Source organism: Pseudomonas sp. FSL R10-0056 (genome assembly GCF_009600105.1).
Taxonomy (GTDB): Bacteria; Pseudomonadota; Gammaproteobacteria; order Pseudomonadales; family Pseudomonadaceae; genus Aquipseudomonas; species Aquipseudomonas bubulae.
In genome coordinates this window covers 57,672-101,100 of record NZ_WIWL01000248.1, presented here as the reverse complement: position 1 = coordinate 101,100, position 43,429 = coordinate 57,672, and the positions used below count along the sequence as shown (strand labels likewise).

Sequence of the window (43,429 nt, the reverse complement as noted above, 5' to 3'; positions counted from 1 at the left end):
ACAGTTTCAACAATCAGCTGTCACCGGTAGAGTTTGAAAAGCGTTACGCAGCGAGCCTGGAGAGTGTCTAGGAAACCCGGGGCGATTCAAAGATTCGTTTCCCAACAAGAGCGAGCAAGAGAGGAGCGACCTCATTCTCTTGACCAATACTCTGGATGAATCATTAAAAGCCGAGATATTGGCACTTTGGGACGACTACGAAAATGCTTTGTCACCAGAGGCGGTAGCCGTCAAGGCGCTAGATAAGTTGGAAACAATGCTTCAGCACAACCAGGGCAAGAACCCACCGGACTTCGATTACGAATTCAATCTTGCCTATGGCAAAAAATACACAGATGCCGCCCCTCTATTCGAGGCGCTTCGCAATATCATCGACGAAGAAACCAAAGCTAATATGCTTTTGAATCCGAAATGAACAAGTGCCACGTTGATGTGAATTGACTCCTTTGCATCAAAAAGTCCTACCTTTGCAGGAATCCGCAGGGCTCTCGTCTTCCAAAACTCTCCGCCCAGCCCGCGGCCCTGTCCGCTGTCAACCAGGCGCAGAACTGCGGAAAAAAAGACCTGCTTAGCCCGCAGACGAGGTGGGGGGACGACAGTGCGCGCCAGGGTATGAAGCATGCCACTACCCTGCCCGTCAAAATTGCTATCCGATGGCCTTCACCTGAGAGCCCTGTTGCCTTTATGAGTGGCGCCAAAGCTTGACCACCTTCTATCAACACTTTGACGAGAAGCGCTGTGCGCTCTCACTGGCAGCCTCACAAGGTGTGTTTACAGTTCTATTTGTTACGAGCCGTAAAAAACCGCCTCGATGGGCGGCTTGGTCATACGATAACGCACAGGTCAAACGATGATCGTGTGAGGGTATCCGTGCATGGCACTATCGTGAGTCACCAGGCTGATACCTTCTGCAAGCGCTTGGGCAACCATGATGCGGTCAAATGGATCGCGGTGATGGTTCGGCAGATTGCCTACAGTCAGCCCGTGATCAGAAGTGATCGGCAATTCGAGGTAGCCTGCATCTATCAGCACTTTGCGTAGTACAGCAGGAATAACGCCGGTGCGCTCGGCGCCTTTGATGGTCAGCTCCCAGATGCTGGCTGCGCTGAAATAAAGGGTGTTGGCCTCATCGTCGATAAGCTGGGCGGCAGCCTTGGGCAGTTTGTCATCGCCAATAGCTGCCCAGATCAGGATATGCGTGTCGAGCAATAACCTCATGCCTTTCCCTCAAACAGATCTGCTATTTCAGCATCCAGAGCGTCCGAAGCATCGGCGTTGAATGTCACACCCGCGAGCATCCCGCGGCGCTTGGGGGGTGTAATAGGAACCAGCTTGGCCACTGGCACGCCTGCCTTGGCGATGATGATGGTCTCCCCGCCCGCTGCCGCATCAACAAGCTGCGAGAAGTGTGTTTTCGCTGCATGGATGTTGTGGATCTGCATATGGCTACCTCCCAAGGGTTGGTTGATGAGGTTAGCCTAGTCCAGCCAATGGACTAAGTAAAGTATGCTGAATGCTACCGTGTTTACACCTGAGGGCTAAGACTTGCGCCTCCAAAACAGCAGAGGTCAACTTGGGGCTGGAAGCCGGTTTGCGGGACTTCTCTTGCAGTCCCGACTGACCGTGCGCCTCGTAACGGTTAAGCCACTTGTAGGCCGTTTGCGGGCTGATGCCAAACCGTCGACACAGTTCTCGTTTATTGCTACCGGGTTGCCGTGCTAAGGCAACGAACTCTTCTTTCAGGCTCATTGCATCTCTCGTGTCCCAGGGCATGATGGTTTTCCGGCGAAGTTGGCTCCCCGAAAAGTGTCCACCATGTCCCCGCACACCCGTCAACCTTATGTCCGGTCCGTACACACGGGGATGAAGGGACCTACCCCAAAGGACGGGGGGCCCAGCCAGAAAAAGCCCTACGTATTCTCATATTATTCCAATACCACCATTTTCCAGACGCCAGAAACCACAAACCCCCGACTTTCTCTAGGAAAATCAGGGGTTTGTGTTTACTTAATGTGGCGGTGAAGGAGAGATTCGAACTCTCGATACAATTTCTTGTATACACACTTTCCAGGCGTGCTCCTTAAGCCACTCGGACACTTCACCGTATCTCTTCAAACAAGTTCTGTCTGTCGAGGCGCGCTAATGTAGTCGAAAGCTTTCGATATGACAAATGTTTTTTTCAGAATTTTCATGTGCTTACGAAAATAGTCCTTTTGGCGGTATGCCACGGGGGGGCGTTTCTGCCAAATTCCGGCACCGCAGCTTTGCCCGTTCAGGCAAAAACCCTGCTCCGCTGCCCTCTATATAGAAGGTGCAGGCCAATTGCATGACTCACCGGTCAGTCATGGCCCTTTACCTGGGCCACGGGGCTGGGTAACGTCTGCCCCACTTCATAACAAGGATTTGCGCCATGAGTGACTTGATTGCCTATCACCTGGAAGACGGTATCGCCACGCTGACCTTGAGCAATGGCAAGGTCAATGCCATCTCCCCGGATGTGATCACTGCGTTTAATGCCGCCCTGGACCAGGCCGAGCAGGATCGCGCTGTAGTCATCATTACCGGGCAACCAGGCATTCTCTCTGGCGGCTATGACTTGAAGGTGATGACCGCCAGCCCCGAGCAAGCCATTGAGCTGGTCAGGCAGGGCTCGACCCTCGCTCGTCGCCTGTTGGCGCATCCGTTCCCGGTGGTGATTGCCTGTTCCGGCCACGCGGTGGCCAAGGGCGCATTTCTGCTGTTGTCGGTGGATTACCGTATCGGCGTGGAAGGCCCGTTCAGCATCGGCCTGAACGAAGTGCAGATAGGCATGACCATGCACCATGCCGGTATTGAGCTGGCCCGCGACCGGCTGCGCAAATCGGCATTCCACCGCTCGGTTATCAACGGTGAGATGTTCACCCCGCTCACCGCAGTTGACGCAGGCTTCCTCGACAAGGTGGTCAAGCCTGATGAGCTGCAAGCCGCAGCCCTGGAAGCCGCCCGCCAGTTGAAGAAGATCAATATGAGGGCCCACAGGAACACCAAGCTCAAGGTGCGCAAGGAGCTGCTGGAAACGCTGGACAAGGCAATTGAAGAAGACCAGCACCACCCGCTCTGACCCTCCCCCCCTGAAAAACCGGTCCCAACCGCAACCTGCGGTCGGGATTGTGCCTGCCTGACGTCCCCCTGCAATCATTCTCAAACTGCTCTGGCCCGCCTCTTACAAAGCTCGTTGAAACAAATGCTAAAACTTCAGCTATCTCCTACTTGTATCGGGGTAATTGCTGAAGACAGTGCACATCCGTACACTGCGCCGACTTTTGTTTTGGCGAGCCTGTAAATGCTACTTTCGATGCGTATGTTGTTGATGTGTCTGCATTTTATGCTTGCAGGCGTACTGGGTGTAATACTGGGCATGTGCCGTCCCTTCAATCCGGACAACAGCCGCCTGTGCGCGCGCCTGTATGCCTGGCCGTCCCGCTGGATCCTGGGCTACAGACTCAAGGCCGAGGTCGGACCGCTGATGGACAAGCCGCAAAGCTGTGTGGTGATTGCCAATCATCAGTCCAACTACGACCTGTTTATATTCGGCAACGTGGTACCGCGCCGCACTGTGTGCATCGGCAAAAAAAGCCTTAAGTGGGTGCCTCTGTTCGGCCAGCTGTTCTGGTTGGCGGGCAACGTGCTGATCGATCGGGGCAATGCCCAGAAAGCCCGCAAATCGATGCTGACGACTACCCGCACCCTGCAAGAGAAAGACACGTCCATCTGGGTATTCCCGGAAGGCACGCGCAATTTCGGCAAAACCCTGCTGCCTTTCAAGAAGGGCGCATTCCAGATGGCAATCACTGCCGGGGTGCCGATCGTACCGGTGTGCGTTAGCACTTATAGCCAGCACCTGCAGCTCAACCGCTGGCACAGTGCCGATATCCAGATCCGTTCACTGCCTGCCATCCCGACAGCCGGCCTGACCCTGAATGACATCCCGCAGTTGATGGAACAGTGCCACGAGCAGATGCGTGAATGCATTGAAGCCATGGACCGGGAACTGCTGAGCCAGAAAAACATTCACTTGCCACCCCTGTCCAAGGGCAACTCGACAGTATCCAACCCGAACCACTGAACCTTTGTCGTCTCAAAGTGGCCAATAGCACGCTAAGCTGCATCTTCGTGCCATAACCCTTTGAAGAAGAAGCGATTAGAACTATGGGGAGAGTTGTTGCTGCTGCGGTTTATAACGCAGGCAAGAAAGTCACCAATATCACGCTGGACGAAGGCATTGAGTGGGCGAAAAAGCCTGGTCACTTCGTCTGGATTGGTCTTGAGCAACCCGACGCGCAAGAGCTGGCCAACTTGCAACGCCAGTTCAACCTGCATGAACTGGCCATCGAAGACGCCCTTGAGCAACACAGCCGTCCCAAGCTCGAGACCTTTGGCGATGCGCTGTTTATCGTGATCTATTCTCCGGTTCGCCATGAAGGCAAACTGGAGTTTGTCGAAACCCATATCTTTGCCGGCAACGGCTATATCATCACCAGCCGCAATGGCCATTCAGCCTCTTACAAATCCGTACGCCAGCGTTGCGAAGCACGGCCGCTGCTGCTGGAGCATGGTGAAGACTTTGTGCTGTATGCCCTGCTCGACTTCGTTACCGAGAGTTATCAGCCTGTCAGCGAAGCCATCCATGCCGAAATCGAGCAGCTCGAACAAAGCATCATGGGCAATGCCCTGAATGAGGCGGACATCGTCCACCTGCATGGCCTGCGCCGCGATGTACTGCGTCTGCGCCGCTATGTGGCGCCCATGGTGGAGATCAGCGAAGAACTGCAGCGCCTGACCTTCCCCTTTATCGACAAGAACATGCGTCCGTATTTTCGTGATGTGCAGATTCACGTCACGCGGCAGATGGAAGACCTCACCAACCTGCGCGATGCCGCTACCCAGACCATTGAGATCGTTGTGCTACTGGAGTCTTCACGCCAGAGCAATGTACAGCGCAAGTTCGCCGCCTGGGCGGCCATCCTGGCGTTCCCCACTGCCGTGGCAGGGATTTACGGGATGAACTTCCAGAACATGCCGGAATTGACCTGGCACTACGGCTATTTCGGTGTGCTGGGGTTTATTGCGGTGGGCGTCACCGGCCTGTGGACCAGCTTCAAACGGTCTGGCTGGCTCTAACCCTCTCACCCTGTGGGAGCGGGCTTGCTCGCGATTCAGACAGCGCGATTGTTCAGCCAAACCGCATCGTTCCAATCGCGAGCAAGCCCGCTCCCACCTATATCGAGCCGGATATCAGGCGATCTGCGGCTTGTGCGACACAAAACGCATCATCCACTCGGCAACGGTGCGGCCATGATGATCCTGGCCCAGGCTGGCGATACCGCTGCTGTAGACCTGCTCGCCCAGATGTTCCTGGCGCAGGTCAAGCAAGGCCCGCGAATAGTCGTGGATAAACTCGGGGTGGCCCTGGAAGCACAGCACCTGATCATTGATGTGGTAGGCGGCAAACGGGCAGAAATCGCTGGAAGCAATGACCGTGGCGTTCTCCGGCAAGGCCGTAACCTGGTCTTGATGGCTGATCAACAGCGTCAAGTCCTCGACCACCGGGTTCATCCACGGTGCCTTGGCAGCCAGTTTGTACTGATGGGTGCCCACGCCCCAGCCTTGAGTGGCGCGCTCGCTCTTGCCACCCAGCAGCAGCGCCAGCAATTGATGACCAAAGCAAACGCCCAGCAACTTGTCACCGCGCTCGTAGCGGGTCAACAAGTAGGTTTTGAGGGTTTGAATCCACGGATCGGTGCCAAATGAGTCCGCCTTGCTGCCGGTAACCAGGTAAGCATCGAACGTCTGGTCATCAGACGGATATTCGCCATGCATGACATTGAAAACAGTGAACTGTGCCGCGATTGGCTGCGTGGAGAACAGGCGCACAAACATTTGCCCGTAGCCCTGATATTGGTCAACAAACTCTGGACGCAGAATGTCGGTTTCCAGAATGCAGATGCGTAGCGACATAAAAGTACCTGGCACGATAAAGGCGAAAGTAATGATGACAACAGATCCGAGCCTGCCCTGAAAGGGTATTTGATGGCAAGTACTGAACGTAGTAATCGCCCTGCAACCCCTGAAAACGGGGGCCTTTTGTAGGACAAAACAGGGCTGCAATGCACTCCCTGACGAACGGTAGGGGGCTAAGAATATGCACACCATACGGGCCCGTTGCGTCTAGATACGGGTCGGCAGGTCAGGGGTAAAAGACTTAATAGCGTTTTAGAAACTTACTGCACTTGGATGATGTTAAAGGGTTCTAAGCCATGTCTTATGGGGGCTCTAAGGTTAACCCTGTTGCCAGGGCCGCTTTCTTTTCGAGGCATTAATCTCTTGGCGCAGGCATTGTCGTTCAGGAAAAACAAAAAAAGGCAGATAGCCATGTTCAAACATACGAAAGTACGTCAAGCCGGTCTTATCCTCTTTGCTACCACCTTGCTGCTGATCTTGCCGAACCTGACAAAGGTTATCGGTTAGACATGCCAATATGCCGAAGACGTGCGTCCCTGCGCGTCTTCGCGGGCTAAAGTTGCTGGCTATAAAACAGAACGGCCGGCCCTGAGGCCAGCCGAGAAACGATCAAACACCTTTCAATTGAGCAGGCCACGCACCTCCTGCTTCACGCCCCAACCTTCGATAATTCCTCCCAGCGGCACGACTACTGCTTCAAAGTCCTGCTCGAAATCGCCGATGCCCCCATAGGTGGCATACATCACCTTACTCAACTCCAGATGCCATGCACCGTCATCTCGCACATTGATCTGCGCATTCAGGGACTCACCACAAAATTTTTGTGCAGCTCTGCGCGCCCGCTCCTCGTCCGGGAAGATCGCGTAAAACTCGATGGGATGGATACGTGAAAAATCAAAACCGCCTTCTTTCATGCGGCGCAGCACATAGCTGCTGAGGTCTTCTTGATGGGCTGTGCTCATGAAACGTCCTCCTCGCAATGGATAGACATTCAGCGCTCCCCTTCGGCAACAGTCGGGCCGTGACAAGGGAAGAAATAAGCATGTAGCAAACAAGATCAGAGCCAGTCGATTACTTCGCTGGTCTGGTTGCAGAGTAGCTCCAGGGTGCGGGATCTGCCAAGGGGGCAAGCCATGAATTTCAACAGGTTTTTTCGTTTGTCGGAAAAAACCGCGCCCGGTACCCGGACAGATGCGCTGTCCAGGACCCGGCTTGCGCTGCTGTGAGTTACGGCTTTTCAGCGCGCTCTTTCAGCCCTTTGAGGGTATTGAAAGGCGCATCGACCACAAACTTGTTGGCCAACCAGGAAGGCACGCTGCCGCCCGGCTCGGTGTGTACCTGATAGGTCACTTCGGTCAGGTTGTCACCTTTGGGCACCAGCTTCCAGAAGCCGTTGACCTGGGCAACCCGTACAAAGCCCTTTTCTTCCGGGATATAGGTCGGCAGGCCTTTGAGCGTGCGGGTCAGGCTGCCATCTGCGCCTTGGGTAGACGTTACCAGCAGCACCGAATCTCTCGGGGTAACCGGCCACGGTGTTTTGAACTGGGTGTAAGTCCAGCTCTGGTCGCCCTCATGCTTGAGCAGCTTTTGCGACTGGCACTCATGGATCCAGGCGCAAGCGCTGGCCACGTCTTCCTGCAACTTGCTGATTTTGGCCAGTGGCGCCTTGATGGTCGTCACGCCCTGGTACGCCTTGTACTGGGAGCCGGCCACCTCACTCAGCGACACCTTGATGCCGTCCTGATCCTTGGCAACCTTCCAGTCTTCAGCCTGAGCCACACCCGCCAGCAGAGCGCTCAGGCCACAGATCAATGCCACTTTATGCAACGAACCCATTGTCTTGTTCCTTATTGTTGAAGGTTTGTTCACTGGACACGAACACACTATGCAGCGGTCACCTGCTCCCACCAGCCAATCAGGTTGATGGCTTCTTCCCGATTGCTGCCGCACACCTCGATATCTGCCTTGAAATCACCACACACCGCAGGGCGTTGCGGCTGGCCGAATAAACCGCACAAGTAGTCGACAGAAAGATGCAGGCAGCGTTCCCCGGCAGGCTTGCCATTGGGCATACCGGGCAGCGGTGTACTGATGGAAGGGGCTATGCAGCATGCGCCACAGCCTTCACGGCAATTCATGACGTCAGCTCCTCGTTCGGGGCAAAGTGTGTTGATGACAAGGGATAGTACTCGCTGGAACAGGTGTTTGAAATTGACCGTTCAGCAGAATGTGCCGATAAATGACGGTGACTGATCAGTCAGTTTAGAAGGCTGTTTTACAGCGCTCGACACTTATTGTTTGAACTCGAAATCCAGTGCCGCACCTTCGATTTCATTGTGTCGATATTCATTGCGCAATTGCAGGTCCATTTCATTACTGAGCAAACGCCCATTGAGCTGAAAAGGGCTTTCTTCGACAGACTTTTCGCCAAACATGTTGGGCAGTAACGGTTTGTGCGCAGGCATGGCTACCGTGCCCAAGGGCCGCAGTTGCTTGACCATCTCGGGCGGCAGGCGCAGGTCGAGCTTGGCAGCAGGCAAGGGCTTTTTGGCGATTTCATGGGCCGACCGGGATTTTGTGGCGATTGGCTTACGCTTTTTGACCGGCGCTTTTTTCTCGCTGGCGGCAGGTTTTGCCGATGAATGGACAGATTGCGTCTGCGCAGAAGTGGATGCGGGGAGCACCGGATCTGCTGTTGCAACGACTGCATTGAGCGCACTCAAAACACCCATCAACACAAGACTCGCACAATATGTCGCTTTCATAACTCCCACAGCTTTAACGGTTCAGGTGCGTATGCTCGCGCTTTACGCACAGGGGAACAAGGTAATTATAGTCAAAATGCCATACCGGCTATTGCCGAGCCACCATATAGACCTGCAGTTTCCTGGCAGAGCTGGTTGGCAAGCATGCCAAGCGTCATCAGGGCCCGCTCGGCTTCCCGATTCCAGGGCGTGCCGCAGTTTAACCGGATGCAATGATTGAACTGCTCGGTGTTACTGAAAATCAGCCCCGGCGCAATACTGATGCCTTGTTGCAGCGCCCGCACATGCAGCTCCTGGGTATTGACCCGGCCCGGCAAACTGACCCACAGGATAAAACCACCGCTGGGGCGGGACATCTGCGTCCCTTCCGGGAAATGCTGTTGCACTGCCAGCTGAAAAGCACTGAGGTTTTTTCTGTATTCCTGGCGGATATAGCGTAAATGGCGGTCGTAACCGCCATTTTCAAGGTAAGCCGCCACCCCCATTTGGGTCACGCTGCAGGCCGAATGGGTGGTAAAGGTTTGCAGGCGCTGGATTTCCTGCTGAAACTTGCCCGCAATCATCCAGCCGATTCGCACACCGGGTGACAGGGTTTTGGAAAAGCTCGAACAGTAGATCACCCGATCCAGGCGATCAAAGGCCTTCAAGGCCTTGGTGCGCCCGACCTCGAACATAAGTTCGCCATAGATATCATCTTCCACAATCTGGATATCAAAGTCCGAGGCCAGGCGTAGCAGCTGCTTTTGCCGCTCTTCAGGCATAGTCCCACCCAGGGGGTTGCTCAGGCGCGTGGTCAGCACCAATGCCTTGATCGACCATTGGTTGGCGGCCAGTTGCAGGGCTTCAAGGCTCATGCCGGTGGCCGGATCACTGGGGATTTCAATGACTTTCAAATCCAGCAGGTCAGCCAGTTGCAACAAGCCGTAGTACGTTGGCGACTCCGCCGCGATCAGGTCTCCGGGGCGGGTCAGCACCCGTAATGACATTTGCAGGGCATCGACACAGCCGTGGGTGATGATCACTTCAGACGGATCGACCACCACGCCAGCATCGCGCATGCGTATTGCCACCTGGCGGCGCAGGGGTTCGAAGCCGGGGCTGAACATATAGCTGAACGCCCGCGGGCTGTGAAAGCGGGTGACCTTGGCCAGTTGCTGGTGCAAAGCGCGTACAGGCAGGTAATCGACACTGGGCACCGCCGCTCCCAGCGGGAACACACCTTCGCGGCGGGACTCGACCAGGACTTGCTGGATAATGCTGCTGCGGGTGACCAGCCCCGGACGCTCGACACGGGCGATGTCCGGAGTGGGTGCGGTAAGTGCCGGGGTCTGGTGCACATAATATCCGGACTGCGGCCGTGCCCGGATCAACCCCTGGTCTTCAAGATTGGCGTAGGCCTGCAACACCGTGGCATGACTGACGTTGAGCTGCGAGCTCATCTTGCGCACCGAAGGCACACGCTCGCCCGGCTGATAAACGCCACGCCGGATATCTTCAGCCAGCTGCTGAGCGATACGTTGGTAAAGCAAAAGGTTGGTCATGGCGCTGCACTCGATGTTCAGGCTTTGTTTTTATGGGGAACAATACCGGAACAGTTTAGAAGTGTACGGGCACAGTTGTCACTTATCTAAGCCGTACAGCGCGAGTGCGGGGGTAACTGTATGGGTGCGGACAATGCAGCTGTGGGAGCGAGATTTGCCCGCGATGGCAGCACCGCGGTACGCCTGGCACACCGAGCCGCTCCAATCGCGAGCAAGCCCGCTCCCACAGTCCAGGCAAATCCCGGTTTTAGCGAGCGGCGCCCAACTGGCCTTTTTCGTCCGAGAAGACGATTTCAACACGACGGTTCTGGGCCCGGCCGCGCTCACTGGCGTTCACATCCACCGGGTACTGGTCGCCATAACCTTCCACCTGGATACGTTTCTCGTCGATACCCAGGTCGATCAGCACATCCGCCACTGCCTGGGCACGGGCCATGGACAGCTTGAGGTTATCCTCCGTGCCGCCCGTGCTGTCGGTGTAACCCTCAATCCGCACAATGCGCTTGGGGTTGAGTTGCAGAAACTGCACCAGTTTGAGAACCGTGCGGTTGGCCGAATTTTTCAAATCGGCTTCGCCTGTATCAAACAACACGTCACCCAGGGTCATGACCAGGCCACGATCGGTCTGGGTCGTGGCCAGGCTGACGATTTGCTCTTCCAGCCATTGGCCCTGCTGCTGAACGCTTAACAGCTTGGCCTCCCGCAAGGCCAGTTGCAGTCGCTGACGCTCCAGCTCGAGCTTGGCCGCGCGCTCTTCATTCAGCACCTGCTGGGTGTGCTCACGGGCGATTTCGCTGTAACGCTGGCTCAAGTAGGCGTAATGCGCAACGTCATCACCGCTGCCCCAATAGCTGGACAACCGGTCAGCACGCGCCAGGGACTCACCGGAGCGGATCACGTCCTTGGGAGCGATGCGCAATACATTGGTATCTTCCTTGACGGCCTGGAAGTCCGTACCGGCCTGCTGCAAGGCCTGCTGGCTGTTGTGATGGCCGGTGCAACCGCTCAGGCCGATAGCCAGCGCCCCCATGTAAGCTGCGGACTTGAGGCTCATTGCGCCTCCGCCAGTTGTTTGCGCAAGCGCGCGATACGGGTATTGAGCACGTTCAATTGTTCCTGGCTTTTTTGCGTCAGCACACGAGCTTCAGCCAAGCGGGCGTCAAGCTCCGCCTGTTCGGCCTGCATGCGCGCGTCCTTGTAAGATTCATCTGCCATATCGGCCAGCGCTTGGGCCAACTTGTCTTCGGCTTGTTTAAGCTCGGCCAGGTCATCGGCTTTTGCACCCACCGCCTTGGCTTGCTCCAGGGCCTGCTCGGTCAAACGCAATTGTTCATTCGGCGCAGGATCGGCTGCACACCCCGCCAGAGCCACAACGGCCAGGGCAGCGAAAAGAGGTCGAATTGTCACTAGGGATTCCTACTGTTTTGGGGCGCTGAGCGGTTGTTGCAGCTGGGTTTTCCACCGCTCCAGATTGCGTTGCACTACCGCCTCGGTCAGGCCGGAGGCGGGCAATTCTGTCATCTTTTTGGCGAGCTGTCCGCGCAACCACGGCTCATTACAGGCTGAGTCATGGGAAACAGCCAAAAACAGCCCTGGCTGATCGACAGGTTGCGGATGTGCCAGCAAATCATCGGCGATGCCCAGGGTTTGCGCAGTGACCATACCGGCATAACGACCGGCCAGTACATACTCGGCCTGCCCCAGCAGCAGCTTCTGAAAAGCCTGGGTCAACCCGGGCTGGGGCTCCAGGGTCAGTTGATGACGGGCAAACTCATTGAAGGTTTCGCTTAAACGGGCCTTTTCCGAGACCGCGCCCTTGTGCCCATGCAAGTCTGCGGGCGTTTCGTAGATCAGGGGAGAATCTTTGCGCGTCCACACCAGATAATCGTTGCGCACCAGCGGCGGGTGGATGTAATCGAAGGAAGAAAGCCCGGCCACGGTCAGCGGAGCATCGAGCAGCAAGTCCATGCGTCCGGTACGAACCTCGTCATGGGCCTGGGCACGCTTGCCGCCATAGAGCACTTCAACCTTGATCCCCAGCTCGTGGCCAGCCTGCTGGATCAGGTCGGCACTGGCGCCGATCAAATGGGCAGGGTCGGCCGGATCACGCCACAGGTAAGGCGGGGCATCGGGGCTGCCGGTGACGATCAGGCGTTCGCATTTGCCCGCCGCCTCGGACAGCAATGGCAAAAACACCAACCCTGCCAGCAGCCTGCTGATCTGACGCATATCCATACCCTACACTCCCTCCACACAATTGACAGGCATTAAAAAGCCCGGTTACCCGGGCTGTGAAAACAGGCAGGACACTGAGTGCCCTACCCTTCCCCACGCCCCGGTAACCGGGCCCTTTATAAGTGAAGCAACTGGATTAAACCAGCTTCTCCAGCTCAGGCACAGCTTCGAACAAGTCCGCTACCAGGCCGTAATCGGCCACCTGGAAGATCGGTGCTTCTTCGTCCTTGTTGATCGCAACGATCACCTTGGAATCTTTCATCCCGGCCAGATGCTGGATCGCGCCGGAAATACCGACCGCAATGTACAGCTGTGGCGCAACGATTTTACCGGTCTGGCCAACCTGCATGTCGTTGGGTACGAAGCCTGCGTCCACAGCGGCGCGGGATGCGCCAACAGCAGCGCCCAACTTGTCAGCCAGGGTGTACAGCAGCTTGAAGTTGTCACCGTTCTGCATGCCACGGCCGCCAGAAACCACAACCTTGGCTGCGGTCAGCTCAGGACGGTCCGACTTGGCCAGCTCTTCGCCAACAAACGACGAAGTGCCTGCATCGTGAACCGCTGCAACCGCTTCAACCGCTGCCGAACCACCTTGCGCAGCAACCGGGTCGAAACCGGTGGCGCGTACGGTGATCACTTTGACCGGCGCAGTGGACTGTACGGTGGCAATGGCGTTACCGGCGTAAATCGGACGAGTGAAGGTGTCGGCGCTAACCACCGAAATGATCTCGGAGATCTGATCAACGTCCAGTTGCGCAGCAACGCGCGGCAGGATGTTTTTGCCGTTGGAAGTAGCTGCAGCCAGGATATGGCTGTAGCCAGCGCCCAGCTCTGCAACCAATGGCGCAACGTTTTCAGGCAACTGATGGGCGTAGGCCGCGTTATCAGCAACCAGAACTTTGGCCACACCAGCGATCTGCGCAGTTGCTTCGGCTACAGCGCCAATGCCCTGGCCTGCAACCAGAACGTGGATGTCGCCACCGATTTTGGCGGCAGCGGCAACGGTGTTCAGCGTGGCCGGAGCCAGTGCCTTGCCGTCGTGTTCTGCGATTACCAAGATAGTCATGATTAGATTACCTTCGCTTCGTTTTTCAGTTTCTCGACCAGTTCAGCCACCGACTTGACCTTGATACCCGCGCTGCGTGCAGCCGGGGCTTCCACTTTCAGGGTCTTGTTGGTCGAAGCAGTCGAAACACCCAACGCGTCTGGCGTCAGTACTTCAAGCGGCTTTTTCTTGGCTTTCATGATGTTTGGCAGGGACGCATAACGCGGCTCGTTCAAACGCAGGTCGGTGGTGATGATCGCCGGCAATTTCAGCGAAACAGTTTGCGCGCCGCCGTCTACTTCACGGGTCACGGCAACCTTGTCACCTGCCACTTCAACCTTGGACGCGAACGTGCCCTGACCGAAACCGGTCAACGCAGCCAGCATCTGGCCAGTCTGGTTGTTGTCGCTGTCGATGGCTTGTTTACCCAGGATCACCAGCTGTGGCTGTTCCTTGTCGACAACGGCCTTGAGCAGCTTGGCCACGGCCAGCGAGGTCAGGTCTTCGGCGGACTCAACCAGAATGGCGCGATCAGCACCCAGCGCCAGCGCGGTACGCAGCTGTTCCTGAGCGGTGGTCGGGCCGATGGAGACGACGACGATTTCAGTCGCAACGCCTTTCTCTTTCAGGCGTACGGCTTCTTCCACGGCGATTTCGCAGAAGGGGTTCATCGACATCTTGACGTTGGCGAGGTCAACGCCCGAGTTGTCCGCTTTGACGCGCACTTTAACGTTGTAATCGACCACTCGTTTGACAGCTACAAGAACCTTCATGGATTCCTCGTTACTCTCCGGTGAAAAGAAAGTCGCCTAGGCGAACCTGGCGGTTGATGCTCGTCAGCACAAGGGCACCTCCAAAGATCGTTGCCTTATTAATAGACGGGTACCAGCGACTGCCCCTGCGACCGTCTGTCCGATGTGACTAACAAGTCATCCACCAAAAGGACGTGTAAACTCCGCTGCAAAAATGGCAGGCTCCCACTGGCTCATGCCTGTGCCCTGTCTTTAGAGGTGCTCTTGAAACCGACAATCAGCCTACGGCGAGCGCAAAACCGACCGTATCTTGACCGGAACACCATTTGCGGTCAATACAGCAAATGGGCCAGTTTTAAGCCGCGCGTCTTTGATTTGTCTGGGTTGCAGTGAATTCAAACAAACGTTTGTATTGGACCCTGCCAGTGGTGTAGATATAATGCCCGACCTCATAGAGAGAGCGGCGCCTCATCCATTGCGTCCTTGGCCTGCGTCGAGGGAATAATGGATGAAACGCCAAACCTCCAATTAGAAAAATACCGTTGAGCCTTGAGTAGGAGAGAACCTGTGGAACGCGAATACATGGAATTCGACGTGGTCATCGTCGGCGCCGGCCCTGCCGGTTTGTCCGCCGCCTGCCGCCTGAAGCAGAAGGCCGCCGAAGCCGGTAAAGAAATCAGCGTCTGCGTGGTTGAAAAAGGCTCCGAAGTCGGTGCTCATATCCTGTCCGGTGCGGTCTTTGAACCTCGCGCCCTGAACGAGTTGTTCCCGGACTGGAAAGAGCTCGGCGCTCCGCTCAACACTCCCGTTACCCGCGACGATATTTATGTACTGCGCAGCGACAGCACCGCGACCAAGGTGCCAGACCTGTTTGTGCCGAAAACCATGCACAACGAAGGCAACTACATCATCTCCCTGGGCAACCTGTGCCGCTGGCTGGCACAGCAGGCCGAAAACCTGGGTGTAGAAATCTACCCGGGCTTCGCTGCTCAAGAAGTGCTATTCGACGAAAACAATGTGGTTCGCGGGATCATCACCGGCGACCTGGGCGTTGACCGCGAAGGCAACCCCAAGGAAGGCCTGTACACCCCGGGCATGGAACTGCGTGGCAAGTACACCCTGTTCGCCGAAGGCTGCCGCGGTCACCTGGGCAAGCAACTGATCGAGCGCTTCAAGCTCGACAGCGACGCAGATGCCCAACACTACGGTATCGGCCTGAAAGAAATCTGGGAAATCGACCCGGCCAAACACCAGCCAGGCCTGGTGGTGCACACTGCAGGCTGGCCGCTGGACATTATCAGCAGCGAAAACACCGGCGGTTCTTTCCTGTATCACCTGGAAAACAACCAGGTAGTAGTTGGCCTGATCGTTGATCTATCCTACAGCAACACCTTCCTGTCGCCATTCGACGAATTCCAGCGCCTCAAGCATCACCCGGTGCTCAAGCAGTACCTGGAAGGCGGCAAACGTATCAGCTATGGCGCTCGCGCCATCTGCAAAGGCGGCCTGAACTCGCTGCCGAAAATGATCTTCAACGGCGGCGCATTGATCGGTTGCGATCTGGGCACCCTGAACTTCTCCAAGATCAAAGGCAGCCACACCGCGATGAAGTCCGGCATGCTCGCAGCTGAGGCCGTGGCTGACTCGTTGCTCGCCGACTCCGAAGGCGGTGATGCACTGAACACCTACGTTGAGGCCTTCAAGGCCAGCTGGCTGTTCGACGAACTGTTCGCCAGCCGCAACTTCGGTCCGGCACTGCACAAGTTCGGCCCTATCGTGGGCGGTGGTTTCAACTGGCTTGATCAGAACATCTTCGACGGCAAACTGCCGTTCACCCTGCACGACACCAAGCCTGACTACGCCTGCCTCAAACAGGCCAAGGACTGCAAAAAGATCGACTACCCGAAACCGGACGGCAAACTCAGCTTCGACAAGCTCAGCTCGGTATTCATCTCCGGCACCAACCATGAAGAAGAGCAGCCTTGCCACCTCAAGCTGCGCGACGCGAGCATCCCGATCAGCGTCAACCTGCCGCTCTACGACGAGCCTGCTCAGCGTTATTGCCCGGCGGGTGTGTACGAAGTGATCACCCAGGAAAGCGGCGAGAAGCGCTTCCAGATCAACTCGCAAAACTGCGTGCACTGCAAAACCTGTGACATCAAGGACCCATCACAGAACATCACCTGGGTAACCCCGGAAGGTGGCGGCGGGCCGACTTACCCGAACATGTAAGTCTAAAAAAGGCTCCTTCGGGGGCCTTTTTTATTGCCCCCGGATTTGTGGGAGCGGGCTTGCTCGCGATGGGATCGCCCAGGTTTGCCTGACAGACTGCGCTGTGCGCATCGCGAGCAAACCCGCTCTCACACCGCGCCCGTCACACCGACTGACTAGCACCCCACCCCTTCATGACCGGGGCTGCGTTCGAAGTAGCGCTTGTACTCGCGACTGAACTGCGACGTACTCTGATAGCCCACCCGCTCCGCCACCTGCGCCACCCCCAGCCCCTCACTCAATAGCAACTGCTGCGCCCGCAACAGCCGCAACCGCTTGAGATACTGCACCGGCGACAACAAGGTGCTGCGCTTGAAATGCTCATGAAAGGTCGACGCGCTCATATTCGCGCAACGGGCCAATGTCTCGACATTCAGCGGCTGCGCGAAGTGTTCATGCAAGTAGCTCAATGACGCCGCCACCCGGGCAAACTGCCCTTGCTGCTCAACCAAAGCCCGCAACACACCCGCCTGCGGCCCCCGCAAGGCCGCGAACAGCACCTCGCGCAACCTCGCCTGCCCCATGATCCGGCACTCCAGAGGGTCGTGCAGGCAACGCAACAGGCGCTCGACCGCCTGGCGCATATCGTCATCCAGCACCGCCGAGGTCATCGACTCCGGAGTTTGGGCAACTGCACTGCGGTCAGGGGCCAGGCCCATGGCCAGTACCAACTCGCCCAGTACCGCTCGGTCGATGCTGATAGCAACACCCAGCAATGGCATTTCTTCCGAAGCGAAGGTTTCACACTCAAAAGGCACCGCCAGCGCCTGCACCAGATAATGTCCGGCACCGTATTCCAGGGTGCGCTGGCCCAGATAGGCCAACTTACTGCCTTGAGCAATCACCATTAGGCTAGGCTCATAAATCTGCGGCATTCGGGCTACTACCCGGCAGGCAGAAACTACCCGGACTTCGGGCAACAAGGTCGACACAAAACCGGTTTGTGTCGCCAGCGGTTCGATCAGAGACACCAGAGCGGCGTTCTCGTCACGGTGACGGGTCAAAAGCATGGAGAAAGGTTCGCAGGAGGAATAGACAGCCGCATCTTCGCAGAATTGGTCAATAAAATGGCAGCCACCCCGTCAATCCGGAGTATTAGGCATGACAGGCGGAGGAATCGTCATAGTCCTGAAAGGCATGTAAGCGCAAAATTGCGCCCTGTTCACAGTCAACGTTTCGCGAGGTTCTCATGTCCACTGTTACTTATAACGCTATCGGTTATGCCGCCCAGAATGCCAAGGCCCCACTGGCGCCCATGCCGTTCAACCGTCGCGCACCGCGACCGGACGACGTCGCGATCGAAGTGCTGTATTGCGGTGTCTGTCACTCCGACATCCACCAGGCGCGCAATGACTGGGGCTTCGCGACTTACCCGCTGATGCCGGGCCATGAAATCATCGGCAAGGTCACCGCCGTTGGCGACAAAGTTACCAAGCACAAGGTCGGCGATCTGGTCGGCGTGGGCTGCATGGTTGATTCGTGCCGCACCTGCTCGGCCTGCAAGGAAGACCTGGAGCAATACTGCCTGGAAGGCATGACCCAAACCTACGCCAGCCCGGACCGCATCGACGGCACGCTGACCATGGGCGGTTACTCGGACAAGATGGTTGTCAGCGAACACTTCGTACTGAGCATTCCGAAAAATCTCGACCCGGCCAGCGCCGCACCCCTGCTGTGCGCCGGCATCACCACCTACTCGCCTCTGGTTCACTACGGCGTGGAAGCGGGCGACAAGGTCGGTATTCTGGGTATGGGCGGCCTGGGCCACATGGGCATCAAGTTCGCCAAGGCTCTGGGCGCTGAAGTGACCCTGTTCACCCGCTCCGAAGCCAAGGCTGAAGAAGCGCGTCGCCAGGGCGCCGACCATGTGATCGTGTCCACCGATGCCGAGCAGATGAAAGCCGCTGCCGGGCACTTCGACTTCCTGCTGGACACCATTCCGGTGCCGCACGACCTGAACCCGTACCTCGAAACCCTGACCTTTGACGGCGTACACATTCTGGTGGGCCTGATCGAGCCGGTTGAGCCGGCACTGAACGCCTTCAACCTGGTGTTCAAGCGGCGCGTACTGGCCGGCTCGCTGATCGGCGGCATTGCCGAAACCCAGGAAATGCTCGATTTCAGCGCCGAGCACGGGATTACCTGCGATATCGAAATGCTCGACATCAAAAACATCAACGAAGCCTTTGAGCGCGTGGTGAAAGGCGATGTGAAATACCGCTTTGTGATCGATATGAAAACGCTGAAAGCCTAAATGCGTCTTTGTGGGAGCGGGTTTCCCGCTCCCACAATCACTGGGCCTAGGGCTCAAGCCCTATCGGGAAAAACTCGCCAGCGCTCCACACGCCCAGCCAGTTTTGCCCATCGATTTCAGCAACCACCGCCAGTTCTATCAACTGATAGAACACATTGCGGTGGATCAGCGCTTCAAGGTTACGCCGTACATGCAGGTAAGGCGCAGGCTCCTGGGTCTCGGGGTTAATGACGAAGCGCAGCGGGTGCTCGCTGCCAGCGCTGACCGACTCATCGACATTGGTGGTAAAGCGCAGCACTTGCTGCTCCCCCACCCCTTCCACGTCCAGAGCGACCGCTACAAAAGGCGCGTCATCCACTTTGATGCCGACCTTTTCGACCGGTGTGATCAGAAAATATTCATCACCATCGCGACGAATGATGGTCGAGAACAATTTGACCATTGGCTTGCGACCGATCGGCGTACCCATGTAATACCAGGTGCCATCACGGGCGATACGCATATCGATGTCCCCGCAAAAGGCGGTATCCCACAAATGAACGGGCGGCAGCCCCTTGTCGGCCCTGGGGATTTGCGCCAGCAAATTGCTGACGTCTACCGGCTCGCTCATGGTGCTCTCCTCGACTTATTGATCGCTCAAGCCTATCAAGCTGCGGGCGTACTTGGCGAGCGGCGGGCCAATCAGGTCGGCGGGCTTGTTGTCATGGAACGTCAGCAAACCGCCACGGCTGCGAATGGTGGCGGTGTCGATCAGGTACTGAGTGCTGGTTTCGATCAACATCAGCTGGATCACCCCACTGTCGATGCCCAGGCGGCTGATTTCTTCCTGATCGAGCCATTCGTCGCTGTTGCCGATGCGGTCATCGGCCCGGGCAAAGCGGGTGTACAACAGGTAGTGGGCGCCAAAATTACGCGCTTCGGTCATGGCCTGATCGAGCCCCACCGGCTCCTTGGCCCGGCGCACCATGGGGAAGTATTCGACAAAACCGTTGAAAGCTTCTTCGGCAACGATATTGGGCCGCACATACGGATCGCCGATCGGTGCAAAAGGCCCCTGGGCGATATAAATAAAGGAATCAGGCTGAATGCGCAGCGAATTGCTGCGACGTGTATTGCTGTGATCGAGCAAACCGGCGTCGCTCATTTGATAGCGCGCGCCCTCGCCCAGATCACTGACGCTCATGCAGCCGCCCAGCGCCAAAAAAGCCAGCAACACAATCAGACCACGCATCCCGCTCTCCCGAAAGCCGATGACAAAAAACCGGCGAATAGCCCCGAGATGCAGATTACGCGCCAACACCCTCCTCCCCTGTGGGAGCGGGCTTGCCCGCGATGGCATCAACTCGGTGTATCAGCAAGACCGGGTTGCCAGCATCGCAGGCAAGCCCGCTCCCACTCAGATTGTTAGCCGCCGATGATTTTCATCACCGTAGCGCCGCCCGAGAAAGCCACGTCCTGTTTGTCGCCCAGGGCTTTCATCAATAAACCTTGCAGCGCTGGCAATGCCTCGTGGCGCGGCTTGTTCAGCAGATCACCCACATAGTGGCGATTGCTCGATGACAGGCAACCATGCAGCCACCCCGTGGACGACAACCGCAACCGCGAGCAGGTCCGGCAAAACGGCACGCTTTCGTTGGCAATCACGCCGAAATACCCGTGCCCGGGAATCTGGTAACGCACCGCCGTGGCGTCGATGGGCGCATCAGCCTGCAGGTATTCATGATGCTCGCCAATCAGCGCCAACAACTGCTGCAAGCTGACGAACTGCTGCAGGAAAGCATTGCCATCACTGGCCAGGTGCCCCATGCGCATAAGCTCGATAAAACGCAGCTCGTAACCACGCTCAAGGCAGTACTCCAGCAGCGGCATGACCTGATCCAGGTTCTGCCCGCGCAGCGGCACCATATTGACCTTGATTTTGATCCCGGCCTCACGCGCCTGTTGCATGCCATCGAGCACCGTTGCCAGGTCTCCGCCCCGGGCAATGCGGCGGAATGCTTCTGGGTCAAGGGTATCGAGGGAGACGTTGATGCGAGCGATGCCCGCGTCCAGCAGCAACGGCAGTTTGCGCGCAAGCAATTGGCCATTTGTAGTCAGGCTGATATCACCCAGGCCGAGCCGGCCGACTTCACGCATAAAGGTATCGAGCTTGGGGCTGATCAGCGGCTCACCGCCGGTGATGCGCAAGCGCTCGATGCCTGCAGCTTCGATCAGATAGGCCACGCCGCGCACCATGGCTTCGGCCGACAGCTCATCCTGTGCCGCCACCAGCCGTTTACCGTTGGGCACACAGTAAGTGCAGGCATAGTTGCAGGCTGAAGTCAGGCTGATCCGCAAATTGCGAAAACGTCTGCCTTGGCGATCAACGATCATGAATGACTCCGGCGCGGGGGAAATGGGTCGCTGCAAAACCTGACTCATAAATCAGGTTTTGGCAAGACCCAAGCCTGAGTATAAGCCTCAAGGCCATAAGCCATGAAGGCAAATACAGGCTGTGGTTACTCGACTGCCGGGGTGTCGGTGTCACGCTTGCGCTTGTTGCCCATGCGCACGCCGATGTCCATCAGGAACTGGAAAAAGCCCTCCTGATCTTCCAGCACATTGCTCCAGAACGGCGAGTGATACAGCGCCACCGCACCATGCACCAGGGCCCAGGCCGCGCAATAATGGAAGTAAGGCGGCACGTCTTCGAGCTTGCCTTCGCTGATGCGGCCCTTGATCAGCAGGGTCAGGCGCTCAAAGTTGGAAGCGCGGATCTTGTGCAGCTCTTCGACCAGTTCAGGCACCTGATTGCCCTTGACCACCTTCTCTTCAAGGCGATCAAACAATCGGTAGCGCTGCGGGTCGCGCATGCGGAACTCAAAGTAGGCACGGGACAGCGCCTCCTTGTCTTTATCCACATCGGCGGAATGCAGCAGCTCGTTCAAATCGCGCTCGTAATCGAGCATCAGGCGCAGGTAGATTTCGGCCTTGGACTTGAAGTGCTTGTAGATCGTGCCTTTGCCGATACCCACGGCATCAGCGATCATCTCGACGGTGACACTGTCTTCACCCAGGTCGAGGAACAGCTTGAGCGCGGTATCGAGAATTTCTTGCTCACGGCGACGAAACTCACGGACCTTACGGGGTTCTTTGTGCATAAGAAAAGGTCTGTTCGGGTCAAAATCGAAGCGGAGTATTATGCATTAGTCACGCTAAATTGCACGGATCATCCTGCATATCGATGGGTTCAAACGATTTACCCACGATTAGATGAGCACTCAAGCGAAGCTGGGGTATTCCAAATCTGTTTAAAAAACGATCAGCTACGGCTGGACGTTCGACAAAGCTGACCAATACTTATCATGTCGGCGTGACATCCCCCCCAAAGTGCTGCGCCGATATTGGCCGCAATGGAATGTGTGCCTTTGTTTTACTCCTAATGGTCTTAACCCGGATTCCCCAGAGCCCGGGTTTTTTTTGCCTGCTGTTCAGTTAAACGCCAAACCTGTAGGAACGGGCTTGCTCGCGACACAGGCAACTCGGTTTAGCAGACACACCGCAGCGATCCCATCGCGAGCAAGCCCGCCCCCTCAAATCCACGCAATCATCTGACCCGTGCCAGCGGGAACAGGCGCTTGAAGTTTTCGGTGGTTTGCTCTGCAAAGCGTTCGTAGGACTCACCGCGCAACATCGCCAAAAACTCAGCCACTTCACGCACGTATTGCGGCAGGTTTGGCTTGCCACGATGGGGGATCGGGGCGAGGTAAGGCGAGTCGGTCTCCACCAGCAGCCGGTCGGCAGGCACCTGACGGGCCACATCGCGCAGGGCATCAGCATTGCGAAAAGTCACAATCCCCGACAGCGAGATGTAGTAACCCATGTCCAGCGCCGCCCTGGCCATGTCCCAGTCTTCGGTAAAGCAATGCAGCACACCGGCCTGCGGCAACGCTGCCTCACGCAACATGTCCAGGGTATCGGCGCGGGCACCGCGGGTGTGGATCACCACCGGCTTGCCGGTCTGTTGTGCCGCCTCCAGGTGAACCCTGAACGACAGTTGCTGCAAATCGGCTGCTTCAGGCTCGTAGTGGTAGTCCAGGCCAGTTTCACCAATGGCCACCACCCCTGGGTGATTCAATTCGTCCAACAGCCAGTCCAGAGCCGGTGCGGCACCGGGTTGTACGTCCAGCGGATGGACGCCCACCGAGCAGTCCACATCGGCATAGCGCTCAGTCAGGGCTTTGACATCGGCCGCGTTGTCGGCGCTTACGCCAATGCATAGAAAATGCCCGACACCACGTTGGCGCGCAGCCTCAAGGGCGGCATCCAGCGAGCCGTCATGGGCGCTCAGATCAAGACGATCGAGATGGCAATGGGAGTCAACCAGCATACAAAAAATTACCTGTTTATCAATTCAGTCAGATCAGCGCTGGCCGGGCAGGCCTGCCCACTGCACCAGCAACGCTTCAAGCAACAGATCACGGTTGAGGTTGGCCTTGCTCAAGACCTTCTGGCGCTGGGCAAGAATCCAGTCCTGAATAGTCAGGACTTTGTCCTGCGCAGTCTTCTGCGCCAGGTACTGCAGCACTTTGCGCATGTCCTCCAGCCCGAGACCGTCCTCGTCCTGAGTCAGTTGATAGCGCAGGATCAGGTTCGACCAGTCGCAAAACCAGTCAAAGAGCAACAGCAGCGGGATGGCTTTCCAGCTTTCAGCCAACTGACTGGCCGACAACTCGCGCTTGAGCAGTTTTTTAACCCCCTCAACCACCGCCGCACGCTGCTCGCGCGCACCCTGGGCCTGCAGCTTGACGGCCACCAGGGGGGAACCGGCTGCCAGAGTCAGTAATTCGACCCGCTCGGCCTCAGGGATATCGGGCAGCGCATGGGCCAGCCATTCAAGGCTCAGCGCTTCACTTGGCAACGGGCAGGCCTGCTGCACACAGCGGCTGCGAATGGTTGGCAGCAACCGGCTGGACTGATGACTGACCAACAGCAAGACAGTGTTGCCCGAGGGTTCTTCAAGGCTTTTGAGCAAGGCGTTGGCGGCGTTGATGTTCATCGCCTCCACCGGCTCGACCAGCACCACCTTGCGCCCGCCCAACTGGGCGGTCTGCACCACAAAACTGACCAGATCACGCACCTGGTCTACCTTGATCGCCTTGTCAGCCTCTTCAGGTTCAAGAATGTAGTTGTCGGGGTGACTGCCCGCCGCCAGCAACGAACAGGACTTGCACGTACCGCAAGCCTCAAGCCCGACCGGCTGTTTGCACAGCAGGCTGGCCATCAGCCGCTCGGCCAGCGCCCGCTTACCGATGCCCGCCGGGCCGTGCAGCAGGTAGGCATGAGCGTGCTGCGCGCGCCCGGCCATCTGCTGCCACAGGCCGTCTTGCCACGGATAAGCCTCAGCCACGGTGCATGCCCAGCAATTGCGGCAACAGGGCGTCGAGCTGGCCCTGCACCTGCTCCAGGGTTTGTGCGGCATCGATCAGGCGGTAGCGCCCGGGCTCAAGCCTGGCACGTTCAAGGTAGGTACTGCGCACGGCGTCAAAGAAGGTGCGGCCTTCCTGCTCAAAGCGGTCGAGGCGACCGCGGGCACTGGCACGGGCCATGCCGACTTCGATGGGCAGATCGAACACCAGGGTCAGATCCGGGCGCAGAGCCCCCTGAACAAAGGTCTCCAGGGTTGCGATGCGCTCACGGGGCAAGCCCCGGCCACCGCCCTGATAGGCATAGGTGGCGTCGGTAAAGCGATCACACAGCACTACTGCACCACGGGCCAGCGCCGGGCGAATGACTTCGGCCAGATGCTGGGCGCGGGCAGCGAACACCAGTAACAGCTCGGTATCGGCACACATAGCGTCGTCGCTGGGCGTGAGCAGCAGCTCGCGGATGCGCTCGGCCAGCGGCGTGCCGCCAGGTTCGCGGGTCAGCACCACGTCGATGCCTGCGGCGCGCAAACGCTCTGCCAGGTACTCGCGATTGGTACTTTTGCCCGCGCCTTCGGGGCCTTCCAAGGTAATAAACAAGCCAGTCACAAGCGGCAATCCTTAATCAGTGTCTTTCGGACTTTACGGCTCGACCGGGGCGCTTGCCGGTTCAGCAGCGGGGGTCGGCGCAGGGCTCGAACGATAATCGGCCCGACGTTTGATCTGGAATTCACGCACAGCAGAGTTGTGCGCATCCAGGTCATCGGAAAACGTGTGGCTGCCATCGCCCTTGGCCACAAAGTACAGGCTGGTGCCATCCGCCGGGTGCAGTGCGGCATAAATGGCCTCACGCCCGACCATGGCAATCGGTGTCGGCGGCAGACCGGGAATGGTGTAGGTGTTGTACGGCGTAGGCTCGCGCAAATGGGCGCGGGTCAGTTTGCCGTTGTATCGCTCACCCAGACCGTAGATCACCGTAGGATCGGTTTGCAGTGGCATGCCGATTTTCATCCGACGCACAAATACTCCGGCAATTTGCCCACGCTCTTGTGGCACGCCGGTTTCTTTTTCCACCAGGGAAGCCATGATCAGCGCCTGGTATGGCGTTGTATAGGGTACGCCCGGGTCACGCTGCTCCCATTCCTGGGCCAGCACTTTATCCAGACGGTCGTAAGCCTTTTCCAGCAACTGGGCATCGGTCATCCCACGCACAAAACGGTAGGTATCAGGGAAAAACCGCCCTTCCGGGAATACCCCTTCGTGCCCGAGTTTGGCCATGACTTCGCTGTCGCTCAGGCCGTCGAGGGTCTGTTCGATTTTTTCGTGTTTGGCCAGGGCGCTACGCACCTGGCGAAAGTTCCAGCCTTCAACCAGGGTCAGGCTGTATTGCACCACCTCACCACGCTGCCACACACCGATCAACTCCTGGGCGGTCATGCCCGGAGTCATGCGATATTCGCCGCTGTGCAAAGGCTGGCCTTCAAGGTTAAAGCGCCAGTAAAGACGCAGCCAGAATGCGTCTTGCAGGGTACCGTCAGCTTCCAGTCGATTGAACGTGCCAGTCGGCGTGGCGCCGGCCGGGACATCGAGCAATTGCTCTTGCGTCAGGTTCAGCGGCTGGTCGAGCGCCGAGTTGAGCTTCCAGGCGCTGACGCCCAGCAGCAAGCCCGCCAGCACCAGACCTGTCTCCAGCAGCACCAAGATTTTACGTTTCACGAATCAGACATCCAGTAAGGTGCGAGCAATACCTTGCAGTTTACGGGTCAGCGGCCCCACCGGCCAGCTAAGGTCTGCAAAAGCGCGCACCGGCCAAATGCCATATACGCTGTTGCAGAGAAAGAGTTCATCGGCCTGTTGCAACTGCGCAAGGCTGATATCGGTAACATGGCAAGGGATGCCCAGGCGCCCGGCCTCGGCCAGCAGTGCAGCCCGCATCACGCCAGCCACACCACAGCGGCGCAGGTCGGCAGTCAGCAAAACGCCGTCACGCACAATAAACAGATTGCTGAACACACCTTCAACCACCCGCCCCGAGGTGTCGCGCATCAACCCTTCGGCACAGGCCGGGTCTTGCCATTCGGAGCGCGCAATGACCTGTTCAAGTCGATTGAGGTGTTTGAGCCCGGCCAATAGCGGTTGCTCGGCCAGACGGGTGGCACAGTCGAACAGGGTGATACCGTGCAGCGCATTGGCTTCAGGCCAGGCAGCCGCCGGGCTGGCTTGCAGAATTCTTCGAGGCATGGCCCCGGGGGATATACCATAACCGCGCTGGCTGTCGCCGCGGGTCAGGATGAGCTTGAGGACGCCCTCGCCCATCGCGTGGGCGTAAGCCAGCAATTCGCTGCGGATCAGTGCTTGATCCGCAACAATCGCCAGCCGGGAACACCCTTGCGCCAGGCGCTGCAGGTGCAGCTCCAGCAGCAACGGCGTGCCAGCCTTGACGGCGATGGTCTCGAACAGTCCATCGCCATAGGCCAGCCCACGGTCTTTAAGCGACGCCAGGGCGCTCGCCGGTTGACCGTCGACCCAGCTTTGCATTACTCGGCGTACCGGCGGAACACCAGCGAGCCGTTGGTGCCACCAAAACCGAACGAGTTGGACAGCACCACATCGATCGGCATTTCGCGCGGCGTGTGCGGCACGAAATCCAGGTCGCAGCCCTCATCAGGCTCGTCGAGGTTGATGGTCGGCGGCGCAATCTGGCTGTTGATGGCCAGTACGCTGAAAATCGCCTCGACTGCACCGGCGGCACCCAACAGGTGACCGGTCATGGACTTGGTCGAACTCACGGCCAGGTTGTAGGCGTGATCGCCGAACACCGACTTGATCGCCGAAACTTCTGCCAGGTCACCGGCAGGCGTCGAGGTGCCGTGGGCGTTGATGTACTGCACCTGATCAGGGTTGACCCGGGCATCACGCAAGGCATTGGTGATGCAGCGTGCCGCACCCGCACCGTCAGCCGGAGGCGAGGTCATGTGGAAAGCGTCACCGCTCATACCAAAACCGATCAGCTCGGCGTAGATGGTCGCGCCACGCGCCTTGGCATGCTCGAGCTCTTCGAGCACCAGCGCGCCGGCACCGTCGGACAGCACAAAACCGTCACGGCCCTTGTCCCACGGACGGCTGGCCCGGGTCGGGTCGTCGTTGCGGGTCGACAGCGCACGGGAAGCACCAAAGCCGCCCATGCCCAGACCGCAAGCAGCCATTTCTGCGCCACCTGCAATCATCACATCGGCTTCGCCGTAGGCAATGTTGCGCGCCGCCATGCCAATACAGTGCGTACCGGTGGTACAGGCTGTGGCGATGGCGTAGTTAGGCCCCTGTGTACCCAGGTGGATAGACAGAAAGCCGGAAATCATGTTGATGATCGAGCCCGGCACAAAAAACGGAGAAATCCGTCGCGGGCCTTGCTCGTGCAGGGTACGGCTGGTTTCTTCGATATTGGTCAGACCGCCAATACCCGACCCCATTGCCACACCGATGCGCTCACGATTGGCGTCGGTAACTTCCAGGCCGGAATTGCGCACAGCCTGAAACCCGGCTGCCAGACCGTATTGAATAAACAGGTCAAGTTTTCGGGCTTCTTTGACGGAGAGGTAGTCCTCAACGTTAAAGCCCTGTACCGAGCCGCCAAAACGGGTGGAATAGGCAGAAAGATCCGTGTGTTCGATCAGACCAATGCCACTACGGCCTGCCAGAATGCCTTGCCAGGTGCTCGGAACATCCGCACCCAGTGGCGACAACATCCCCATACCGGTGACTACGACGCGTCTACGCGACACAGCACTCTCCTTTATTCTATTGACGACACTTTGCATCACACCTAAAGAAAAAACCGCACGCCAGAGCGGCAGTGCGGTTTTTCCATGACAGCGAGCAACGATTACAAACTATTACGCCTGGTGGCTAGTAACGTAGTCGATTGCTGCTTGTACAGTAGTGATCTTTTCAGCTTCTTCGTCAGGAATCTCAGTCTCGAATTCCTCTTCCAGAGCCATCACAAGCTCAACGGTGTCAAGGGAGTCGGCACCCAGGTCTTCAACGAAGGAAGCGGCATTGGTCACTTCTTCTTCTTTAACGCCCAGTTGCTCGGCAACGATTTTCTTGACGCGCTCTTCGATGGTGCTCATACCTTGTTTTCACTCCTAATGGACAAATTCAGGCAGCTGGCCAGTGGGCAAGTGTATCGAAAGCCTTTTCGGTTTTTCAACTGAAAGCTTTGCACTCACCCCGCAACAACCGGCCACCTATAAAAAGATTGCAGCTTTATAACGGATTTTAGACAGCTCGTATGACATTTTTTTGAAGCAATCCGTCACATTTAACTCATGTACATCCCGCCGTTGACCGGAATTGTAGCCCCGGTCACGTAGGCTGCACCGTCGGATGCCAGGAAAGCGACCACGTTTGCGATCTCTTGAGCCTGGCCCAGACGGCCCAGCGGAATCTGCGTCTGCAAAGCTTCGCGCTGTGCTTCTGGCAGCTCACGGGTCATATCGGTATCGATAAAACCTGGAGCGACCGAGTTGACAGTGATCGAGCGAGAGCCCACTTCACGTGCCAGAGCACGACCGAAACCTTCAAGGCCTGCCTTGGCGGCGGCGTAGTTTACTTGGCCAGCGTTGCCCATGGCACCCACAACAGAGCCAATATTGATAATTCGTCCCCAACGGGCCTTGGTCATGCCGCGCAAAACACCTTTGGACAGGCGATACAGACTGTTCAGGTTGGTGTCGATGACATCATGCCATTCGTCATCTTTCATGCGCATCATCAGGTTATCACGGGTGATACCGGCATTATTGACCAGGATCGCCGGCGCGCCGAACTGCTCCTGAATGCTCGCCAGTACCGCAGCAACCGATTCATTGCTGGTCACGTTGAGTTCCATGCCAGTGCCCTGAACACCGTTTTCTTTCAGGGTGGCAGCGATGCGCTCGGCACCGGATGCGGAAGTCGCCGTGCCAATGACAATGGCGCCCTGACGACCCAACTCCAACGCGATAGCCTGGCCAATGCCACGGCTTGCGCCTGTTACCAGTGCAACTTTACCTTGCAAGCTCATGCAGGCTTCTCCTGATTCAGACCAGAGCCAAGCGCGCAGCGGCGAAGGCATCCGGGGTATTCAAATTGTGAGTGGTAACGCCTTCGGCACAGCGCTTGCTGATGCCCACCAGGACCTTGCCCGGACCGCACTCGACCAGGTCAACCGGACCATTGGCCGCCAGGGCCTGAACCGATTCAACCCAGCGCACAGGCTTGTACAGCTGCTCAAGCAAATCGCGCTTGAGGGTTGGCAAATCGGCTGCCACCGCGGCGCTGACATTCTGCACCAGGGCAATGGCCGGCATTTTCCAGTCGATCGCTTCAATGGACTCGGCAAAACGCTCGGCAGCTGGACGCATCAGTTCGCAGTGCGACGGTACGCTTACCGGCAACGGCAAGGCACGCTTGGCGCCCTTGGCCTTGCACAGTTCCATGGCGCGTTCGACAGCGGCCTTGGCCCCGGCAATCACGACCTGACCCGGCGAGTTGAAGTTGACCGCGCTGACCACTTCGCCTTGCGCAGCTTCAGCACAGGCAGCCAGTACATCGGCATCTTCCAGACCCAGGATCGCCGCCATGGCGCCCTGCCCGGCCGGTACGGCCTCTTGCATCAACTGGCCACGACGCTCGACCAGCTTGACCGCCTCGGCCAGGGTCAGGCATTCGGCGGCCACCAGCGCGCTGTACTCGCCCAGGCTGTGGCCGGCAACGAAGTCAGGACGCTTGCCACCTTCAGCCAGCCACAGACGCCAAAGGGCAATCGAGGCCGCAAGGATGGCAGGCTGGGTGATATCAGTCTGGTTCAGCTTCTCGGCAGGACCTTCCTGGGTCAGCGCCCACAGGTCGTAACCCAGGGCGTCAGACGCTTCTTTAAATGTTTCCAGGACCAGCGGATGTGCCGCGCCCAGCTCGGCCAACATGCCGAGGGACTGCGAACCCTGCCCTGGAAAGACGAATGCGAGGGATGTAGACATGTAACAAGCCCCTAATGATCTTGTCGTCGGAGAATTGACGTCCTGCCGTGGCGGACGCAAGAAACTGACAGTTGGATGGCTGATTGGACCGGGCGGTCACATTTAAGCGCCCGACCGCTAAAACGCCTACGGCAACAACCCTTCAAGGCGCCCATACAAACGCTTTGGCAGGTCTTCATGGATTTCAATCAGCGCACGTTCAATTGCACTTTGAAAGCCCTGAGCACCTGCCGAACCGTGACTCTTGACCACAATGCCCTGCAAGCCGAGAAAGCTCGCACCATTATGCCGCGCCGGCGCCAGATCCGCCTGCAAGCGCCGCATCAACGGCAATGCCAGCACGCCCACGAAGCGACTGAACAGGTTGCGCCTGAACACCGCCTCAAGCCGGCTCGAAATCATCGTTGCCAGGCCTTCGCTGGACTTGAGCATGATGTTGCCGACAAACCCGTCACACACCACCACATCAGCTTCGCCCCGATACACCCCGTCGCCTTCGACAAAACCGATGTAATGCAACCCCGGCGCCGCCTGCAACAATGCCGCCGCCTCCTTGACCTGCTGATTGCCCTTGACGTCCTCGGTACCGATATTGAGCAAGGCGACCCGCGGACGAGGCACACCAAGCGCCTGCGCCGCCACCGAGCCCATCACCGCAAACTGGAACAACTGACTGGCCGTGCAATCGACATTCGCCCCCAGATCCAGCAACTGACAGTAGCCGGTCTGGGTCGGAACTGCCGCCACCATCGCTGGACGGTCGATGCCCGGCAAGGTCTTGAGCACATGCCGGGACAAGGCCATCAGCGCCCCCGTGTTACCGGAACTGACACAAGCTTGCACCTTGCCATCACGGAGCAACTCCAGAGCAACGCGCATGGACGAGTCCGGCTTGCTGCGCAGGGCATGGGAAGGCCGCTCATTCATGGCAATGACTTCTGAAGCCGGGACAATCGACAGGCGCGAGCGATCCACAGCCGAATGGCCAGCGATCAGGGATTCAAGTAGGGAAGGTTGACCAACGAGGGTCAGATGCAGCGAGGGAGTAGCAGACAGGCAGGCAATACAGGCCTGAACAATGCTGCGGGGACCGAAGTCCCCGCCCATTGCGTCGATCGCGATGACCTGAGCGGACAAGTGATTACTCGTCAGCGCCCTTGTCGATCACTTTACGACCACGGTATACGCCTTCTGGCGATACGTGGTGACGCAGGTGAATTTCACCGGTGGTTTTTTCTACAGACAGAGTGCTAGCCGAAAGAGCATCGTGCGAACGACGCATGTCACGGGCAGAGCGGGATTTTTTGTTCTGCTGAACAGCCATAATTGATTAACTCCTAAACGTTTGGGTCACGCTTTAACTGCGCCAATACACTGAACGGGTTGGACCGCGTTACCTCGTCCTCGCCTGGTTCGGGCTCATCGAGACCCGCCGGCTGCTGGCATTCTTCCGGATGATGAGCAGGCACAATGGGCAAGGCGAGCAAAAGCTCCTCCTCGATCAGTGCATGCAGATCCAATGGATCTTCGCCCAGTTCCAGCACGTCATAACCTTTCGGTAACGACTGGGTATTCGCACCCTCTTTCACCACGGCGTAACTGCATTCGCTGTGGATCGGCAGGGTGACCAGCTCAAGACAACGCTGGCAAACCATCTTGACCTCGACGTCGATGGAGCTGTGTATTACCACAGATCTACGTTCGTCGCGCTCAAAAACAAATTTAGCCTGGACCGTACCGACATCGTCGGAAAGCGGATCGCAGAGTCTCTCCAAATCAGCCAGCAACACTTCACCTTGAAGGGTAGTGCCACGATCAGCCAATTTGCGCGGGTCAACGTGAGGTGGAATCGGGTCATTCAACATAGGCGCAGCATTCTAGGGAGGACCCCTTCACGTGTCAAAGGAAATTGTGTCTGTGCGACATTGCGTACGAGCATTAGAATCGTCAACTGCCTACAGGAGTCGCGCATGCTACCTTTATTACTCGCTTCAAGCTCGGTTTATCGCCGCGATTTATTGTCTCGCCTGCGTCTGCCCTTCACGTGCAGCTCGCCGGATATCGACGAAGGCCATCATCAAGGCGAGACCGCCATCGAACTGGTCAAGCGCCTGTCACTGGAAAAAGCCCGCGCGCTGGCTGCCAGCCATCCGAATCATCTGATTATCGGCTCGGACCAGGTTGCCGTACTCGACGGACGGATCATCGGCAAACCCCACACTCACGAAAAAGCGCACCAGCAATTGACCACGGCAAGCGGTGCCAGCGTCAGCTTCCTGACCGGCCTGACCCTGCTCAACAGCCAGACCGGCCATTATCAGACCGACTGCGTACCGTTTACCGTACATATGCGCAGCCTGAGCGCAGAGCAGATCGAGCGTTATCTGCGCGCCGAGCAGCCCTACGACTGCGCAGGCAGCTTTAAAGCCGAAGGGCTTGGCGTGAGCCTGTTTCAGCGCACCGAAGGCGATGACGCCACCAGCCTGGTCGGCCTGCCACTAATCCGACTGGTGGACATGCTGCTTGCCGAGGGCGTACACCTGCCATGAATAAGCCGGGCACTCTGTAGATACTCTGTTGCAGGTCAAGCCCTATTGTGGGAGCGAGCCTGCTCGCGAACGACCTTCGCGAGCAGGCTCGCTCCCACAGTTGCAGTGTTCCTGCAGCTGCCGAGGAACGAAGACTGCTTTCGGCGGCGAAGCCGTCGTAAACCCGATGATCGCAATTCGACCGACGCACCGCGCCAGCTGATTTCACGACGGCTTCGCCGCCGAACGCAGCCTCGCTCCTTCGGCAGCTGCTACGCGACATAGAGCCTCTAAACTTTTTGCCAGCCATAAAAAAACCGGCCCTCTTTCAGGCCGGCTTGTTTGAAGCACTCAACAATCAGCGCAGCGTCGGCCCCTGAAAGCCCATCCACATGGCCAATTGCTCAGCCACGCTGGCACCGAGCTTTTTCGAGAAGCGGTCGAAAGCCGATTCCTGCACCGTGAAGTCCACCAGCTCCTTGGCGCCGATCACGTCACGGGCAACCGAACTGGTATTGCCCAGCCCGTCAATCAACCCCAGCGGCAGCGCCTGCTGCCCCGTCCAGACCAGGCCCGAGAACAGCTCCGGGTGCTCCTTGTCTTTCAGGCGATCGCCACGCCCCTGCTTGACGCTGTCAATGAACTGCTGGTGCGTCACATTCAACACACCCTGCCAGAACTTGGTCTCATCCGGCTTTTCCGGCTCAAACGGATCCAGGAACGCCTTGTGGTCGCCCGACGTGTAAGCACGACGCTGAATACCCAGCTTGTCCATCGCACCGACGAAACCGAAGCCTGCCGCCGTCACGCCAATCGACCCGACGAGGCTGGCCTTGTCGGCGTAGATCTCATCAGCAGCACTGGCAATGTAATAAGCCCCGGATGCCCCCAGATCGGAAATCACCGCATACACCTTGGTATCGGGATGCAGCCCACGCAGGCGACGGATTTCATCGTAGACATAACCCGACTGCACAGGACTGCCGCCCGGGCTGTTGATGCGCAGCACCACCCCCTTGACCCGCGGATCGTCAAACGCCGCCTGCAGGCTGGTGACCAGATTGTCGGCACTGGCCGGCTCCTTATCGGCAATCGGACCACGCACATCGATCAGCGCGGTGTAGCTGGAACCGCCGACAGCGCTGCGCTCCATACTCACCAACGGGGTAAACAGCAACAACACCGCAATCAGGTAGCAGAACATCAACACCTTGAAGAAAATGCCCCAGCGTCGCGAGCGGCGCTGCTCCTGAATGCCCGCCAACAGGGTTTTTTCCAGCAACTGCCAGCTTTTGTCACCACCGACAGTGTTTTCAGCCGCAGAGGGCGCCTTCCATTGATCGACCATGCACTACCCCAGCAAAGATCTTAATTAGCCTGGCGATCAAGCCAGGCACGCAACTCGGGAAAACTGTCAATTGCCAACCGGGGCTCGAACGTCAGCAAGCGCTCCATCGATTGAGCACCATAGCCTACCGCAACCGAGTCGATACCCGCATTGCGCGCCATCAGCAAATCAAAGGACGCATCACCCACCATCAACGCCTGCTGCGGACACACATCGCAATGAGCCAGGATCTGATTGAGCATCAACGGATCAGGCTTGCTGGCGGTCTCGTCTGCAGCACGGGTGATATCGAAGAAATCCTCCCAGCCGTGGGCCTTGAGCACACGATCAAGGCCACGACGGGCCTTGCCCGTGGCCACCGCCAGACGATAGCCCTGGGCACGGAATGCTTCCAGCGATTCCCGGACTCCCGCAAACAACGGCGAAGGCTCGGCATCCATGGCGATATAAATATCGGCATAGTGCTGGCGGAAGGCAATCACCTGCTCCGGGGGCATGTCGGGGTAAAGGGTCAGGATCGCCTCAGGCAACCCCAGACCGATAATCCCCTTGACCGCCTGCGCATCACGTACCGGACGCCCCGCACGTTGCGCCGCACCCTGCATCGCCGTGACAATCCGACCAATGGAATCAGCCAGCGTGCCATCCCAGTCAAAAATGAGCAGCTTGTACTCAGTAAGGGGCACTCAGACGCTCCACGGTTTTGGCCCACATTTCATCGACCGGGGCCTGGAATTTCATTTCAGTCCCATCGGGCATCGGCACGGTCAGCATGTAGGCATGCAGAAACAGGCGCTTGCCGCCCAGGTCGCGGATTTCCTTGGAGAACCCCTCATCACCGTACTTGCTGTCGCCGGCAATGCAATGCCCGGCATGCAGGGTATGCACACGGATCTGGTGAGTACGCCCGGTAATCGGTCGCGCTTCGACCATGGTTGCAAAATCACCAAAGCGGCGCAGCACCTTGAACACAGTGACCGACTCTTTGCCTTCGTCTTCGTTGACTTCAACCATGCGCTCACCCGAACGCAAGTTGCTCTTCATCAGCGGCGCACGCACCTGCTTGATGGACGCCGCCCAGTTGCCACGCACCAGAGCCATATAACGCTTGTCGATACCGTCGCCGCGCAGGGCCTCGTGCAAATGACGCAACATGCTGCGCTTTTTGGCGATCATCAGCAGGCCGGACGTGTCACGGTCCAGGCGATGCACCAGCTCCAGCTCCTTGACGTCTGGGCGCATCTGACGAAAGGCTTCAATCACGCCAAAGGTCAGGCCGCTGCCGCCGTGCACGGCGATGCCTGCTGGCTTGTTCAATATAATCAGGGCCTTGTCTTCATAGACAATGGCCGCTTCAAGGCGCAGCAACAAACCCTGGGCCACAGGCACCGGCTCGTCGCGCTCAGGCACGCGAACCGGCGGCACGCGCACGATATCGCCGGCCTGCAGCTTGTACTCGGGCTTGATCCGGCCCTTGTTCACACGCACTTCGCCTTTACGCAAAATGCGGTAAATCAAGGTCTTGGGAACACCCTTGAGCCGAGCAAGAAGGAAGTTGTCGATGCGTTGGCCGGCATATTCCGGCGAGACCTCAAGCAGCTGGACGCTGGGGGTCGGGGGGGTAGTCGTCGTCATGCCGTGAATGATAACAATTTTTTATGGAATTGAAGCACTTAATCATTGCTGCTATAGTCGCGAACGCCGCCAAAAGCGGCCTGGACAGAGGATTAACGGTGAACAACCGGCCCTGACCAACGCTCTTGATCAGGACGCGAGGCCGTCCTACGGGGCTTTTGCTGGATACGCAAGACCTGGAGTTGTAACAAGCGCAGGTGACATGAGGCCTGAAGCGAGCCTGGAAAGCAGAGTGCAAACTCGCCTTTTACGCCGATATTCACGGCCAGTTCACAAAGTGCAGTCAGCCTCGGGAATTTCGAGCGAATGCTTCGGAAACAACGCCTTTATTAGCCATGATGCGTGAACTCCCCTTTGGAGAACACGGTAAATGCCAACCCGCTGCGGATTCTGCGCGCGGCAGCACCCGAATTATCAGGGATACGTGTAGGGTGGAGATGCACAACCGCCGGACTGTGTAGCAATAGGCTTTATCAAGACGCTTCATCTCGTCCACAGCCGCCGGTTGATTCCTCCTCCTGACCAGACTTTTGCTTAAGAGGTGCATTAGCACCACAGCAAGCAGGAAGCGTAAGTCGCGACTTCGCCCCCAAGGGTCGAACCTCGCTGTACACAGGAGTGGCCAACAACTCCTGACGCACCTGACACCGACCATGAGAAGTCGTGTGTGCCGAACGCCGTTTCCGGTAGCCCGGAAACCGACGGTACAACATGAAAAGAATGCTGATTAACGCAACTCAACCTGAAGAGTTGCGCGTTGCACTGGTAGATGGCCAACGCCTCTACGACCTGGACATCGAGTCGGGTGCTCGCGAGCAGAAGAAAGCCAACATCTATAAAGGCCGTATTACTCGCATCGAACCAAGCCTTGAGGCTGCCTTTGTCGATTTCGGCTCCGAGCGCCACGGCTTCCTGCCCCTCAAAGAAATCTCCCGCGAGTACTTCAAGAAAGCCCCTGAGGGCCGCGTCAACATCAAGGACGTCCTGAGCGAAGGCCAGGAAGTCATCGTGCAGGTCGAAAAAGAAGAACGCGGCAACAAGGGCGCAGCCCTGACCACGTTTATCAGCCTCGCCGGCCGCTACCTGGTCCTGATGCCAAACAACCCGCGTGCAGGCGGTATCTCCCGCCGCATCGAAGGTGAAGAGCGCAACGAACTGCGTGAAGCGCTGAACGGCCTGATCGCTCCTGCCGACATGGGCCTGATCGTTCGCACTGCCGGCCTTGGCCGCAGCAGTGAAGAAATGCAGTGGGACCTCGATTACCTGCTGCAACTGTGGACCGCCATCAAAGAAGCCTCGCTGGATCGCGCCGCACCCTTCCTGATCTACCAGGAAAGCAACGTGATCATCCGCGCCATCCGCGACTACCTGCGCCAGGACATCGGCGAAGTGCTGATCGACAGCGTTGAAGCCCAGGACGAAGCCCTGACCTTTATCCGCCAGGTGATGCCGCAGTACGCCAGCAAAATCAAACTCTACGAAGACAGCGTTCCGCTGTTCAACCGTTTCCAGATCGAAAGCCAGATCGAGACCGCTTTCCAGCGCGTCGTTGAACTGCCTTCCGGCGGCTCCATCGTTATCGACCCGACCGAAGCCCTGGTGTCCATCGACATCAACTCGGCCCGCGCCACCAAAGGCAGCGATATCGAAGAAACCGCACTGCAAACCAACCTTGAAGCGGCGGAAGAAATCGCCCGCCAGTTGCGCCTGCGCGACATCGGCGGCCTGATCGTCATCGACTTCATCGACATGACCCCGGCCAAAAACCAGCGCGCCGTGGAAGAAAAAGTCCGCGAATGCCTGGAAGCCGACCGCGCCCGCGTACAAGTGGGTCGTATCTCGCGCTTCGGCCTGCTGGAAATGTCCCGTCAGCGTCTGCGCCCATCCCTGGGTGAAAGCAGCGGCATCGTTTGCCCGCGCTGCAACGGCACCGGCATCATCCGTGATGTTGAATCGCTGTCGCTGGCGATCCTGCGCCTGATCGAAGAAGAAGCCCTGAAGGACCGCACTGCCGAAGTCCGCGCCCAGGTGCCAATCCCGGTTGCAGCGTTCCTGCTCAACGAAAAACGCAACTCGATCACCAAGATCGAACTGCGTACCCGTGCCCGCATCGTCATTCTGCCGAACGACCACCTCGAAACGCCGCACTTCGAAGTTCAGCGCCTGCGTGATGACAGCCCGGAAGCCCACACCAACCAGTCCAGCTATGAAATCGCTGCCGCTGCCGCTGAAGTGGAAGAAGTTCAACCGGCTGCTGCCACCCGCACCCTGGTTCGCCAGGAAGCCGCCGTTAAAACAGCACCGCCACGCACCTCGGCACCGGTTCCGACCGAAGCCGCTGCTGCTGCCGCACCTGCTCCTGCACCGGCGGCCACCATCGCCGAGCCAAGCCTGTTCAAGGGCCTGGTCAAGTCGCTGGTAAGCCTGTTTGCCTCCAAGGAAGAGCCTGCAGCACCGACCGTAGTCGAGAAGCCGGCAACCCCTGAGCGCCCTGCACGCAACGAAGAACGTCGCAACGGTCGCCAGCAGAGCCGTAACCGCAACGGTCGTCGTGACGAAGAACGTAAACCGCGCGAAGAGCGTGCTCCACGTGAAGAGCGTGCCGCTCGCGAACCACGCGAAGAGCGCAGCCCTCGCGAAGAAACTCCGGTTGTGGCTCAAACTCCTCGCGAAGAGCGCGCACCGCGTCCACCGCGCGAAGAACGTGCGCCGCGTGCACCACGTGAAGACCGCAAGCCGCGTGGCGAACGCGAAGAGCGCGTACGTGAACTGCGCGAGCCTCTGGATGCAGCACCAGCCGTAGCCGCTGTGGCCGCTACCACTGCTGTAGCTGAAGAGCGCCCAGCCCGTCAGCCGCGTGAAGAGCGCCAGCCGCGCGCACCTCGCGAAGAACGTGCGCCACGCGAAGAGCAGGTTGTAGCTGCCGCTGAAGACGAAGAAGTGCTGAACGGTGAAGAGCAGTCCCAGGACGAGACCCAGGACAACGCCGAAGGCGATCGTCCACGTCGTCGCTCCCGTGGCCAGCGTCGTCGCAGCAACCGCCGCGAGCGTCAGCGTGACGCCAACGGCAACGTGATTGAAGGCTCGGAAGAGAACAGCGAAGAAGGCAACAGCCAGAACGCTCCTGCAACCACCTCTGAAGCAGCCGTCGTGGCCGTGACTGAAACCGTTGCCAGCCAGGTCGTCAGCGCTCCTGCTGAAGCCCAGGCGCACCAGCAGGCAGAACGCGCAACAGAAGTGGCCCAGGAATCGGCCCCAGCTGACACCGTGGCCGTCGTTGAAGCTGACAAGGAAATTGTGGCTGTCGAAACACCTGCGGCCCAGGCCCCAGCTGTTGAAACCGCTGGCGAAGCAGCAACCAAAGTAGAAGCAGTCGCTGCCCAGGCACCGACCACTGAAACGCCTGTTGTTGAAACTCCAGTAGTAGAAGCACCGGTAGTAGAAGCGCCAACAGTAGAAGCAGTGACGCCGATCGAAGCCGTCAAGGCGCCTGAAGTTGAAGTTGCACCAGCTCAAGAAGCACAGCCTGAAGTCCAGGCCGTTGCCCAGCCGGTTGCAGCGACTCCAGAGCCAGTGGTTGAAGCCGTGGTGGAAGCACCAGCGGTCGAAACTCCGGTTATCGAAAAAGCACCGCATGCCCGCGAAACCCGCGTTGTGCGCGCGCCAGTAGCAGAGCCTGCCGTTACTGAAGCCGTAGCAGAGCCTGTTGCCGCACCTGAAGTGGTAACCGTTGAAGCCGCGGTCGAAACGATAGTAGCCGTAGAGCCGGCCCCCGTTGAGACTGTTGTGACAACTGAAGTGGTTGAGGTAGTGGTTGCAGCAACTCCGGTTGTCAGCGCCCCAAGCAACGGTCGCGCACCTAACGACCCGCGTGAAGTACGTCGTCGCAAGCGTGAAGAGGCAGCTGCTGCAGCGGCCGCTCAGGCAACTGCGCATGAAGGCGTAGCCCAGGAAAAGGCACACGAGGATAAACCCCTCGCCTAATTCCAAAGGCCATTAAAAAGCCCCGCCAGTTCTGAACTGGCGGGGCTTTTTTTATGCCTGTGAGGTAAATCAAAAAGGCCAGAACGAGCGACGACCTCTCTCCAGCTCACCGCGACATTGGCCAAGCTGTGCACCATAGGTTTTGGACTGCTGCTCGACTTTACGCGCCACCTGCATCAACCAGGGTTTGGCGCGATAGGTATTGCGACTGTAACCCCCCCTGCCCTCGTGATACGCCAGGTACTGGTTATAGGTATCCCACTTGGAGATCCCCAATTGACGCTGGGTACCCGCGGTGTACCAACCGATAAACATGATGGCGTCAGCGAAATTGTCGCGCGCCCCGGAACTGCCCATGCTGTTTTCAAAGTCACGCCATGCCGGAGGCTGAGCCTGTGCATAGCCGTAGGACGGGCTGACCCGGCCCCACGGGATGACCCACAAAAGGTAAGCACGAGGCGGAAGCGCATCGGCAACGAAGCTGCTTTCCTGCTTCATGATTGCCATCGCAACATGCACAGGCGTGCCCCAGCGCTCCTGCATCGCTACCGAGTCTTTGTACCAGGCCGGATATTGCCTATAGATACTGCACAGGTTGTTTTGATCTTTGGGCGGAGCAGTGACACAACCGGTCAACGTCACCAGTGCCAACGCCAGCGCCCCTGCCGGTATGTGCTTCATTGATAGTCCAGACCGCTAATACAGGTTGGGCTCCATCTCCAGCTGCACCGCAAAGCGCTGCTCGATATCTGCCTGAATACGCTGCGCAAGGGCCAGCAACTGCAAACCGGTAGCCGACCCATAGTTGACCAGCACCAACGACTGCAGGCGATGCACTCCGGCATCCGCCTCACGAAAGCCCTTCCAGCCTGCAGTTTCGATCAGCCAGCCCGCCGCCAGCTTTACCTGGCCATCGGCTTGTGGGTAACCAATCAGGCCGGGGTGGGCCAATTTCAATTCCGCCGCCAGGCTTGCCGATACCAGCGGATTCTTGAAGAAGCTGCCGGCATTGCCCAACACCGCTGGGTCAGGCAGTTTTTCGCTGCGGATACTGCAGATAGCCCGACTTACATCACAGGCCGTCGGCTGCTCAATGCCCTGCTCGGCCAGGCGCTGACGCACAGGGCCGTACTCCAGATGCAGATGCATGGCCCTGCTCAGGGCAAAGCGCACACGCAAAATCAACCAGCGCCCGGCCTGCTGCTTGAACAGACTGTCACGATAGGCAAAGTTGCATTCGGCCAGACTGAACTCACGCAACTCGCCGGTTTGCCGGTCGAGCGCTGTAAGGCCTGCGAATACATCCTTGATCTCGACCCCATAGGCGCCGATATTCTGCATCGGCGCGGCACCCACGGTGCCAGGGATCAGGCTGAGGTTTTCCAGGCCCGACAAGCCCTGCTCAAGGGTCCACAGCACGAAGGCATGCCAGACCTCCCCCGCTTCAGCCTCCACCACTACCCGCTCGCCATCATCTTCCAGCAAGCGGATACCGCGACTGGCCATGCGCAAAACCAGCGCTGGCACATCACCAGTCAACAGCAGGTTGCTGCCGCCGCCAATCACCAGCAACGGCAACTTGTGCTCAGCCGCACACAGCAAGGCCTGGCGCACATCATCATCGTTGTGCGCCTGGGCAAACAGGCTGGCCTTCACATCAACACCAAAGCTATTGAAGGGCTTGAGCGACGCATTGACCTGCATGTCCAAACTCATGACTCCAGCAAACGCCGAACGCGCTCAAGATCTTCCACGGTATCTACCCCGGCAGGCGGAGCTTCAAGCACATCGGCCACGTGAATACGCACACCATGCCACAGCGCCCGCAGTTGCTCGAGGCGCTCGGTGTTTTCGAGCCAGCAAGCCCCCCAGCTGACGAAGTCATGCAGGAAGCCAGCTCGATAGGCGTAGATGCCGATATGTCGACGGTAAGGCACGCCTGCTGGCAGTGCGTCCGGGTGCAGTGCAAAGTCATCCCGCGCCCAGGGCAACGTGGCCCGGCTGAAGGTCAGCGCCAGCCCGTTGATATCACTGACCACCTTGACCACATTGGGATTGAACAGCGTCTCGACATCATCGATAGGCTCGGCCAGGGTCGCCATGCTCGCCTCGCCATGGGCCGCCAGGTTGAGCGCAACCTGATCGATCACCTGTGGCGGGATCATCGGCTCATCGCCCTGCACGTTAACCACGATGGCATCGCTGGCCAGACCCAGTTGCGTAGCCACTTCGGCCAGGCGATCAGTGCCGGATTCATGGTCGGCACGGGTCAGCAGCACCTCGGCGCCGAACGCCTTGCAGGCCTCGACAATACGCATATCGTCAGTGGCAACGACCACACGTTGCGCGCTGCTTTTACAGGCCTGCTCCCAGACATGCTGGACCATCGGCTTGCCGGCGATCATTTGCAGCGGCTTGCCCGGTAAACGGGTCGAGGCATAGCGCGACGGGATAACGACGGTAAAAACCGGGATCATTTATCCAGACGCTCTTCGGCAGTGAGGGTGCGGGCTTCGGTTTCGAGCATTACCGGAATGCCATCACGGATCGGGTAAGCCAGGCCTGCGCCCTTGCTGATCAGCTCGGTCTTGTCGGCGCTGAGCTTGAGCGGGCCTTTGCAAACAGGGCAGGCGAGGATATCGAGCAGCTTGGTGTCCATAAATGTTCCCCTTGAGATGAGTTAGGGTAAAAGACGATCAGGTAAAAAACGCAGCAATTGTTGGTCAAACCACAACACAAAGGCCTCGGAAGGCACTGCATCAACAGCCAGATACCACCAGTCGGATGACGCGAAGTCACGGCACTTCACCGCGTCCTTTTCGGTCATGACCACGGGTAATGATGGCGAGAAATTCAATATTTCGGCGCTATAAGGCGCGTGATCAGCAAACGCATGAGCAATTGGCCGCCAGTGTAGCGTTTCAAGGGTGGTGAAGAAACGCTGCGGGTTGCCGATACCGGCGACCGCATGCAGAGCCTGCTGCGCAGGAAAAAAGTCCAGCGCCTTGCGCTCCCCACTCACCAGATTCACCAGTGCGGTGGGTTGCAACGCAAAGGCAAAACCGCCCTGCGGGTCGCTGGCAGCGCCGTTATAGAGCACCGCGTCAACGCTCTGCAGGCGCTCGACCGGTTCGCGCAGCGGCCCGGCAGGCAGGCAACGGCCATTACCCAGGCCTCTGGCATTGTCGATCAACACCAGCTCCAGATCCCGCGCCATACGGTAGTGCTGCAACCCGTCATCCGACAGGATCAGGTCCAGCGGCTCGCTGGCCAGTAGCGCCTTGATCGCCCGACTGCGGTCGGGATCGATCATCAGGGGCACACCGGTGCGCTGCACGATCAGCAAAGGTTCATCCCCCGCCTGCACAGCACTTTGCTCGGCGCGTACACGCCACGGCAGTTGCGGCGGGGTCGCGCCATAGCCGCGACTGACCACGCCAACGCGCAGTCCCTGGCGCTGACAGTGCTCTATCAGCCACAGGATTAATGGCGTTTTGCCGGTGCCGCCGACCGTGATGTTCCCCACCACGATCAACGGCACCGGCGGGCGATAGATCTCGCCCTCACCGGCGACAAAACGTGCCCGCTTGCGCTCAACCACCCGTCGGTAGAGGCATTCGAGTGGTCGCAACAGGATCAGCAGCGG

General features: G+C 58.2%; 45 protein-coding genes, 1 tRNA gene and 2 pseudogenes (1 of these 48 running past the window's edge). 8 read left to right on the top strand and 40 right to left on the bottom strand.

Annotated elements, in window-relative coordinates; all coding sequences use genetic code 11:
• Positions 1-100: 100 nt before the first annotated feature.
• A pseudogene (locus tag GHO42_RS25600) lies at positions 101-415 on the top strand (HD domain-containing protein); the annotation flags it as partial.
• Positions 416-843: 428 nt separating this feature from the next.
• Here GHO42_RS25600 and GHO42_RS25595 read toward each other — a convergent pair.
• The 4 genes and pseudogenes from GHO42_RS25595 to GHO42_RS25580 all read right to left on the bottom strand — a co-directional run bounded on the left by GHO42_RS25595 (position 844) and on the right by GHO42_RS25580 (position 2,103).
• On the bottom strand, positions 844-1,218 hold the full coding sequence (locus GHO42_RS25595; protein WP_095025160.1) for a type II toxin-antitoxin system VapC family toxin: 375 nt from the start codon (positions 1,216-1,218) through the stop codon (positions 844-846).
• Positions 1,215-1,442 (bottom strand): type II toxin-antitoxin system Phd/YefM family antitoxin, encoded by a 228-nt coding sequence (locus tag GHO42_RS25590; protein WP_095002259.1) that lies wholly within the window; start codon positions 1,440-1,442, stop codon positions 1,215-1,217. Before GHO42_RS25590 ends, GHO42_RS25595 begins: the two co-directional genes overlap by 4 nt.
• A gap of 79 nt (positions 1,443-1,521) precedes the next feature.
• Positions 1,522-1,773 (bottom strand): annotated as a pseudogene (locus GHO42_RS25585) (helix-turn-helix domain-containing protein); the annotation flags it as partial.
• Positions 1,774-2,013: 240 nt separating this feature from the next.
• Positions 2,014-2,103, bottom strand: a tRNA-Ser gene (locus tag GHO42_RS25580).
• 307 nt (positions 2,104-2,410) lie between these two features.
• On the opposite strand from GHO42_RS25580, the gene GHO42_RS25575 reads away from it, so the two are divergent.
• The 3 genes from GHO42_RS25575 to GHO42_RS25565 all read left to right on the top strand — a co-directional run bounded on the left by GHO42_RS25575 (position 2,411) and on the right by GHO42_RS25565 (position 5,160).
• Positions 2,411-3,100 (top strand): crotonase/enoyl-CoA hydratase family protein, encoded by a 690-nt coding sequence (locus tag GHO42_RS25575; RefSeq protein ID WP_095019389.1) that lies wholly within the window; start codon positions 2,411-2,413, stop codon positions 3,098-3,100.
• Positions 3,101-3,322: 222 nt separating this feature from the next.
• The gene (locus GHO42_RS25570; RefSeq protein WP_095002261.1) at positions 3,323-4,105 is read left to right on the top strand and encodes a 1-acyl-sn-glycerol-3-phosphate acyltransferase; all 783 of its coding nucleotides are present in this window, start codon (positions 3,323-3,325) and stop codon (positions 4,103-4,105) included.
• 83 nt (positions 4,106-4,188) lie between these two features.
• A complete protein-coding gene (locus tag GHO42_RS25565; RefSeq protein ID WP_095002262.1) occupies positions 4,189-5,160 on the top strand; it encodes a magnesium and cobalt transport protein CorA in 972 nt (323 codons plus the stop codon).
• A 114-nt stretch (positions 5,161-5,274) separates the two neighbouring features.
• Here the strand turns inward: GHO42_RS25565 and GHO42_RS25560 are convergent, their stop codons facing one another.
• The 11 genes from GHO42_RS25560 to GHO42_RS25510 form a co-directional block, all read right to left on the bottom strand.
• Positions 5,275-5,997 (bottom strand): amidotransferase, encoded by a 723-nt coding sequence (locus GHO42_RS25560; protein WP_095002263.1) that lies wholly within the window; start codon positions 5,995-5,997, stop codon positions 5,275-5,277.
• A gap of 623 nt (positions 5,998-6,620) precedes the next feature.
• Complete coding sequence (locus GHO42_RS25555) at positions 6,621-6,962, bottom strand: ribonuclease E inhibitor RraB (RefSeq protein ID WP_016779973.1); 342 nt, start codon at positions 6,960-6,962, stop codon at positions 6,621-6,623.
• Positions 6,963-7,227: 265 nt separating this feature from the next.
• Entirely contained in the window at positions 7,228-7,836 is a 609-nt protein-coding gene (locus GHO42_RS25550) for an START domain-containing protein (RefSeq protein ID WP_095020313.1), read from the bottom strand.
• A gap of 47 nt (positions 7,837-7,883) precedes the next feature.
• The gene (locus GHO42_RS25545; RefSeq protein WP_016779971.1) at positions 7,884-8,138 is read right to left on the bottom strand and encodes a YkgJ family cysteine cluster protein; all 255 of its coding nucleotides are present in this window, start codon (positions 8,136-8,138) and stop codon (positions 7,884-7,886) included.
• Positions 8,139-8,291: 153 nt separating this feature from the next.
• Positions 8,292-8,765, bottom strand: coding sequence for a translation initiation factor 2 (locus GHO42_RS25540; protein ID WP_169916725.1), 474 nt, complete (start codon positions 8,763-8,765; stop codon positions 8,292-8,294).
• 71 nt (positions 8,766-8,836) lie between these two features.
• Positions 8,837-10,306 (bottom strand): PLP-dependent aminotransferase family protein, encoded by a 1,470-nt coding sequence (locus GHO42_RS25535; RefSeq protein WP_153327763.1) that lies wholly within the window; start codon positions 10,304-10,306, stop codon positions 8,837-8,839.
• A gap of 247 nt (positions 10,307-10,553) precedes the next feature.
• Positions 10,554-11,360, bottom strand: coding sequence for an OmpA family protein (locus tag GHO42_RS25530; RefSeq protein ID WP_095002267.1), 807 nt, complete (start codon positions 11,358-11,360; stop codon positions 10,554-10,556).
• Positions 11,357-11,713, bottom strand: a complete 357-nt coding sequence (locus GHO42_RS25525; RefSeq protein WP_095002268.1) for a DUF4398 domain-containing protein — start codon at positions 11,711-11,713, stop codon at positions 11,357-11,359. Before GHO42_RS25525 ends, GHO42_RS25530 begins: the two co-directional genes overlap by 4 nt.
• Before the next feature lie 9 nt (positions 11,714-11,722).
• Positions 11,723-12,541 carry an ABC transporter substrate-binding protein gene (locus GHO42_RS25520; RefSeq protein ID WP_095002269.1) on the bottom strand — a complete coding sequence of 273 codons (819 nt, stop codon included), beginning with the start codon at positions 12,539-12,541 and terminating at the stop codon, positions 11,723-11,725.
• A gap of 136 nt (positions 12,542-12,677) precedes the next feature.
• Positions 12,678-13,607, bottom strand: coding sequence for an electron transfer flavoprotein subunit alpha/FixB family protein (locus GHO42_RS25515; RefSeq protein ID WP_153327761.1), 930 nt, complete (start codon positions 13,605-13,607; stop codon positions 12,678-12,680).
• Between the two features lie 2 nt (positions 13,608-13,609).
• Complete coding sequence (locus GHO42_RS25510) at positions 13,610-14,359, bottom strand: electron transfer flavoprotein subunit beta/FixA family protein (protein ID WP_153327758.1); 750 nt, start codon at positions 14,357-14,359, stop codon at positions 13,610-13,612.
• Positions 14,360-14,905: 546 nt separating this feature from the next.
• On the opposite strand from GHO42_RS25510, the gene GHO42_RS25505 reads away from it, so the two are divergent.
• Positions 14,906-16,570, top strand: a complete 1,665-nt coding sequence (locus tag GHO42_RS25505; protein ID WP_178126978.1) for an electron transfer flavoprotein-ubiquinone oxidoreductase — start codon at positions 14,906-14,908, stop codon at positions 16,568-16,570.
• A gap of 155 nt (positions 16,571-16,725) precedes the next feature.
• Here GHO42_RS25505 and GHO42_RS25500 read toward each other — a convergent pair whose 3' ends face one another.
• Positions 16,726-17,619, bottom strand: a complete 894-nt coding sequence (locus tag GHO42_RS25500; RefSeq protein WP_095003166.1) for an AraC family transcriptional regulator — start codon at positions 17,617-17,619, stop codon at positions 16,726-16,728.
• 179 nt (positions 17,620-17,798) lie between these two features.
• Here GHO42_RS25500 and GHO42_RS25495 point away from each other — a divergent pair, with 179 nt between their 5' ends.
• On the top strand, positions 17,799-18,863 hold the full coding sequence (locus GHO42_RS25495; protein ID WP_133144881.1) for an NAD(P)-dependent alcohol dehydrogenase: 1,065 nt from the start codon (positions 17,799-17,801) through the stop codon (positions 18,861-18,863).
• 46 nt (positions 18,864-18,909) lie between these two features.
• On the opposite strand, the gene GHO42_RS25490 is transcribed toward GHO42_RS25495, so the two are convergent.
• The 16 genes from GHO42_RS25490 to GHO42_RS25415 all read right to left on the bottom strand — a co-directional run bounded on the left by GHO42_RS25490 (position 18,910) and on the right by GHO42_RS25415 (position 32,153).
• A complete protein-coding gene (locus tag GHO42_RS25490; protein ID WP_095019648.1) occupies positions 18,910-19,473 on the bottom strand; it encodes a DUF1285 domain-containing protein in 564 nt (187 codons plus the stop codon).
• 15 nt (positions 19,474-19,488) lie between these two features.
• The gene (locus tag GHO42_RS25485) at positions 19,489-20,094 is read right to left on the bottom strand and encodes a DUF4823 domain-containing protein (RefSeq protein ID WP_095003163.1); all 606 of its coding nucleotides are present in this window, start codon (positions 20,092-20,094) and stop codon (positions 19,489-19,491) included.
• Positions 20,095-20,267: 173 nt separating this feature from the next.
• Positions 20,268-21,236 (bottom strand): GTP 3',8-cyclase MoaA, encoded by a 969-nt coding sequence (locus GHO42_RS25480; protein WP_095024459.1) that lies wholly within the window; start codon positions 21,234-21,236, stop codon positions 20,268-20,270.
• Between the two features lie 125 nt (positions 21,237-21,361).
• A complete protein-coding gene (locus GHO42_RS25475) occupies positions 21,362-22,003 on the bottom strand; it encodes a TetR/AcrR family transcriptional regulator (protein WP_019827947.1) in 642 nt (213 codons plus the stop codon).
• Positions 22,004-22,449: 446 nt separating this feature from the next.
• Positions 22,450-23,232, bottom strand: a complete 783-nt coding sequence (locus GHO42_RS25470) for a TatD family hydrolase (protein ID WP_153327756.1) — start codon at positions 23,230-23,232, stop codon at positions 22,450-22,452.
• A 33-nt stretch (positions 23,233-23,265) separates the two neighbouring features.
• On the bottom strand, positions 23,266-24,252 hold the full coding sequence (locus GHO42_RS25465; RefSeq protein WP_178126977.1) for a DNA polymerase III subunit delta': 987 nt from the start codon (positions 24,250-24,252) through the stop codon (positions 23,266-23,268).
• On the bottom strand, positions 24,245-24,877 hold the full coding sequence (gene tmk, locus GHO42_RS25460; RefSeq protein ID WP_095003159.1) for a dTMP kinase: 633 nt from the start codon (positions 24,875-24,877) through the stop codon (positions 24,245-24,247). Before tmk ends, GHO42_RS25465 begins: the two co-directional genes overlap by 8 nt.
• A gap of 33 nt (positions 24,878-24,910) precedes the next feature.
• On the bottom strand, positions 24,911-25,984 hold the full coding sequence (mltG, locus tag GHO42_RS25455; protein ID WP_178126976.1) for an endolytic transglycosylase MltG: 1,074 nt from the start codon (positions 25,982-25,984) through the stop codon (positions 24,911-24,913).
• A gap of 3 nt (positions 25,985-25,987) precedes the next feature.
• Entirely contained in the window at positions 25,988-26,806 is an 819-nt protein-coding gene (gene pabC, locus GHO42_RS25450) for an aminodeoxychorismate lyase (protein WP_153327750.1), read from the bottom strand.
• Entirely contained in the window at positions 26,806-28,050 is a 1,245-nt protein-coding gene (fabF, locus tag GHO42_RS25445; protein ID WP_029611296.1) for a beta-ketoacyl-ACP synthase II, read from the bottom strand. Before fabF ends, pabC begins: the two co-directional genes overlap by 1 nt.
• 111 nt (positions 28,051-28,161) lie before the next feature.
• A complete protein-coding gene (gene acpP / locus GHO42_RS25440) occupies positions 28,162-28,398 on the bottom strand; it encodes an acyl carrier protein (protein ID WP_016779952.1) in 237 nt (78 codons plus the stop codon).
• 191 nt (positions 28,399-28,589) lie between these two features.
• Positions 28,590-29,333, bottom strand: coding sequence for a 3-oxoacyl-ACP reductase FabG (gene fabG, locus GHO42_RS25435; RefSeq protein ID WP_016779951.1), 744 nt, complete (start codon positions 29,331-29,333; stop codon positions 28,590-28,592).
• Positions 29,334-29,349: 16 nt separating this feature from the next.
• Positions 29,350-30,288 carry an ACP S-malonyltransferase gene (gene fabD, locus GHO42_RS25430; protein WP_095003156.1) on the bottom strand — a complete coding sequence of 313 codons (939 nt, stop codon included), beginning with the start codon at positions 30,286-30,288 and terminating at the stop codon, positions 29,350-29,352.
• A 126-nt stretch (positions 30,289-30,414) separates the two neighbouring features.
• Entirely contained in the window at positions 30,415-31,425 is a 1,011-nt protein-coding gene (plsX, locus tag GHO42_RS25425; RefSeq protein ID WP_095003155.1) for a phosphate acyltransferase PlsX, read from the bottom strand.
• 4 nt (positions 31,426-31,429) lie between these two features.
• Complete coding sequence (gene rpmF, locus GHO42_RS25420) at positions 31,430-31,612, bottom strand: 50S ribosomal protein L32 (protein ID WP_003442519.1); 183 nt, start codon at positions 31,610-31,612, stop codon at positions 31,430-31,432.
• Between the two features lie 13 nt (positions 31,613-31,625).
• Positions 31,626-32,153, bottom strand: a complete 528-nt coding sequence (locus GHO42_RS25415) for a YceD family protein (protein WP_016779948.1) — start codon at positions 32,151-32,153, stop codon at positions 31,626-31,628.
• A 105-nt stretch (positions 32,154-32,258) separates the two neighbouring features.
• Between GHO42_RS25415 and GHO42_RS25410 the strand changes: the two genes are divergently transcribed.
• Positions 32,259-32,837 (top strand): nucleoside triphosphate pyrophosphatase, encoded by a 579-nt coding sequence (locus GHO42_RS25410; protein WP_095027229.1) that lies wholly within the window; start codon positions 32,259-32,261, stop codon positions 32,835-32,837.
• Between the two features lie 337 nt (positions 32,838-33,174).
• On the opposite strand, the gene GHO42_RS25405 is transcribed toward GHO42_RS25410, so the two are convergent.
• The 3 genes from GHO42_RS25405 to rluC are packed head-to-tail and all read right to left on the bottom strand — an operon-like array spanning position 33,175 to position 35,799.
• A complete protein-coding gene (locus GHO42_RS25405; RefSeq protein ID WP_095003152.1) occupies positions 33,175-34,164 on the bottom strand; it encodes a S49 family peptidase in 990 nt (329 codons plus the stop codon).
• Between the two features lie 20 nt (positions 34,165-34,184).
• Complete coding sequence (locus tag GHO42_RS25400) at positions 34,185-34,850, bottom strand: HAD-IA family hydrolase (RefSeq protein ID WP_095003151.1); 666 nt, start codon at positions 34,848-34,850, stop codon at positions 34,185-34,187.
• On the bottom strand, positions 34,837-35,799 hold the full coding sequence (rluC, locus tag GHO42_RS25395; RefSeq protein ID WP_095003150.1) for a 23S rRNA pseudouridine(955/2504/2580) synthase RluC: 963 nt from the start codon (positions 35,797-35,799) through the stop codon (positions 34,837-34,839). The genes GHO42_RS25400 and rluC overlap by 14 nt, the downstream gene beginning before the upstream one ends.
• Positions 35,800-36,519: 720 nt before the next feature.
• On the opposite strand from rluC, the gene rne reads away from it, so the two are divergent.
• Positions 36,520-39,783 (top strand): ribonuclease E, encoded by a 3,264-nt coding sequence (gene rne, locus GHO42_RS25390; RefSeq protein ID WP_153327746.1) that lies wholly within the window; start codon positions 36,520-36,522, stop codon positions 39,781-39,783.
• A 69-nt stretch (positions 39,784-39,852) separates the two neighbouring features.
• Here the strand turns inward: rne and GHO42_RS25385 are convergent, their stop codons facing one another.
• The 5 genes in view from GHO42_RS25385 to lpxK are tightly spaced (at most 21 nt apart) and all read right to left on the bottom strand, a layout consistent with a single transcriptional unit that may run on beyond the window.
• The gene (locus GHO42_RS25385; RefSeq protein ID WP_178114956.1) at positions 39,853-40,464 is read right to left on the bottom strand and encodes a hypothetical protein; all 612 of its coding nucleotides are present in this window, start codon (positions 40,462-40,464) and stop codon (positions 39,853-39,855) included.
• A 15-nt stretch (positions 40,465-40,479) separates the two neighbouring features.
• Positions 40,480-41,499 (bottom strand): UDP-N-acetylmuramate dehydrogenase, encoded by a 1,020-nt coding sequence (murB, locus tag GHO42_RS25380; RefSeq protein WP_095003148.1) that lies wholly within the window; start codon positions 41,497-41,499, stop codon positions 40,480-40,482.
• Positions 41,496-42,260: a 3-deoxy-manno-octulosonate cytidylyltransferase gene (kdsB, locus tag GHO42_RS25375; protein WP_153327744.1), complete on the bottom strand. Its 765-nt coding sequence runs from the start codon at positions 42,258-42,260 to the stop codon at positions 41,496-41,498. Before kdsB ends, murB begins: the two co-directional genes overlap by 4 nt.
• A complete protein-coding gene (locus GHO42_RS25370; RefSeq protein ID WP_086796064.1) occupies positions 42,257-42,442 on the bottom strand; it encodes a Trm112 family protein in 186 nt (61 codons plus the stop codon). The genes kdsB and GHO42_RS25370 overlap by 4 nt, the downstream gene beginning before the upstream one ends.
• A gap of 21 nt (positions 42,443-42,463) precedes the next feature.
• On the bottom strand, positions 42,464-43,429 hold the 3' portion of the coding sequence (gene lpxK, locus GHO42_RS25365; RefSeq protein ID WP_153327742.1) for a tetraacyldisaccharide 4'-kinase. It continues 45 nt past the right edge of the window; only the last 966 of its 1,011 coding nucleotides appear in the window; the start codon falls outside the window, past its right edge; the stop codon is at positions 42,464-42,466.

Bases quoted from the DNA above. Each gene is read 5' to 3' on its own strand.
- GHO42_RS25595 (WP_095025160.1), bottom strand. From the start codon at position 1,218: ATGAGGTTATTGCTCGACACGCATATCCTGATCTGGGCAGCTATTGGC.
- GHO42_RS25590 (WP_095002259.1), bottom strand. From the start codon at position 1,442: ATGCAGATCCACAACATCCATGCAGCGAAAACACACTTCTCGCAGCTT.
- GHO42_RS25575 (WP_095019389.1), top strand. From the start codon at position 2,411: ATGAGTGACTTGATTGCCTATCACCTGGAAGACGGTATCGCCACGCTG.
- GHO42_RS25570 (WP_095002261.1), top strand. From the start codon at position 3,323: ATGCTACTTTCGATGCGTATGTTGTTGATGTGTCTGCATTTTATGCTT.
- GHO42_RS25565 (WP_095002262.1), top strand. From the start codon at position 4,189: ATGGGGAGAGTTGTTGCTGCTGCGGTTTATAACGCAGGCAAGAAAGTC.
- GHO42_RS25560 (WP_095002263.1), bottom strand. From the start codon at position 5,997: ATGTCGCTACGCATCTGCATTCTGGAAACCGACATTCTGCGTCCAGAG.
- GHO42_RS25555 (WP_016779973.1), bottom strand. From the start codon at position 6,962: ATGAGCACAGCCCATCAAGAAGACCTCAGCAGCTATGTGCTGCGCCGC.
- GHO42_RS25550 (WP_095020313.1), bottom strand. From the start codon at position 7,836: ATGGGTTCGTTGCATAAAGTGGCATTGATCTGTGGCCTGAGCGCTCTG.
- GHO42_RS25545 (WP_016779971.1), bottom strand. From the start codon at position 8,138: ATGAATTGCCGTGAAGGCTGTGGCGCATGCTGCATAGCCCCTTCCATC.
- GHO42_RS25540 (WP_169916725.1), bottom strand. From the start codon at position 8,765: ATGAAAGCGACATATTGTGCGAGTCTTGTGTTGATGGGTGTTTTGAGT.
- GHO42_RS25535 (WP_153327763.1), bottom strand. From the start codon at position 10,306: ATGACCAACCTTTTGCTTTACCAACGTATCGCTCAGCAGCTGGCTGAA.
- GHO42_RS25530 (WP_095002267.1), bottom strand. From the start codon at position 11,360: ATGAGCCTCAAGTCCGCAGCTTACATGGGGGCGCTGGCTATCGGCCTG.
- GHO42_RS25520 (WP_095002269.1), bottom strand. From the start codon at position 12,541: ATGGATATGCGTCAGATCAGCAGGCTGCTGGCAGGGTTGGTGTTTTTG.
- GHO42_RS25515 (WP_153327761.1), bottom strand. From the start codon at position 13,607: ATGACTATCTTGGTAATCGCAGAACACGACGGCAAGGCACTGGCTCCG.
- GHO42_RS25510 (WP_153327758.1), bottom strand. From the start codon at position 14,359: ATGAAGGTTCTTGTAGCTGTCAAACGAGTGGTCGATTACAACGTTAAA.
- GHO42_RS25500 (WP_095003166.1), bottom strand. From the start codon at position 17,619: ATGCTTTTGACCCGTCACCGTGACGAGAACGCCGCTCTGGTGTCTCTG.
- GHO42_RS25495 (WP_133144881.1), top strand. From the start codon at position 17,799: ATGTCCACTGTTACTTATAACGCTATCGGTTATGCCGCCCAGAATGCC.
- GHO42_RS25490 (WP_095019648.1), bottom strand. From the start codon at position 19,473: ATGAGCGAGCCGGTAGACGTCAGCAATTTGCTGGCGCAAATCCCCAGG.
- GHO42_RS25485 (WP_095003163.1), bottom strand. From the start codon at position 20,094: ATGCGTGGTCTGATTGTGTTGCTGGCTTTTTTGGCGCTGGGCGGCTGC.
- GHO42_RS25480 (WP_095024459.1), bottom strand. From the start codon at position 21,236: ATGATCGTTGATCGCCAAGGCAGACGTTTTCGCAATTTGCGGATCAGC.
- GHO42_RS25475 (WP_019827947.1), bottom strand. From the start codon at position 22,003: ATGCACAAAGAACCCCGTAAGGTCCGTGAGTTTCGTCGCCGTGAGCAA.
- GHO42_RS25470 (WP_153327756.1), bottom strand. From the start codon at position 23,232: ATGCTGGTTGACTCCCATTGCCATCTCGATCGTCTTGATCTGAGCGCC.
- pabC (WP_153327750.1), bottom strand. From the start codon at position 26,806: ATGCAAAGCTGGGTCGACGGTCAACCGGCGAGCGCCCTGGCGTCGCTT.
- acpP (WP_016779952.1), bottom strand. From the start codon at position 28,398: ATGAGCACCATCGAAGAGCGCGTCAAGAAAATCGTTGCCGAGCAACTG.
- fabG (WP_016779951.1), bottom strand. From the start codon at position 29,333: ATGAGCTTGCAAGGTAAAGTTGCACTGGTAACAGGCGCAAGCCGTGGC.
- fabD (WP_095003156.1), bottom strand. From the start codon at position 30,288: ATGTCTACATCCCTCGCATTCGTCTTTCCAGGGCAGGGTTCGCAGTCC.
- rpmF (WP_003442519.1), bottom strand. From the start codon at position 31,612: ATGGCTGTTCAGCAGAACAAAAAATCCCGCTCTGCCCGTGACATGCGT.
- GHO42_RS25415 (WP_016779948.1), bottom strand. From the start codon at position 32,153: ATGTTGAATGACCCGATTCCACCTCACGTTGACCCGCGCAAATTGGCT.
- GHO42_RS25410 (WP_095027229.1), top strand. From the start codon at position 32,259: ATGCTACCTTTATTACTCGCTTCAAGCTCGGTTTATCGCCGCGATTTA.
- GHO42_RS25405 (WP_095003152.1), bottom strand. From the start codon at position 34,164: ATGGTCGATCAATGGAAGGCGCCCTCTGCGGCTGAAAACACTGTCGGT.
- rluC (WP_095003150.1), bottom strand. From the start codon at position 35,799: ATGACGACGACTACCCCCCCGACCCCCAGCGTCCAGCTGCTTGAGGTC.
- rne (WP_153327746.1), top strand. From the start codon at position 36,520: ATGCTGATTAACGCAACTCAACCTGAAGAGTTGCGCGTTGCACTGGTA.
- GHO42_RS25385 (WP_178114956.1), bottom strand. From the start codon at position 40,464: ATGAAGCACATACCGGCAGGGGCGCTGGCGTTGGCACTGGTGACGTTG.
- murB (WP_095003148.1), bottom strand. From the start codon at position 41,499: ATGAGTTTGGACATGCAGGTCAATGCGTCGCTCAAGCCCTTCAATAGC.
- kdsB (WP_153327744.1), bottom strand. From the start codon at position 42,260: ATGATCCCGGTTTTTACCGTCGTTATCCCGTCGCGCTATGCCTCGACC.
- GHO42_RS25370 (WP_086796064.1), bottom strand. From the start codon at position 42,442: ATGGACACCAAGCTGCTCGATATCCTCGCCTGCCCTGTTTGCAAAGGC.